This window comes from Luteibacter aegosomatissinici, from assembly GCF_023078495.1.
Lineage (GTDB): Bacteria > Pseudomonadota > Gammaproteobacteria > Xanthomonadales > Rhodanobacteraceae > Luteibacter > Luteibacter aegosomatissinici.
This window is the reverse complement of sequence record NZ_CP095742.1, coordinates 4,471,228-4,526,919: the sequence shown is the minus strand read 5'-3', so window position 1 is coordinate 4,526,919 and position 55,692 is coordinate 4,471,228. Positions and strand designations below refer to the sequence as shown.

At 65.4% G+C, this 55,692-nt stretch carries 56 protein-coding genes, 1 pseudogene and 1 riboswitch (2 of these 58 cut by a window edge); of the genes and pseudogenes, 27 read left to right on the top strand and 30 right to left on the bottom strand.

The genetic code is table 11. From position 1 onward, the window contains the following. Positions 1-1,268, bottom strand: partial view of an efflux RND transporter permease subunit gene (locus L2Y97_RS20405; protein ID WP_247430319.1) — the 5' portion only. It extends 1,843 nt beyond the left edge of the window; only the first 1,268 of its 3,111 coding nucleotides appear in the window; the start codon lies at positions 1,266-1,268; its stop codon lies off the left edge, out of view. Beyond that, on the bottom strand, positions 1,265-2,479 hold the full coding sequence (locus tag L2Y97_RS20400) for an MdtA/MuxA family multidrug efflux RND transporter periplasmic adaptor subunit (protein WP_247430317.1): 1,215 nt from the start codon (positions 2,477-2,479) through the stop codon (positions 1,265-1,267). The genes L2Y97_RS20405 and L2Y97_RS20400 overlap by 4 nt, the downstream gene beginning before the upstream one ends. A gap of 180 nt (positions 2,480-2,659) precedes the next feature. Here L2Y97_RS20400 and L2Y97_RS20395 point away from each other — a divergent pair, with 180 nt between their 5' ends. Together L2Y97_RS20395 and L2Y97_RS20390 are read left to right on the top strand one after the other, a co-directional pair. Continuing rightward, positions 2,660-3,391: a response regulator transcription factor gene (locus L2Y97_RS20395; RefSeq protein WP_247430314.1), complete on the top strand. Its 732-nt coding sequence runs from the start codon at positions 2,660-2,662 to the stop codon at positions 3,389-3,391. Beyond that, on the top strand, positions 3,391-4,701 hold the full coding sequence (locus L2Y97_RS20390) for an ATP-binding protein (protein ID WP_247430312.1): 1,311 nt from the start codon (positions 3,391-3,393) through the stop codon (positions 4,699-4,701). The genes L2Y97_RS20395 and L2Y97_RS20390 overlap by 1 nt, the downstream gene beginning before the upstream one ends. On the opposite strand, the gene L2Y97_RS20385 is transcribed toward L2Y97_RS20390, so the two are convergent. Continuing rightward, positions 4,685-6,433, bottom strand: coding sequence for a GGDEF domain-containing protein (locus L2Y97_RS20385; protein WP_247430309.1), 1,749 nt, complete (start codon positions 6,431-6,433; stop codon positions 4,685-4,687). The two genes, L2Y97_RS20390 and L2Y97_RS20385, sit on opposite strands and share 17 nt — an antisense overlap. A 253-nt stretch (positions 6,434-6,686) precedes the next feature. On the opposite strand from L2Y97_RS20385, the pseudogene L2Y97_RS20380 reads away from it, so the two are divergent. The 12 genes and pseudogenes from L2Y97_RS20380 to L2Y97_RS20325 all read left to right on the top strand — a co-directional run. Continuing rightward, a pseudogene (locus tag L2Y97_RS20380) lies at positions 6,687-7,781 on the top strand (acyltransferase family protein); the annotation flags it as partial. After that, a riboswitch (cobalamin riboswitch) is annotated at positions 7,778-8,010 on the top strand. It overlaps the preceding pseudogene by 4 nt. 121 nt (positions 8,011-8,131) lie before the next feature. Beyond that, the gene (btuB, locus tag L2Y97_RS20375; protein WP_247430306.1) at positions 8,132-10,012 is read left to right on the top strand and encodes a TonB-dependent vitamin B12 receptor; all 1,881 of its coding nucleotides are present in this window, start codon (positions 8,132-8,134) and stop codon (positions 10,010-10,012) included. A gap of 23 nt (positions 10,013-10,035) precedes the next feature. After that, positions 10,036-10,617 (top strand): hypothetical protein, encoded by a 582-nt coding sequence (locus tag L2Y97_RS20370; RefSeq protein ID WP_247430303.1) that lies wholly within the window; start codon positions 10,036-10,038, stop codon positions 10,615-10,617. A 23-nt stretch (positions 10,618-10,640) separates the two neighbouring features. Then, positions 10,641-11,243, top strand: coding sequence for a cob(I)yrinic acid a,c-diamide adenosyltransferase (gene cobO, locus L2Y97_RS20365; RefSeq protein ID WP_247436932.1), 603 nt, complete (start codon positions 10,641-10,643; stop codon positions 11,241-11,243). Between the two features lie 23 nt (positions 11,244-11,266). After that, complete coding sequence (locus L2Y97_RS20360) at positions 11,267-12,541, top strand: cobyrinic acid a,c-diamide synthase CobB (RefSeq protein ID WP_247430300.1); 1,275 nt, start codon at positions 11,267-11,269, stop codon at positions 12,539-12,541. Positions 12,542-12,549: 8 nt separating this feature from the next. Then, complete coding sequence (cbiB, locus tag L2Y97_RS20355; protein ID WP_247436930.1) at positions 12,550-13,446, top strand: adenosylcobinamide-phosphate synthase CbiB; 897 nt, start codon at positions 12,550-12,552, stop codon at positions 13,444-13,446. Further along, the gene (locus L2Y97_RS20350) at positions 13,439-14,485 is read left to right on the top strand and encodes a threonine-phosphate decarboxylase (protein ID WP_247430297.1); all 1,047 of its coding nucleotides are present in this window, start codon (positions 13,439-13,441) and stop codon (positions 14,483-14,485) included. Before cbiB ends, L2Y97_RS20350 begins: the two co-directional genes overlap by 8 nt. After that, positions 14,482-15,939, top strand: coding sequence for a cobyric acid synthase (locus L2Y97_RS20345; RefSeq protein ID WP_247430295.1), 1,458 nt, complete (start codon positions 14,482-14,484; stop codon positions 15,937-15,939). Before L2Y97_RS20350 ends, L2Y97_RS20345 begins: the two co-directional genes overlap by 4 nt. Then, positions 15,936-16,457 (top strand): bifunctional adenosylcobinamide kinase/adenosylcobinamide-phosphate guanylyltransferase, encoded by a 522-nt coding sequence (gene cobU / locus L2Y97_RS20340; protein ID WP_247430292.1) that lies wholly within the window; start codon positions 15,936-15,938, stop codon positions 16,455-16,457. Before L2Y97_RS20345 ends, cobU begins: the two co-directional genes overlap by 4 nt. Beyond that, the gene (cobT, locus tag L2Y97_RS20335) at positions 16,454-17,497 is read left to right on the top strand and encodes a nicotinate-nucleotide--dimethylbenzimidazole phosphoribosyltransferase (protein ID WP_247430290.1); all 1,044 of its coding nucleotides are present in this window, start codon (positions 16,454-16,456) and stop codon (positions 17,495-17,497) included. Before cobU ends, cobT begins: the two co-directional genes overlap by 4 nt. Next, positions 17,494-18,033, top strand: coding sequence for a histidine phosphatase family protein (locus L2Y97_RS20330; protein WP_247430288.1), 540 nt, complete (start codon positions 17,494-17,496; stop codon positions 18,031-18,033). Before cobT ends, L2Y97_RS20330 begins: the two co-directional genes overlap by 4 nt. Then, positions 18,033-18,779 carry an adenosylcobinamide-GDP ribazoletransferase gene (locus L2Y97_RS20325; protein ID WP_247430286.1) on the top strand — a complete coding sequence of 249 codons (747 nt, stop codon included), beginning with the start codon at positions 18,033-18,035 and terminating at the stop codon, positions 18,777-18,779. Before L2Y97_RS20330 ends, L2Y97_RS20325 begins: the two co-directional genes overlap by 1 nt. Before the next feature lie 20 nt (positions 18,780-18,799). On the opposite strand, the gene L2Y97_RS20320 is transcribed toward L2Y97_RS20325, so the two are convergent. The 6 genes from L2Y97_RS20320 to L2Y97_RS20295 form a co-directional block, all read right to left on the bottom strand. Further along, positions 18,800-19,120 carry a CcdB family protein gene (locus L2Y97_RS20320; protein ID WP_247430285.1) on the bottom strand — a complete coding sequence of 107 codons (321 nt, stop codon included), beginning with the start codon at positions 19,118-19,120 and terminating at the stop codon, positions 18,800-18,802. Further along, positions 19,120-19,374 (bottom strand): type II toxin-antitoxin system CcdA family antitoxin, encoded by a 255-nt coding sequence (locus L2Y97_RS20315; protein WP_247430283.1) that lies wholly within the window; start codon positions 19,372-19,374, stop codon positions 19,120-19,122. Before L2Y97_RS20315 ends, L2Y97_RS20320 begins: the two co-directional genes overlap by 1 nt. Positions 19,375-19,521: 147 nt before the next feature. Then, complete coding sequence (grxD, locus tag L2Y97_RS20310; protein ID WP_247430281.1) at positions 19,522-20,445, bottom strand: Grx4 family monothiol glutaredoxin; 924 nt, start codon at positions 20,443-20,445, stop codon at positions 19,522-19,524. 74 nt (positions 20,446-20,519) lie between these two features. After that, entirely contained in the window at positions 20,520-21,389 is an 870-nt protein-coding gene (locus L2Y97_RS20305; protein WP_247430278.1) for a UDP-2,3-diacylglucosamine diphosphatase, read from the bottom strand. A 73-nt stretch (positions 21,390-21,462) separates the two neighbouring features. Beyond that, on the bottom strand, positions 21,463-22,077 hold the full coding sequence (locus L2Y97_RS20300; RefSeq protein ID WP_247430275.1) for an SGNH/GDSL hydrolase family protein: 615 nt from the start codon (positions 22,075-22,077) through the stop codon (positions 21,463-21,465). Further along, positions 22,077-23,321: an aminotransferase class I/II-fold pyridoxal phosphate-dependent enzyme gene (locus L2Y97_RS20295; protein ID WP_247430272.1), complete on the bottom strand. Its 1,245-nt coding sequence runs from the start codon at positions 23,319-23,321 to the stop codon at positions 22,077-22,079. Before L2Y97_RS20295 ends, L2Y97_RS20300 begins: the two co-directional genes overlap by 1 nt. A gap of 119 nt (positions 23,322-23,440) precedes the next feature. Here L2Y97_RS20295 and rsgA point away from each other — a divergent pair, with 119 nt between their 5' ends. Beyond that, the gene (gene rsgA, locus L2Y97_RS20290) at positions 23,441-24,496 is read left to right on the top strand and encodes a ribosome small subunit-dependent GTPase A (RefSeq protein ID WP_247430270.1); all 1,056 of its coding nucleotides are present in this window, start codon (positions 23,441-23,443) and stop codon (positions 24,494-24,496) included. A gap of 9 nt (positions 24,497-24,505) precedes the next feature. Here the strand turns inward: rsgA and L2Y97_RS20285 are convergent, their stop codons facing one another. The 4 genes from L2Y97_RS20285 to L2Y97_RS20270 are packed head-to-tail and all read right to left on the bottom strand — an operon-like array spanning position 24,506 to position 29,071. Next, positions 24,506-25,543, bottom strand: a complete 1,038-nt coding sequence (locus L2Y97_RS20285) for a Csu type fimbrial protein (RefSeq protein WP_247430267.1) — start codon at positions 25,541-25,543, stop codon at positions 24,506-24,508. Further along, entirely contained in the window at positions 25,525-27,801 is a 2,277-nt protein-coding gene (locus L2Y97_RS20280; RefSeq protein WP_247430264.1) for a fimbria/pilus outer membrane usher protein, read from the bottom strand. The genes L2Y97_RS20285 and L2Y97_RS20280 overlap by 19 nt, the downstream gene beginning before the upstream one ends. Before the next feature lie 25 nt (positions 27,802-27,826). Then, positions 27,827-28,558, bottom strand: coding sequence for a fimbrial biogenesis chaperone (locus tag L2Y97_RS20275; RefSeq protein WP_247430261.1), 732 nt, complete (start codon positions 28,556-28,558; stop codon positions 27,827-27,829). Positions 28,559-28,564: 6 nt separating this feature from the next. Further along, entirely contained in the window at positions 28,565-29,071 is a 507-nt protein-coding gene (locus L2Y97_RS20270) for a Csu type fimbrial protein (protein WP_247430259.1), read from the bottom strand. Positions 29,072-29,471: 400 nt separating this feature from the next. Here L2Y97_RS20270 and L2Y97_RS20265 point away from each other — a divergent pair, with 400 nt between their 5' ends. The 6 genes from L2Y97_RS20265 to L2Y97_RS20240 are packed head-to-tail and all read left to right on the top strand — an operon-like array spanning position 29,472 to position 34,485. Continuing rightward, positions 29,472-30,410 carry an alpha/beta fold hydrolase gene (locus L2Y97_RS20265; RefSeq protein WP_247430256.1) on the top strand — a complete coding sequence of 313 codons (939 nt, stop codon included), beginning with the start codon at positions 29,472-29,474 and terminating at the stop codon, positions 30,408-30,410. Between the two features lie 7 nt (positions 30,411-30,417). Next, a complete protein-coding gene (locus L2Y97_RS20260; protein WP_247430254.1) occupies positions 30,418-30,822 on the top strand; it encodes a hypothetical protein in 405 nt (134 codons plus the stop codon). Next, positions 30,815-31,009 (top strand): helix-turn-helix transcriptional regulator, encoded by a 195-nt coding sequence (locus tag L2Y97_RS20255; protein ID WP_247430251.1) that lies wholly within the window; start codon positions 30,815-30,817, stop codon positions 31,007-31,009. The genes L2Y97_RS20260 and L2Y97_RS20255 overlap by 8 nt, the downstream gene beginning before the upstream one ends. Positions 31,010-31,013: 4 nt before the next feature. After that, positions 31,014-32,582: an alpha/beta hydrolase gene (locus L2Y97_RS20250; RefSeq protein ID WP_247430248.1), complete on the top strand. Its 1,569-nt coding sequence runs from the start codon at positions 31,014-31,016 to the stop codon at positions 32,580-32,582. Beyond that, positions 32,579-33,313, top strand: coding sequence for an ABC transporter ATP-binding protein (locus L2Y97_RS20245; protein WP_247430245.1), 735 nt, complete (start codon positions 32,579-32,581; stop codon positions 33,311-33,313). The genes L2Y97_RS20250 and L2Y97_RS20245 overlap by 4 nt, the downstream gene beginning before the upstream one ends. Beyond that, positions 33,310-34,485 (top strand): ABC transporter permease, encoded by a 1,176-nt coding sequence (locus L2Y97_RS20240; protein ID WP_247430242.1) that lies wholly within the window; start codon positions 33,310-33,312, stop codon positions 34,483-34,485. The genes L2Y97_RS20245 and L2Y97_RS20240 overlap by 4 nt, the downstream gene beginning before the upstream one ends. A 104-nt stretch (positions 34,486-34,589) precedes the next feature. Here the strand turns inward: L2Y97_RS20240 and L2Y97_RS20235 are convergent, their stop codons facing one another. Further along, positions 34,590-36,704, bottom strand: coding sequence for a TonB-dependent receptor family protein (locus tag L2Y97_RS20235; RefSeq protein WP_247430239.1), 2,115 nt, complete (start codon positions 36,702-36,704; stop codon positions 34,590-34,592). 126 nt (positions 36,705-36,830) lie between these two features. Here L2Y97_RS20235 and L2Y97_RS20230 point away from each other — a divergent pair, with 126 nt between their 5' ends. Together L2Y97_RS20230 and L2Y97_RS20225 are read left to right on the top strand one after the other, a co-directional pair. Further along, complete coding sequence (locus tag L2Y97_RS20230; protein ID WP_247430236.1) at positions 36,831-37,667, top strand: class I SAM-dependent methyltransferase; 837 nt, start codon at positions 36,831-36,833, stop codon at positions 37,665-37,667. 1 nt (position 37,668) lies between these two features. Then, the gene (locus tag L2Y97_RS20225) at positions 37,669-38,211 is read left to right on the top strand and encodes a pseudouridine synthase (RefSeq protein ID WP_247430234.1); all 543 of its coding nucleotides are present in this window, start codon (positions 37,669-37,671) and stop codon (positions 38,209-38,211) included. Here L2Y97_RS20225 and L2Y97_RS20220 read toward each other — a convergent pair. From L2Y97_RS20220 to L2Y97_RS20180, 9 genes are all read right to left on the bottom strand, one after another. After that, positions 38,192-39,307 (bottom strand): ATP-binding protein, encoded by a 1,116-nt coding sequence (locus tag L2Y97_RS20220; RefSeq protein ID WP_247430231.1) that lies wholly within the window; start codon positions 39,305-39,307, stop codon positions 38,192-38,194. The genes L2Y97_RS20225 and L2Y97_RS20220 overlap by 20 nt on opposite strands. Positions 39,308-39,379: 72 nt before the next feature. Further along, the gene (gene dgoD, locus L2Y97_RS20215) at positions 39,380-40,531 is read right to left on the bottom strand and encodes a galactonate dehydratase (RefSeq protein ID WP_247430228.1); all 1,152 of its coding nucleotides are present in this window, start codon (positions 40,529-40,531) and stop codon (positions 39,380-39,382) included. Positions 40,532-40,533: 2 nt separating this feature from the next. After that, positions 40,534-41,181, bottom strand: coding sequence for a 2-dehydro-3-deoxy-6-phosphogalactonate aldolase (locus L2Y97_RS20210; protein WP_425492795.1), 648 nt, complete (start codon positions 41,179-41,181; stop codon positions 40,534-40,536). Continuing rightward, the gene (locus tag L2Y97_RS20205) at positions 41,150-41,959 is read right to left on the bottom strand and encodes an SDR family oxidoreductase (protein ID WP_247430223.1); all 810 of its coding nucleotides are present in this window, start codon (positions 41,957-41,959) and stop codon (positions 41,150-41,152) included. The genes L2Y97_RS20210 and L2Y97_RS20205 overlap by 32 nt, the downstream gene beginning before the upstream one ends. Continuing rightward, entirely contained in the window at positions 41,956-42,849 is an 894-nt protein-coding gene (locus tag L2Y97_RS20200) for an SMP-30/gluconolactonase/LRE family protein (protein WP_247430221.1), read from the bottom strand. The genes L2Y97_RS20205 and L2Y97_RS20200 overlap by 4 nt, the downstream gene beginning before the upstream one ends. Beyond that, a complete protein-coding gene (araH, locus tag L2Y97_RS20195; RefSeq protein WP_283248294.1) occupies positions 42,849-43,850 on the bottom strand; it encodes an L-arabinose ABC transporter permease AraH in 1,002 nt (333 codons plus the stop codon). The genes L2Y97_RS20200 and araH overlap by 1 nt, the downstream gene beginning before the upstream one ends. A gap of 4 nt (positions 43,851-43,854) precedes the next feature. Beyond that, positions 43,855-45,390: an L-arabinose ABC transporter ATP-binding protein AraG gene (araG, locus tag L2Y97_RS20190; protein ID WP_247430219.1), complete on the bottom strand. Its 1,536-nt coding sequence runs from the start codon at positions 45,388-45,390 to the stop codon at positions 43,855-43,857. Then, positions 45,390-46,385 (bottom strand): arabinose ABC transporter substrate-binding protein, encoded by a 996-nt coding sequence (locus L2Y97_RS20185; RefSeq protein ID WP_247430216.1) that lies wholly within the window; start codon positions 46,383-46,385, stop codon positions 45,390-45,392. Before L2Y97_RS20185 ends, araG begins: the two co-directional genes overlap by 1 nt. A gap of 24 nt (positions 46,386-46,409) precedes the next feature. Further along, positions 46,410-47,408, bottom strand: a complete 999-nt coding sequence (locus L2Y97_RS20180) for a 2-dehydro-3-deoxygalactonokinase (RefSeq protein WP_247430214.1) — start codon at positions 47,406-47,408, stop codon at positions 46,410-46,412. Between the two features lie 104 nt (positions 47,409-47,512). Here L2Y97_RS20180 and L2Y97_RS20175 point away from each other — a divergent pair, with 104 nt between their 5' ends. Next, complete coding sequence (locus L2Y97_RS20175) at positions 47,513-48,379, top strand: LysR substrate-binding domain-containing protein (protein WP_247430212.1); 867 nt, start codon at positions 47,513-47,515, stop codon at positions 48,377-48,379. On the opposite strand, the gene L2Y97_RS20170 is transcribed toward L2Y97_RS20175, so the two are convergent. From L2Y97_RS20170 to rpsU, 7 genes are all read right to left on the bottom strand, one after another. Continuing rightward, positions 48,319-48,918 (bottom strand): type II toxin-antitoxin system VapC family toxin, encoded by a 600-nt coding sequence (locus tag L2Y97_RS20170; protein WP_247430210.1) that lies wholly within the window; start codon positions 48,916-48,918, stop codon positions 48,319-48,321. The two genes, L2Y97_RS20175 and L2Y97_RS20170, sit on opposite strands and share 61 nt — an antisense overlap. Continuing rightward, positions 48,915-49,400 carry a hypothetical protein gene (locus L2Y97_RS20165; RefSeq protein WP_247430208.1) on the bottom strand — a complete coding sequence of 162 codons (486 nt, stop codon included), beginning with the start codon at positions 49,398-49,400 and terminating at the stop codon, positions 48,915-48,917. The genes L2Y97_RS20170 and L2Y97_RS20165 overlap by 4 nt, the downstream gene beginning before the upstream one ends. A gap of 75 nt (positions 49,401-49,475) precedes the next feature. Then, positions 49,476-50,150, bottom strand: a complete 675-nt coding sequence (locus L2Y97_RS20160; RefSeq protein WP_247430207.1) for a DedA family protein — start codon at positions 50,148-50,150, stop codon at positions 49,476-49,478. Between the two features lie 91 nt (positions 50,151-50,241). Then, positions 50,242-51,987, bottom strand: a complete 1,746-nt coding sequence (gene dnaG, locus L2Y97_RS20155; RefSeq protein WP_247430205.1) for a DNA primase — start codon at positions 51,985-51,987, stop codon at positions 50,242-50,244. Between the two features lie 52 nt (positions 51,988-52,039). After that, positions 52,040-52,213, bottom strand: coding sequence for a DUF1328 domain-containing protein (locus L2Y97_RS20150; RefSeq protein ID WP_247430202.1), 174 nt, complete (start codon positions 52,211-52,213; stop codon positions 52,040-52,042). 114 nt (positions 52,214-52,327) lie between these two features. After that, complete coding sequence (locus tag L2Y97_RS20145; protein ID WP_247430199.1) at positions 52,328-52,771, bottom strand: GatB/YqeY domain-containing protein; 444 nt, start codon at positions 52,769-52,771, stop codon at positions 52,328-52,330. Between the two features lie 138 nt (positions 52,772-52,909). Further along, positions 52,910-53,125, bottom strand: coding sequence for a 30S ribosomal protein S21 (rpsU, locus tag L2Y97_RS20140; protein ID WP_029213735.1), 216 nt, complete (start codon positions 53,123-53,125; stop codon positions 52,910-52,912). Between the two features lie 83 nt (positions 53,126-53,208). Between rpsU and tsaD the strand changes: the two genes are divergently transcribed. From tsaD to L2Y97_RS20125, 3 genes are all read left to right on the top strand, one after another. Continuing rightward, positions 53,209-54,234: a tRNA (adenosine(37)-N6)-threonylcarbamoyltransferase complex transferase subunit TsaD gene (gene tsaD / locus L2Y97_RS20135; RefSeq protein ID WP_247436928.1), complete on the top strand. Its 1,026-nt coding sequence runs from the start codon at positions 53,209-53,211 to the stop codon at positions 54,232-54,234. Positions 54,235-54,319: 85 nt separating this feature from the next. Next, positions 54,320-54,679: a dihydroneopterin aldolase gene (gene folB, locus L2Y97_RS20130; protein WP_247430198.1), complete on the top strand. Its 360-nt coding sequence runs from the start codon at positions 54,320-54,322 to the stop codon at positions 54,677-54,679. Positions 54,680-54,702: 23 nt separating this feature from the next. Then, positions 54,703-55,692, top strand: partial view of a mechanosensitive ion channel family protein gene (locus tag L2Y97_RS20125; protein ID WP_247430196.1) — the 5' portion only. The gene runs 252 nt beyond the window's last position; only the first 990 of its 1,242 coding nucleotides appear in the window; the start codon lies at positions 54,703-54,705; the stop codon falls past the right edge of the window.

Genomic DNA, 55,692 nt, shown 5'->3' with positions numbered 1-55,692 from the left:
GCCTCCATGGGCCGCATGCCCTGTTCGATGTAGCGGCTGATGTTCTCGATCACCACGATCGCGTCGTCGACGACGAAGCCGGTGGCGATGGTGAGCGCCATCAGCGACAGGTTATCCAGGCTGAAGCCCCACAGGTACATCGCGGCGAACGTGCCGACCAGCGACAACGGCACGGAAAGGCTGGGGATGATCGTGGCGCGTACGTTACGCAGGAACAGGAAGATCACCATGACGACCAGGCCGACGGCCAGCGCCAGTTCGAACTCCACATCCTCGACCGAGGCGCGGATCGTGTTGGTGCGATCGGTGAGCACGGCGACATGGACCGACGAAGGCAGGCTGGCTTCCCACTGCGGCAGCGAGGCCTTGATCGCATCGACGACCTTGATCACGTTGGCGCCGGATTGGCGCTGCACGTTGAGGATGATGGCTGGCGTGGTGTTCATCCACGCCCCGAGTTCCTCGTTCTCGGCGCCCTGTACCACGGTCGCCACGTCACGAAGATGCACCGGGCGGCCGTTCTTGTACGCGATCACGGTATCCAGGTAATCGTTCGGATCCTGGATCTGGTCGTTCGCATCGATGGTGTAGGCACGCGATGGGCCATCCACCGAACCCTTCGGCGTGTTGACGTTGATGTTATCCAGCGTGGTGCGCAGGTCGTCGATGTTCAGCCCGTATGCCGACATGGCGCGGATGTTCGCCTGCACGCGGATGGCGGGCTTGTTGCCGCCGCTTAGGGTGACGAGGCCCACGCCGGCCATCTGCGAGATCTTCTGGGCGATGCGCTGGTCGGTCAGCGTCTGCACCTGGGTCAGCGGCATGGTGGGCGAGGTGATCGCCAGGGTCATGATCGGCGCATCCGCCGGGTTCACCTTGGCATACACCGGCGGGGCGGGCAGGTCGGAGGGCAGCAGGTTGCTGGCCGCGTTGATCGCCGCCTGCACCTCCTGCTCGGCCAGGTCCAGCGACACGTCCATGTCGAATTGCAGCGTGACCACCGAGGCACCCGACGACGAGTTCGATGACATCTGCTTCAGGCCCGCCATCGTACCCAGCTGGGTTTCCAGCGGCGCGGTAACGGCCGAGGTCATCACATCCGGGCTGGCGCCCGGGTAAAACGTCTGCACCTGGATGGTGGCGTATTCCACCGACGGCAGGGCCGATAGCGGCAGGAAGCGGTAGGCGACGATGCCAACGACCAGCAAGGCTGCCATCAGCAGCGTCGTCGCCACCGGGCGGAGGATGAACAGGCGGGACGGATTCATGGGGCGGCCGTGGCGTTGGCCTTCTCATGGGCCTTGCCCCTGCCGGTGGCCTGCCCGCTGCCTGGCACCGTGACCTTGGCCCCATCGCTCAGGTGGTCGGCGCCGTCGACGACGACCGTGTCGCCCGCGGCGAGGCCCGCCGTCACGGCGACGTTCCCATTGGCCGAGGGGCCCAGCGTGACCTTGCGCAGCGCGACCGTGTGGTCGTCCTTCAACAGGTAGACGAAGGTGCCGGGCGAGCCGGTCTGTACCGCCGTGCTCGGGATCGTCACCACGTTCTGCAGCGTGCGGACGAGCAAGGTCGCGTTGACGAACTGGTTGGGGAACAGCGCCCCCTTGGGGTTGGCGAACATGGCGCGCAGCTTGACGGTGCCCGTCGATGTATCGACCTGGTTATCGATGGTGTCGAGCGTGCCGCTGGAAAGCTGGGTGGAAAACGTGCGGTCCCACGCGGTCACGGTACGGGCCTTCCCGTCATCGCTTGGCGCCAGCACCTGCGACAGGTCATCTTCCGGGAGCGTGAACACGACCGAGATGGGGTCGGTCTGCGTCACCACCGCCACACCGTCCGTATCGGATGAGGTCACATAGTTGCCCACATCCACCTGGCGCAGGCCTACCCGGCCATTGATCGGCGAGACAATGCGCGCATAGGTGAGATTGAGCTTTTCGCTGTCCACCTGCGCCTGGTCGGTACGTACCGTGCCTTCGTACTGGTGCACGGTCGCCAGCGCGGTATCGACGGTCTGCTTCGACGTCGAGTCCTGCGCCGCGAGCTGCTGGTAGCGCTTGTAGTCGAGTCGGGCGTTCTCGAGCAGGGCCTGGTCGCGCTGCAGCTGGCCCTGGTACTGCGCCAGCGCCACTTCATACGGCCGCGGATCGACCTGGGCCAGTACGTCGCCCTTCTTCACGACCTGGCCTTCCTTGAACGGGATATCCGTGAGATAGCCGTTGATCTGCGACTTCACGGTGGCCGTCGCGAGCGAGGTGACCGTGCCAAGCGAATTCAGCGTGACCGGGATATCCCCCACCGTGGCCTTGGCGACGCCCACGGAGGTGCTGGCCTGGCGCATGCCCCTGGGCTCCGCGGCACTACCGAGTACGCGCCACACGATGATCGCGGCGACGATCGCGACGACCAGTAACAGCCAGGGCCAAAGGCGGCGAGGGCGGCGGGCGGGGGCAGGCGGTAGTGCAGCAGGCGTGGGCATGGCGTGGCATCAGATCGGGGACGATGCCGGCAAGGTGCGCCCCATGCGCTTGTGCGTCAATGTAACTTGTTGATATTGATGCTAAAAGACACACTGTGTCAGTTTCGACATGAAGCCGGTTAACAGTAGTCTCGCGGGTGCTGTTATCGCAGAATGACGCGAACCTTCGCTGGAAATGACGTGCAAGCAGCCCACCTCCTCCTTGTGGAAGACGATGCCGAGATTCGCGGCACGCTGGCGGAATTCCTGCGCGGCAAGGGTTACGTGGTGGATGAGGCCGAGACCGGTGAGCAGGCGATGCGGCAACTCGAGGCGCCTGGCTTCGACCTCGTGCTGCTCGATGTGATGTTGCCCGGCATGGATGGGCTCGAGGTGTGCCGGCGGATCCGCGCGAAGGGCGGCCCGCGCATCATCATGCTCACTGCGCTGGGCGAGGCCACCGACAAGGTCGTGGGGCTGGAGATGGGCGCGGACGATTACGTCACGAAGCCATTCGACCTGCGCGAACTGCTTGCCCGCGTACGCGCCATGTTGCGGCGTCCGGCTGGCGACGCCGTGCCGGCGGGTGGCGTGCCTGCGGCCGACAACGGCGACACGGTGCTGCGATTCGCGGGCTTCTCGTTCTTTCCCTACCGCCGATTCGTCCGTTCGGCGGCCGGCGTGCGCATACTGTTGACCGGCACCGAGACCGACCTGCTGCTCGCACTGTGCAAGCACCCGCGCCAGGTGTTGTCACGCGATGAGCTGATCGCGCTGACCCGCGGCGAAGCGTTTCCGATTTCGGCGCGTTCGGTGGACCTGCTGGTGAGCCGCCTGCGCCGCAAGCTGGCCACGCACGATCCGCTGGATAATCCCATCCGCACGGTGCGTGCGGATGGCTATGTGCTGCACGCCGACGTGGTCCAGGCGTGATGCGCCGCTTCTTCTCCTCCACCATTGGCCAGATCCTCGCGATCGTGGCGAGCGCATCGGCTCTCACGTTTTGCCTGTTCCTGTTACTGCTGATGCTGCTTTACCCGCATGTGCCGCCGGCACCGCCATGGCCCTGGCAGGCGGCGTACCGTGTCGAGGCACTGGTAGATACCTTGCGCGATGTCCCCGCGCGCGACTATCCCGCGATCCTCGCCGCGCCGCATGCCCCGCTCACCGAGGCGCGCCTGCTCGTGGCTCCACCGGTGTGCGATGAGCTGAGCAACGCGACGCGCGAACTGGAAGACGTGCTCAACGAAGGCCTTTCGCCAGGCATGGGTCCGGCGACCGTCCGCGTATGCAGCGGGGCACCGGAACAGACGGCCACGCAGGTGCTCGTGCGCATGGGCGAGCAGACCCTGGCCATGCGTACGCCCAGCGCGACGCCGCGGCAGCCGCACCTGACCTTTCCCTTCGTGGGCGCCGTACTTTTCATGTGTGTCGGTGTCGCGGCGATGTCGACCTGGGCCGTGTGGCGAGTCATCCGTCCGCTGCGCCGGCTTTCGGACAGCGCCGATGCCTTCGGCCGCGACATGGCCGTGGAGCCGTTGGCGGAGGAGGGGCCGCTGGAAATCCAGCGGGCGGCGACCGCCTTCAACCGCATGCAGGAGCGCGTGACCCGCGCGTTGAACGATCGCACTCGCATGCTCGCGGCGGTGAGCCATGACCTGCGGACTCCGTTGACCCGCATGCAGCTGGTACTGCAGACCGCCGAGCCGGGGCCGCTGCATGGCCGCCTGCTCCGCGATGTAGGGCATATGCGGGTGATGGTGGACTCGGCCCTGGCCTACCTGCGCGATGCCTCCGATGCCGAGCCGCGCGAACCGGTGGATGTAGCGGCCCTGCTGCAGGCGCTGTGCGATGACTATGCCGATGGCGGTGAAGACGTGGCGTACGAAGGCGTGGATGAGGCCGTGGCCACCTGCCGGCCCAATGCGATCCAGCGCGCCATGGCCAACCTGATCGACAATGCCGTGCAGTACGGCACGGCAGTGCGAGCGACGGCCGAAACCGATGGCGCGTTCATTCGCATCGCCATCAGCAACGATGGTGCGGTCATCCCGGAAGATCGGCTGGACGACATTACCGAGCCCTTCGTGCGGCTCGATACCGCACGCAACGATCGCCCTGGCAGTGTGGGCCTCGGTTTATCCATCGTCCGCGATATCGTGGCCGACCATCACGGCACCCTGGATATCGCCAACCGCCCCGATGGCGACGGTGTCACCGTGACCGTCAGGTTGCCACGGTGACCTGGTCGCGGCCTGCGGCCTTCGCCGCATACATGGCTTCGTCCGCCTTCATCAGCAACCGGTCAAGGTCGTAGCCGAAGGTCGTGGTGCTCGCGACGCCGAAGCTCGCCGTGGCGCGAACAATGGTGCGATGTTCACCCGAAGGTTCGCCGATGGCGACGCGCATGCGCTCGGCGCGCTCGCGGGCTTGTTCCTTCGTGGCGTTGCGCAGCAATACGGCGAACTCCTCGCCACCGAGACGACCGAAGACATCGTCGTCACCCAGGCAATCCCGGCACTCGGCCGCCACGCGAAGCAGCACCCAATCGCCTTCGGCATGGCCATGGGTATCGTTGATCTGCTTGAAATGATCCAGGTCGAAAAGCACGAGTGCGATGGGCTCCGCAATGCGTGAGCCCTCCACGAGCGCTGCCGTGCACTGGTCCACGAAGTGCTGCCGGTTGCTGATGCCCGTGAGGCTGTCGTGGCGCGCCAGGCGCATGAACCGCCGCTGTGAGCGCCGGGTGCGGATCAGCCACAGGACGATACCGCCCGTGGTCATGAGTGAAAGCAGGAAATAGAGCCGGCTGGTTTCGGCATCGTGCTTATCCGCCTCCCGTTGCAGGTGGAGGATCTGGTTTTGCTTGTCCAGCGTGTCCGCTTCGGTGCGGCTGGCCGCGACCTCCTGCTTCACCATCTGGTACGCCAGCGCGCGTGCGCCGACATCATCGAGGTGCGCCTTGTCGGCTTCGGCATGCCGTTCGAGCCATAGCGTGGCCGAGCGCCAGTCGCCACGCTTCTTCGCGACCAGGTAAGCCGTCTCCGTCGCCGATACGTATGGATCGGAAAATTCACCGGGGACGGATGAATGTATAGCCGCGAGGGCGTAGCGGTCGGCGAGTGACGTGTTGCCGGCCTGCCATTGCGCGCGCGCAAGCAGCGCCTCGTACTGCGATACCTGCATGGGCTGGGCATCGTGCAGGACCGATGCATAGTAGTGATCGAGCAGGGAAATCGCGGTGAGCGGATGGCCGCGACGGATGGCGCTGTCGGCGATGTCGGCACGCAACTCGTTGGCGGCGATCAGCTCACCTGCGTGCTCGCACTCGGCCACCCACTGGGTGAACCGGCTGTCATCGCCGTCGATCCGGCCACCGCGGTACAGCGCATGCACATCGATGGCGTTGCTCTTGCAGATGCTCGATGGCGTATCGGCGATGGCGATGGCGCGCGCCGCGTAGTCACGTGCCAGGTCGTACTGGCCCGCCATGATCAGCAACTGCGCTGCTTCGGCCAGCGCCTGGTAGCGCGCATGGTCATCCTCGACGCCCGGGAGGGCGGCCACCATGGCATCCAGGCGGACGAAGGCGTCCTGGTAATGCCTGCCCACGCCGAGGATGTTCACCAGCGTGGCGGTGGCACGCAGGCGCAGGACCTTGTCGGGCGCCTGGTCGGCAATGCGTGCCAGCGCGGGGGTGGCCTTCGCATGATCGCCCGCGTAGGCCAGTTGCCAGGCTTCCAGGTAGGCCAGGTGCATCTGCTCGGCGGGGGACATCTGCCCGCGCGACGGCGCAAGGCGCGACAGCGTGGCGACGAACGCCGGGTGATCGGAGGTCTTCGTGGCGTCGGCCACCGTGAGCGTGGCCGCGGCGTTTTCACCAGGATGAAGCTGAGCGCGCCCGTCACCGGCATACAGCGCCAGTGTGGCAAGAGCGGCCGCCGGCAGCCACCGGCGGAAACGTCGCAGCGACACGTCCGTGCGTGGCGGCGCGCTTACCGGCGCGCGCCGTCTGGCACGGAAGACATGATTCCGATTGGCATGGCATCCCCAGATATGCGCCGGCAAGCCCCCCGGTCTGCCTGGCGCGTGACGATCATAGCGTGCTGCCACCGGCCCGGCGTGATGATCCACCGGCCTGGCGCACCGCCCCCAAAACGCCATGAGCCGGCCCGAAGGCCGCCGCATGCGCTCCCCACTCTCGCAGCACACCCCACGGACTGAACCCATGACCCGCCTGCCCGGACTGGACACCCTGCGCGCCATCGCCATCGTGTGGGTGATGCTGTTCCACAGCTACCTTATCGGCGGGCTCGGTGAAAACTTTGGCGTGCTCGAACACGCTGGCTGGATGGGCGTGGACCTGTTCTTCGTGCTCAGCGGGTACCTGATCGGCGCCCAGGTGTTCATCGCGTTGCGTGACACGGGGCGGCTGGACATGAAGGCGTTCTACCAACGGCGCGCCTTCCGCATCCTGCCTGCCTACATCGTGGTGCTGGCCCTCTACCTGGCATGGCCGCTTTGGCGCGAAACCCCGCTGATGCAGCCGGCATGGCAGTTCGCCACGTTTACGTTCAATCTGTTGTTCGATGCGCCGCAGCGGTATGCCTTCTCCCACGTATGGTCGCTGTGCGTCGAGGAGCACTTCTACCTCGTGTTCCCAGCGCTGGCGATTCTGCTGGCCGGGCGACTGACGGCGGCGCGCTTCGTCCTCCTGTGCGCTGGCGTGCTGCTGGGCGGCATCGCGCTGCGCGCGTGGCTGTGGCAGGTTCACCTGGCGCCCCTTGCCGATATGGATGTCCCCACTGGGCCGGCGTACCTGCGCTACCTCTACTACCCCACGTACTCACGGCTGGATGGCCTGCTGGCGGGCGTGGCCGTGGCGGCATGCGCCGTCTTCCGCCCGGCCTGGCTGGCGTGGGCCCGATGCCATGCCGCCGCGCTGCTGGGTGCGTCAGCATTGCTGCTCGCTGGCTGCATCGTGTTCTTCGACGGCGGCCGCCTCGGTTTCTGGCAGAACGCGATCGGCTACCCGCTCGTGGCTCTTGCGATGGCCGGCTTCGTCGGCATGGCGGCGGGTGGCACCTGGCTTGCCCGGCGGCACGTGCCCGGCGCGGGGTGGCTCGCCCGCGCCTCGTACAGCCTCTACCTCAGCCACAAGGGCGCCTTCATGCTTACCGTGGCCCTGCTGGACGGGCGGCTGGACGGCCATCCGGTGTGGCGCTTCGTTGCTTTTGCCGTGGTGGTGCTCGCCGTGGGAGCAGCCCTGCACTACCTCGTCGAGCGTCCCTTCCTGCGCTGGCGTGAGCGCCGTTCCGCTACACTACGGGCACCCAGGGTGATCCAAGGCGCCAGCGCCGCGGATTGAAACGGGAATCCGGTGACCCGCAGGTCGTGTGCCTGCGCCATTCCGGAGCTGCCCCCGCAACGGTAGGCGAGTTGAAGGGGCTGGCCAATGCCACTGTGCCGCGTGCGGCATGGGAAGGCGCCAGCCCTCGCAGGTAACCCCTGCACTCGCGAGCCCGGAGACCGGCCCACGTGGTATCACCGGACAGGCGGAGGGCCCTGGTCGCGGGTGGCCCGACTCCGTTCGCCGTCGCTTGCTCCTTGCCCACGCTCGTCCCTCGCAGCCAAATGCCGCGCGGGTAGGCGCGGCCAGCAGGGAGTTCCAACGTGTCGTTCCGTCCGCACCACCTCGCGCTCGCCATCGGCCTCGCGACGCTCACGCCCGTCGCCGCCCATGCCGATGACGCCGCCTCCACCGATCTCGACAAGGTGGTGGTTACCGCCAGCCGCACCGAGCAGACCCTCAACCAGGTACTCTCGGCCTCCACCGTGATCGACCGCGCCGATATCGAACGGCTGCAGCCGCGGTCGCTGGCCGACCTGCTGCGCGCCACCCCGGGTGTTTCCATTGCCAACAACGGCGGCCCGGGCAAGGCCACCTCCGTGTTCATGCGCGGCACCGAATCCGACCACGTGCTGGTCCTCGTCGATGGCGTGAAGATCGGCTCGGCCACCTCCGGTACCGCCGCCTTCCAGGATATTCCGGTCGACCAGATCGAGCGCATCGAGATCGTCCGTGGTCCGTACTCGAGCCTTTACGGTTCCGATGCGCTGGGCGGTGTGATCCAGATCTTTACCCGCCACCCGCAGGGCGCTTTCGTGCCCAACCTTTCGGTCGGCGTTGGCAGCTGGTCCACGCTGCGCGGCTCGGCCGGTTTTGCGGGCCGCGGCACCAACGGCTGGTACTCGGTGGAGGCCAGTCACGACCAGACCCATGGCATTAACGCGTGCCGCGGCAAGCCCAGCCCGGGCGGTGGTGGTTGCTACACCTATGAGCCCGATGACGATGGTTACCGCAACAACGCACTGTCGCTGAAGGGCGGCTGGCGCTTTGACGAACAGTGGGATGCCGATGCCAGTGCGACGCGTAGCGAAGGCCACAACTACTACGACGGCACCAGCAGCAACTCGGCGGAATCGGCGACGCAGACGGTGGGCGGACGCCTGCGTTATCGCCCGGCACAGGACGCGCTGGTCACGCTGAACGTCGGGCGTAGCCTGGATCTGTCCACCGATTACGAGAACGGCGTCTACGCCGATACGTTCAACACGCATCGCGACCTGGCGTCGCTGCAGGCTGACCTCGGCAAGGTGGGTGGCGCATACGGCCTCACCACGCTCGGTTTTGACTGGCAGCGCGACCGCGTGGTCGGCAGCACGGATTACTTCGTGGATGCGCGCCGTAACCACGCGCTGTTCGCCCAGTGGCAGCAGGAGTTCGGCGACAGTTCGATCCAGGGCAGCCTGCGCCGCGACGAGAACAGCCAGTTCGGCGGCAAGACCACCGGCAGCCTGCAATACGGCTATGCCCTGACGAAGGAGCTACGCGTCACGGGTAGCTACGGTACGGCGTTCAAGGCACCGACCTTCAACGACCTGTACTACCCCGATTACGGCAACCCGGACCTGAAGCCGGAAACCTCGCGTAACTGGGAGCTGGGCCTGCGCGGTACGCCGGGCTGGGGCAACTGGTCGATCAATGCGTTCCAGAATCGTATCGATCACCTGATCGTGTTCGATTCGAGCCTGACTGGCCCGCTGTTCCCATTTGGCGGCGCGAACAATATCGACCGCTCGCGGATCCGTGGCGTGGAACTGGCGGCCGATACGACGCTGGGTGACTGGCGCCTGGGCGGCAACGCCACCTGGCTCTCGCCCGAAGATGACAGCGACGACGCGACGCACGGCAACCTGCTGCCACGCCGCGCGCGTCGCACGGCCAATGTCGATGTAGACCGCAGCTTCGGCGCCCTCAGTGTCGGCGCCAGCGTCTACGCATCGGCTTACCGCTATGACGACACGGCCAACCTGCACCGCCTGGGCGGCTACGCGTTGACCGACCTGCGCATGGCTTACGCGATCGATACCGCATGGAACGTGGAGCTGTCGGCGAAGAACATCTTCGATCGCCATTACGAAACCGCGCGCTACTTCAACCAGCCTGGCCGCAACTGGATGCTCACGTTCCGCTACCAGCCGCGCTCCTGATCCACCCACCGGAGGAAACCACGATGAAACCGCTTTCCCGTCCCGCGTTCGCCGCCCTCGCCGCGCTCTTCGCGCTGGTGATGATCGGCACCCGCTTCCATCATTTCGGCGACATGCTGCATTTGCCCGATGCGTCGATGGCGTTGTTCTTCCTGGGTGGCATCTACCTGCGCAAGCACCTGGCCTTCATCGGCTTCGTGGTGCTGGCCGTGCTGGTGGACTGGTACTCGGTGAGTTACGCGGGCGTCAGCGATTTCTGCATCACCGTGGCGTACGCCTTCCTGCCGCTCGCGTACGCCGTACTCTGGTACGGCGGCCGCCTGCTGGCTCCGCGCTTCGATGGCTCGCTGCGTTCACATGGCCTCGTGTTCCTCGGCATCGTGGTGTGCGCCACGCTGAGCTATGCCGTGTCGAATGGCGCGTTCTATTGGCTGGGTGGTCGTTACCAGCATCCGCACATGGCCGAATACCTTGCCCGGTTCATGCAGTGGGCCCCGCTGTTCGTTCGTGCCGCGACGCTGTACGTGCTGGCGGCGCAGGTGCTGCACGCGGTGATCGCGCATTTCCTGCCAAAGGAGGGTGGCCGCGGCGCGGCCCATGCATGACCGATAAGCCCGAATGGCGCGACATGGATGACGCATCGCGCTACCGGGACCGTGCCCAGCGGAAGAAGGAACTGGTGGACCGGCGCATCGCCCGGGCCACCATCGATCGCGGCGTGCTCGTGGTGAACACCGGAAACGGCAAGGGCAAGAGCTCATCCGGCTTTGGCATGCTGGCACGCTCGCTGGGCCACGGCTTTCGCTGTGGTGTCGTACAGTTCATCAAAGGTAGCTTCTCCACCGGCGAGGAGGCCTTCTTTCGCAGGTTCGAAGGTGATGAACTGGATTACCACGTGATGGGCGAGGGCTATACCTGGGAAACCCAGGACCGCGAGCGCGATATCGCCGCCGCCATGGCGGCGTGGAGCGTGGCCGAGCGCATGCTGGGCGATGACACCTACGACTACGTGTTGCTGGATGAGCTGAACATCGCGTTGGTGAAAGGCTACATCCCGCTCGAACGCGTGCTCGCCGCCTTGCTCGCCCGGCCCGAACGCCAGCACGTGGCAATCACCGGCCGGGGCGCGCCGGATGACCTGGTGGCCATCGCTGATACCGTGACCGAGATGCGCGTGGTGAAGCACGCGTTCCAGGCGGGCATCAAGGCACAGAAGGGCATCGAACTGTGATCCGTCATTGTCCCGCGTTGCTGGTGAGTGCACCTGCCTCGGGGCAGGGCAAGACGAGTGTTACCGCCGCGCTCGCGCGTGCACACACACGCCTGGGCCGCCGCGTGTGCGTGTTCAAGACCGGGCCCGATTTCCTCGATCCGATGATCCTGGCCCGCGCGAGCGGTGGGCCGGTCTACCAGCTGGATACCTGGATGGGCGGCGAGGATGATGTCCGCGCGCGCCTGTACGATGCGGCCGGTGAGGCCGACCTGATCCTGGTTGAGGGCGTCATGGGGTTGTTCGACGGCTCGCCGTCGAGTGCGGATCTCGCCGCACGCTTCGGCCTGCCGGTGCTGGCGGTGATCGATGGCTCGGCGATGGCCCAGACTTTCGGCGCGCTCGCGCACGGCCTGGCCACCTATCGCGACGACGTGACGGTGCAAGGCGTACTGGCGAACCGCGTAGGCAGCGACTACCACGCCAAGCTCCTGCGCGAGAGCCTGCCCGCCGCCATCGCCTGGCACGGCACACTCCCACGCGATCGCCTCCATGACCGGCCGCTGTCCCTGCCGGAACGCCACCTCGGCCTCGTCGCCGCCGATGAACTGGCCGACCTCGACGAACGCCTCGATGCCCTGGCCGACGCGCTGGCGGGGCGCTCATCACTCGAGCTCCCGCCACCCGTACCCTTCGAACCCGCCGCGGGCCTGGCCACCACCGTGTCGCTTTCCGGCGTCCGCATCGCCGTGGCGCGCGACGCTGCCTTTGCCTTCCTCTATCCAGCCAATCTCCAGGTCTTGCGTGATGCGGGCGCGGAGCTTGCATTCTTCTCACCGCTGGCCGGGGATGCACTGCCGGCATGCGATGCCGTGTGGCTACCTGGCGGCTATCCGGAGCTGCACCTGGATACGCTGGCGGCGCGCACCGACCTGCGTGATGCGCTGCATGCGCATGTCGATGCAGGGCGCCCGTTGCTGGCCGAGTGTGGCGGATTGCTCTATGCGCTGGACCAGCTTACCGACCGCCACGGCCATGCGGCGCAGCTCGCTGGCTTGCTCCGCGGCCACGCCACCATGCAGCCACGCATGGCGGCGCTGGGCATGCAGGCCGTGGCGCTGCCCGAAGGCGATCTGCGTGGGCATTCATTCCACTACGCACAGGCATCGGTCGACGCCGCACCGCTTGCGCATGCCAGCAACCCGAACGGTGGGCCCACCGCCGAAGCGGTCTATCGACGTGGCCGGATGACGGCCAGCTTCGTGCACTTTTATTTTCCGTCCCACCCGGACGCCGCGGCACGTCTGTTCCTGCCGTGACGACCGCGATGGCGTTGTTGCTGGCCGTGGGCCTGGATGCGTTGTTGGGCGAGCCGGTGCGTTGGCACCCGCTGGTGGCCTTTGGCCGTTACGCGGGCATGCTCGAACGCCGCTTCCATGCGGATTCGCGGTGGGCGGGTGTCGCCGCATGGTGCCTTGCCGTCCTCGTGCCCTGCGCGGGATTGCTCGCGGTTCGCGCGGCGTCGACGCCGGCACTCGCGTTCGGCATCGATGTGCTGGTGCTCTACGCGGCCATAGGCCGCCGTAGCCTCGGCGAGCATGCGCGGCCCATCGCCGATGCGCTGGATCGCGGCGACCTGGTGGCAGCGCGTACCGCGGTTGGCTGGATGGTGAGCCGCGACACTGTGGCGCTGGATGCCGCACAGGTCGCAGGGGCTGCCACGGAATCCGTCCTCGAGAACGGGCATGACGCGGTATTTGGCGCCTTGTTCTGGTTTGCCCTGCTGGGTGGCCCGGGAGCGCTGCTGTTCCGGCTGGCCAATACGCTGGATGCCATGTGGGGTTATCGCACACCACGTTTCCTTCGCTTTGGCTGGGCCGCGGCGCGGATCGACGATGTACTGGGCTTCATTCCCGCGCGGTTTACCGCGCTCACGTACGCCGCGATGGGTCATTTCGACAGTGCCTGGTGTTGCTGGCGCGGCCAGGCACCGCTTTGGAAAAGCCCTAATGCAGGCCCCGTGATGGCTGCTGGCGCCGGGGCGCTACAGGTGGTGCTGGGCGGCCCCGCGCCATATCACGGGCAATGGCAGCCGCGGCCCGTATTGGGCGAGGGCGAGCCACCCGCTGCTTCGAGCATTCGCGCCGCGCTTCGCCTGGTCGATCGCGGCGTGGTGGCGTGGCTGTGCGTTGCGTTGCTTGTGGGAGCCGCTGCGCATGCTTGAGCACGGTGGACGCATCGCCCGCGCCGTGGCGCACTACGGCATCCCACGCGAGCAGTGGCTCGACCTGTCGACAGGCGTGAGCCCGCACGCATGGCCGGTACCGCCCATCCCGGCTGATGCATGGCATCGCTTGCCGGAAGATGAAGATGATCTGCTGGACGCGGCGCGGGCTTATTACGGTTGTGAACACCTGCTTGCCGTCGCGGGCACACAGGCGGCGATACAGGCGTTGCCGAAGCTAAGGCCGCGCTGCCGCGTGGGCGTGCTGGCGCCCGGCTACGCCGAGCATGCGCATGCGTGGCGCAGGGAAGGCCACGACGTAGCCCTTCTACCGATGGCCGATCTTCTCGCACGGGCGGAAGACTTCGACGTACGCGTGTTCATATCCCCCAACAACCCCACCGGCGAGCGTATTCCTGCAGGAGATCACCCTGTAGGAGCTCACCCTGTGAGCGAAAGCTTTTCGCGAAGTGCAACAGGCCCTGTTGCTCCCGGCGAACGGCGTCGCTCACAGGGTGAGCTCCTACACGAGCGGCGCTGGGATATCGTCGACGAGGCATTTGCGGACATGCAGCCCTACGCGTTCTTGCAACCGCGCGAAGGTCTGATCCTGCTCCGTTCGATCGGAAAGTTCTTCGGCATGGCCGGCGCCCGTGCGGGATTCGTGGCCGCGTGGCCTGCGTTGCTCGATGCACTCCGCGAGCAGCTCGGCCCGTGGACGCTAACCGGGCCCACGCGTTTCGCCGTAACACAGGCATTGCGTGATACCGCCTGGCACCGGTCCGCGCGAGACCGGCTGCACAGCGAAAGCGCGGCGCTTGCCGCTACCCTCGCACGAAGCGGATTGCCACCCAGCGGAGGAACGGATCTGTTCCAGTACTGCCTTCACCCCGATGCCACACGCCTGCACGAGGCACTCGCGCGCCGAGGCATCCTTACACGCCTCTTCACCGACCCGCCCGCCCTGCGCCTCGGCCTGCCGCCGAACGACGCATCCCTTGCGCGACTTGGAAGCGCGCTGCGGGACATCCTGCCATGACCGCACGCGTCCTCATGGTCCAGGGCTGCACCTCCGATGCAGGCAAGAGCACATTGGTGGCGGCGCTATGCCGCTGGCTGCACCGGCGTGGCGTGCGCGTGGCACCGTTCAAGCCGCAGAACATGGCGCTCAATGCCGCGGTGACGGTAGACGGCGGTGAAATCGGCCGGGCCCAGGCGGTGCAGGCGCAGGCAGCGGGTGTCGAGCCGCACACCGACTTCAACCCGGTGCTGCTCAAGCCCAATAGCGATACGGGCGCGCAGGTCATCGTGCATGGCCACCCGGTGGGCAACATGGATGCGGTGGGCTATCACGACTACAAACGCGTGGCTATGGATGCGGTACTTGCCTCCCACGCCCGGCTAACCGCGGCTTACGACGCCGTCGTCGTGGAAGGCGCCGGTAGCCCCGCCGAGATCAACCTGCGTGATCGCGATATCGCCAACATGGGTTATGCCGAAGCCGTCGATTGCCCGGTGATCCTCGTCGCGGACATCGACCGCGGTGGCGTATTCGCCCATCTCGTCGGCACGCTGGCCGTGCTGTCGCCCAGTGAGCGCGATCGCATCGTCGGTTTCGTGATCAACCGGTTCCGCGGCGACATCGCGTTGCTGCAACCTGGCCTGGATTGGCTCGAACGCGAGACGGGCAAGCCGGTGTTGGGAGTGCTGCCGTACCTGCATGGCCTGGTGCTGGAAGCGGAAGATGCATTACCGCGATCGCGCGAAACACGCGCTGATGCCCGTCTCCGCATCGCCGTGCCCGCGCTGCCGCGCATCAGCAATCACAATGACTTTGACGCGCTGCGCGCGCATCCCGACGTGGAATGCGTATTTGTCGGCCCGGGTGATGCCTTTCCCTCATGCGACCTGATCGTGCTGCCCGGCTCGAAATCGACCCGCGCCGACCTGGCGTGGCTCCGCGAGCGCGGATGGGATAAGGCCATCCTCCGCCATGTGCGTTATGGCGGACAGGTCATCGGCATTTGCGGCGGCTTCCAGATGCTGGGGCACGCCGTGCACGATCCCGAGGGAATCGAAGGACTGGCAGGTTCTACGGCGGGCCTTGGTTTGCTCGACATGGAAACCACCATGGGGCCATACAAGGTATTGCAACACGTGGAGGGTACGCTTGCCGCCGGTGGTGCACGTGTAAGGGGTTACGAAATTCATTGCGGACAGTCGTCGGGTGCGGCGCTGGCGTCACCGATGACGTTAATCGGCAAACCCGATGGCGCCATGTCCGCCGATGGCCTCGTCATGGGAACCTACCTGCACGGTGTGTTCGATCATCCTGATGCGCTGGCTGCCTTGTTGCGCCATGCGGGCCTGGACGATGCGGCGCCCCTGGACATCCATGCGCTGCGTGATGCATCGATCGACCGGATCGCCGATGCGATCGATGAGCACGTGGATACCCGCCGCCTCGCGGAATGGTTTGGACTGGACGGATGAAGACGCTGATTCTTGGGGGCGCGCGTTCGGGCAAGAGCGCGCTGGCCGAGCGGCTTGCGGGCGAGAGCGCGAAAGACGTGATGTACATCGCCACGGCGCAGGCGCTCGACGGTGAGATGGCCGAGCGCATAGCCCATCACCGGGCGCGCCGGCCTGCGGCATGGGGTTGTGTCGAAGAACCACTGGCTCTGGGTGATGCGCTCCGTGCCCACGCAGGGCCCGACCGCCTTGTCCTTGTGGATTGCCTGACCTTGTGGCTCAGCAACGCGCTTGGCATCGACGATGGCGTCCACTTCGCGCGGGAACACGCGGCGTTGCTCGCGGCGGTCAACGCGCTTCCGCACGACATCGTTTTCGTCAGCAACGAAGTCGGCCTCGGTATCACGCCCCTGGGCGAACTCACGCGCCGCTTCGTCGATGAAGCCGGCCGCCTGCACCAATCCCTCGCGGCTGCCTGCGAACGCGTTGTGTTCGTGGCGGCCGGGCTCCCCCTCGTGATGAAAGGATCGTTGCCATGAAACGCTGGATGACCGTGCCGTGCCGGGTTCCCGACCACGCGGCCGCCGCCGCCGCGGCGGAACGGCAGGATACGTTGACCAAGCCCCCGGGTTCGCTGGGCCGTCTCGAAGCGCTGGCGATCCAGCTGGCATCGCTGCAATCGCGCAAGCGCCCGCGCGTGGACCGCGTGCATATCGCCGTGTTCGCCGGTGACCACGGCGTGGCATCGGAAGGCATCTCGGCGTTTCCGCAGGCGGTGACCGGCGAGATGGTGCGCAACTTCGCAAGCGGTGGTGCCGCTATTGCCGTGCTGGCGCGCGAGCTTGGCGCGACGCTGGAGGTGGTTAACCTGGGAACCGTCAACGACCCGGGTGAGATCGAAGGCGTGCGCCGTGAAATCATCGCTCCCTCCACGGCGAACCTGCGCCACGTGCCGGCCATGACCGATGACGAGCTCGATGCTGCGCTGGATTCCGGTGTGCGCAGTGTCGCCCGTGCGGCCGCGGCGGGCACGGAGCTCTACATTGGCGGAGACATGGGGATTGGCAACACGACGGCGGCCAGCGCCCTGGCCTGCGCGTTGCTGGGTGAAAAGCCGGAAACACTGGCGGGTCCGGGAACAGGGCTCGACAAACAGGGCGTGGCCCGGAAGGCGGCCGTGATCGCAGATGCCTTGCGCGTGCATGGCGCGCTCGCATCCCCGCGTGAGCAGCTGCGCCACTTCGGCGGCTTCGAGATCGCTGCCCTCGCCGGTGCGTTTGTCGCCGCAGCGCAGTGCGGCGTTCCCGTGTTGGTGGATGGCTTCATCGCAAGCACCGCCGCACTCGCTGCGGTGGCGCTACGCCCGGATGCCCGCCCGTGGATGATCTTCGCGCATCGCTCGCATGAGCGTGGCCACGGCCGTGTGCTCGATGCGCTGCAGGCGTCGCCGTTGCTCGACCTGCATATGCGCCTTGGCGAAGCCAGTGGCGCCGCCGTAGCGGTTCCCCTGTTGCGCATGGCGTGCACGCTGCATGGTTCCATGGCGACGTTCGCCGAGGCCGGCGTCTCCGAAGCATGACCATCGAGCTGTTGCGCCATGGCGACACCGGCCAGCGTAGCTACCGTGGCCAGCTGGATGATCCGTTGACGGCGCTCGGCTGGGCGCAGCTGCGCGCTTCGGTGGAAGACCGGGCCTGGGATCGCATCGTGTCGTCATCGATGGCGCGTTGCGCGCGTTTCGCCGAAGAACTCGCCGCTACCCGCGGCCTTCCGCTACACGTGGATGCGCGGCTGGCCGAATACCACTTCGGCGACTGGCAGGGCGTGCCGATCGAAACCCTCGCGGAGGCGCACGGTGATGCGCTGGGCCGCTTCTGGGCGGACCCGGTGACCTATCCGCCGCCCGGTGCCGAAACGTTCGATGCGTTCCACGCGCGGCTCGTCGCGGCCATGGATGATCTGGCCCGTGAATCAGCGGGCCAGCGCGTATTGGTGGTGACCCACGGTGGTGCCATCCGTTTGCTGCGCTGCGTAGCGGAACGTCGGGTGTTTGGCGACATGGCGAACATCGACGTGCCGCATGCGTCGCTTCATCCCGTCATTTGGGGCAGGTAATGCGTGCTGTCATCATCGCCTTCGGATTCCTCACCCGCCTACCCCTGCCGAAGGTGGCGTGGGATGTGCGCGCGCAGGCCGCATCACTGAAGTGGTACCCGCTGGTCGGGTTCGTGCTGGGCCTGATTGTCGTCGCCGCGGCGTGGTGCTTCCAGCACGTGCCGTCGCTGCCGGCCGCGGCACTGCTGCTGGTGCTCTGGGTCATCGTCACCGGCGCGCTGCACCTCGATGGCCTGGCGGACAGTGCCGACGCCTGGATAGGCGGCATGGGCGACCGCGAACGCACGCTGGCGATCATGAAGGACCCGCGCTGCGGCCCCGCCGGTGTCATGTCGCTGATCCTGGTCAGCCTTATCAAGTTCGCGGCACTCACGGCTCTTGTAGGAGCGGGCTCGCCCGCGATCGACACGGCCAACACCCTCCCATGGGCTCTCCTCCTGCCACCCCTGTTAGCCCGCGGCGCGCTGGTCGCCTTGTTCCTGACCACCCCTTACGTCCGCGACAATGGCCTTGGCGCCCCATTGCGTGGTGCCCCCGCCCTCGGTTGCCAGGTCGCCGTTATCCTGACCATCTTCAGCACGTTCGCCTTCGGCTACGCGGGCGCGAAAGCGTTCATCGCCGCGCTGCTTGTCGGCATCTTCTGGCGCCGCGCCTGCATGAAACGCATCAACGGCTTCACGGGCGATACCGCCGGCGCGATGGTCGAACTCATCGAAGCTGCCACGCTGATCGCCCTGCTCGTGTAGGAGCGCGCACCCACAAGCACTTAGCCGTAGGCTTGGCTGGTCAACTCGTCCAACGCATCGACGATAGCCTGGCCTTCATGCTTGAGCGTGGCCAGTGGTGCGCCGAGGAGTGTCTTGGGGATGGAGACGATTTCCAGCGGCTGCAGTACCACCGGAGCGCCGTCAATGATGAACGTCGGATTGAAACGCTTGCTGAAAACGCGACCGAAGTCCTTCGCGTGAATGAGTGGCGCCACAACACGCCGATCCGAGTGATCGAAAGCTGCTGACTGAATAACGACCACGAAGGGGATGAATTGCCTGAGCTTGCCGGGATTGGCATGGATGTCGAACTGCGCCATCAGAGCGTCGAGAACTCGTCTGCAAAGGATCCATGTTCGCGTACGAACGTATTCCAGCCACCTGCCGCCTGTTCGAGCTCGCGCTTGTTCTGCTCAAGCACGCCCTTCCGCTGGGCGACAAAGTCGGCAAGCAGCGACTCGACCTGGGCGGACAGATTCGACGTCAGCTCACGAGCCTGTGCAACCAGATCGACGTTCAGCGAGAGGTTGAATGGGCGCTTGGGCGCCGAAGCGTCGTAAATGGCGATGGCCATGGCCGAGTCCAGGGAGAGTAGGCGATGAATCAACTATATGCGCATGGATGCGCATGGACAAGGGCTCCGTTCTTGCGGGCGGCAATGGGAAAGGGCAAAAAAAAGCGCCCTCGTGGGGCGCTCTTTCTTCTAACCGGAGGGCTGGGCTCAGTAGAGCGGCACGGTGGGGTCGACCTCGCGGGCCCACGCGTCCATGCCGCCATCCACGCTGTAGATCTGGGTGAAGCCGTGGGCGGCCATGCGCTCGGCGGCACCGCGGCTGGAGATGCCGTGGTGGCAGATGAACGCGATGGCGGTGTCCTTCGGCAGCGCAGCCAGGGCTTCGTAGCCCTCGTCCTCGAGGATGCGGGCACCCGCCAGCGGGGCGGCCATGGCGCGGCCGTGGGCCGGGCGCACGTCGACCAGGATGAGGTCGCCCGCGGCCAGGCGGTCCTTCAGTTCGTGCACGGACATGCCATGGACCTCGGTCGCACCCGGGAACTTCAGGCTGAGGCCTTCGCCCTGCACGGTGCTGACCCAATCGATGATGATGCCCTTCGCACGCTGGGCGCTGCCCGGGTCGAAGTGCACCTCGATGCCGTTGGCCACGGTGATGATGTCGTGGTCGCCGCCCGGGGCGAGCTGGAAGCCGGCGCTATGGTCCGGGCCGATCTCCAGGTGCAGGGCCATGCCCTGGGCATTGGCCATGCCACCGCGGATGGCCTCGGCGGCCTTGTCGGTGATCGTGATTTCCGGCGGGGTGCGGTCCGGCGCGCTGGCGCCAAACAGGGTGTACAGCTCACCGCTGGTGTACATCTGGCGAATGATGTCCGAGCCGCCGACCAGCTCACCCTTCACGTAGAGCTGCGGGATGGTGGGCCACTGGCCGTATTCCTTGATGCCCTCGCGGATTTCCGGGTCCTCCAGCACGTTCACGGTGTGGTATTGCTCGACCACGTCGTTCAGCGTGTTGGTGGCGGCGGCGGAGAAGCCGCACATCGGCTGCTGGCGCGTGCCCTTCATGAACAGCACGACCTCGTGCTGGGCGAGAAGGGCTTCGATGCGCTCGCGGGTGGGGGTATCAAGAGCCATGGAGGGGATCACCACAAAGGGAAAGGGGGCCATTTTACCGGCATCCCTCGCACATGGGCGCTATCAAAACGAAATCAACCCGCCAGAGACGGTTCCATGGTCAAGGTAGACAGGTCGGTCCGGCAATCGGCCAGCGGGGCGAAGGCAAGCACCACCTCGGGCGAGGGCAGGACGGTCTCACGGCTGGCGCGACCGAGGGGCGTGTAGCGCTCGGTCCAGTGCACCAGCTCCATGGCGCCGGTGAAATCCTCCACCAGCGCGGTGCAGTGTTCGACCCAGTCGCCATCGTTCAGGTACAGGATGCCGTTGATCGGCCGCATGTGGCCAAAGTGGATGTGCCCGCAGATGTGGCCATCGAGGCCGCGTTCGGCGGCATCCGTCGCCACCCGCTGCTCATAGCCACGGATATAGGCCATGGCCAGGCCCACATGCGATTTGATGATGATCGACAGGGGCACGTACGGCAGCTCCATGCGCCGGCGGACCGCGTGCATGCGCCGGTTGGCCCAGCAGATCACCCGGTGCATGGCATCGCCCAGCACGGTAAGCCAGCGCTTGCCGATGTGTTCGGGATCGAACTCATCGCCGTGGCTCACGCGGTAGCGGCGGCCATCGGCACCCTCGTGCAACGCATCCAGTTCCACGCGGATGCCGGCGATGGTCGAGCCGGCCAGGCCGCGCATCTGGTAGTCGTGGTTGCCGGGTATGTAGATTACCTCGACACCGCGTGCGGCGATCGCGATCAGTTCCGCGATGACGGCGCTGTGGTCAGGGTGCCACCAGTGCCGTTTCGCCAGGGCCTCCAGGTCGATGATGTCACCGACGAGGTAGAGCCGCTCGCAATCGACACTGTGAAGGAAGTCCAGGAGATAGGCGGCCTTGCAGTCCGGGGTGCCAAGGTGGACATCCGAGATGAAGGCGCTGCGACACGTGAGCTTGGCCATGGCGGCAGTTTCCGGGGTTGTCCCGGGACGCCAGTGTCGGGGCACGCTGTAACGAACGGATGGCGCGGGTGTTTCAGGAACGTTGCGGGGGCAGCTCGCGCAGGGCGGTACGCGCTTCCGGCAGGATCGCATCGGCCCACAGGCCGTATTGCCGTGCCGACGGATGCAGTCCGTCGTCGACGACTTCACCGGCGTGATCGCGAGAAATGCCCGTCACATCCACCCAGCGTGCGAACGCACGGTGCGCCTCGTCGCGCGCGATCGCATTGAACGCATCGATCTCGTGGGCGATTGCGGCACGGTCGCGCCCTTCAGCGAAGGGCGTAACACCCCAGTCGGGAATCGAGACGACGATGACACGGCGGGCATCCCCAGCCAGCACGACCGCCCGCTCGAGCAACGCCAGGAACTGCTCGCGATACTCCGCCAGCGAGCGTCCGCGGTACTGGTTGTTCACCCCGATCAGTAGCGTGACCAGTCCATAGCCGGGCGCAAGGTGGGCCGCGTCCATTGCCGCCGAAAGCTCGTCGGTCGTCCAGCCTGTGGTCGCAACGATTCGCGGCGCCAGCAATTCGACGTGTTCGTCGTGCAGGCGCGCCACCAGTTGCACGGGCCAGCGGCCCTGCTCGGGCACGCCCTCGCCGATCGTGTACGAATCGCCGAGGGCGAGGAACGCCGGGGCCACCATCAGGCGACCGCGCTGGTGAGCGGCTTGTCCTCGGCGGCCATGCGGGCCAGGACGCGGTCCATGCGCGTGAACACCTCGGCCAGCTGTGCCGGTTCAGGCAGCAGCGTAAGGCGCAGGTGGCGGCTGGCGTGCAGGTTGAAGCTGGTACCTGGCACAACGAGCACTTCTTCCTCTTCGAGCAGGCGCAGCGCGAACGCGGTGTCGTCGAAGTGGGCGATGGCGTCGGTGCGGATCCACGGGAACGCGTAGATCGCGCCGCCGGGTGCCACTACGTCGAGGTACGGGCTGCATGCGACGTTCTCGAGAACGATGCGGCGTGCTTCGTGCAGGCGTCCACCCGGTGCAGTGAGCTCACCAATCGTGGGCTTGTCGAGCAGGGCAGGGCGTACGGCCCATTGTGCCGTGACGTTCGCGCACAGGCGCAGCGCGGCGAGCAACTGCAAGGCATCCCGATACTCCGCCACGCGTGCCTTGTTGCCTGAAAGGCTCATCCAGCCCACGCGATAACCGCAGGCGCGGTGCACCTTCGACAGGCCACCGAAACTCACGCAGGGATGATCGCCAGCCACTGCGGCGAGCGGCTGGAACGGCGTGCCGTCGTAGAGAATCTCGTCGTAGATCTCGTCACACAACAGCAGCAGGCTGTGACGGCGGGCGACCTCCACGATGCGTTCCAGCAGTGCCTTGGGGTACACGGCACCGGTGGGGTTGTTCGGGTTGATCAGCACGAGGGCGCGGGTGCGCGGGCCGACGAGCGCATCGATCTCATCCGGATCGGGCAGGTGGCCGTTCTCCGCCAGGCAGCGGTAATAGCGCGGGCTGCCATCGTTGAGGATGGTGGCGGCGCTCCACAGCGGGTAATCCGGGCTGGGCAGCAATACTTCATCACCGGGCTGGAGCAGCGCGCGCAGCGAGATATCGATCAGCTCGCTCACGCCATTGCCGATGAACACGTGCTCGACATCGACGCCCTGGGCGCCACGGGCCACCTGCTGGGCCACGATGGCTTCGCGGGCTTCTTCCAGGCCCTGCTCGTGCCCGTAGGCCTCGCTCTCGCCCAGGTGCCCGGCGATGGCCTGGCGCAGGTGCGCCGGCGTGGTAAAGCCGTAGCGGCCGGGGTTGCCGATGTTGAGCTTGATGATCGGCCGGCCGGCCGCTTCCATGTCACGGGCGCGCCGGGTGAGCGCGCCGCGGATTTCGTAGCGCACCTCCGCCAGGTGCGCGCTTGGCTTGATCGAAGACACTTTCTGGTACTTCCGTTGCGCCCCGCCAGGCCCGTCCGGGCGGTCGTCACCTGATCCTAACAGCGTCTGGATGGCCTCGCGAGGCGGAATTCGGGCCGGGAGCGGGCATAATCGCGGGCATGACCGATCCTGCGGACCTGGCGCGCCTGCGCCATATTGGCTGGCGCGACGATGCCCTGCCTGATGATCCACGCCGCCTTGCGCGCGTCGTGGCGCAGCACCGTGCCGGCTACGAAGTGCACGACGGCCACGAACCGTTCAACGCGCAGCCGGCCGGCCAGTTCCTGAAACGCGGCCTCGACCCGGCCCTGCGCCCGGCCGTCGGCGATTTCGTGCTGCTGTCGCGCGCGAGCCATCCGGTGATCGAAGCGATCCTGCCACGCCGTTCCACCCTGACGCGCGCCGCCGCCGGCGAGCGTTACGAACGCCAGGTGATCGCGGCCAATATCGATTTCGTGATCGTGCTTACCGGCCTGGATGGTGATTTCAATCCATCGCGCATCGAGCGCTATCTCACCCTGGTGGAAGGCTCGGGTGCCCGGCCTGTGGTGTTGTTGAGCAAGGCGGATACCGGCGTCGACGTGGAGGCAGCGGTGAACGAGTTGCGCGCACGCCTGCCGGCCGATGCCGCGGTGCACGCCATCAACGGCAAGGATCCGGCGACGGTGCAGCTGCTGGCGCCTTACCTCGGGCCAGGCATGAGCGTCGTACTGGTCGGTTCATCGGGTGCAGGCAAATCCACGTTGACCAATACGCTGCTTGGCGAAGAGAAGATGGCTACCGGCGCCGTGCGCAGCCACGATAGCCGCGGCCGGCACACGACTACGCATCGCGCCCTGCTCAGCCTGCCTTCGGGCGGCTGCCTGATCGATACCCCGGGCATGCGCGAGCTGAAACTGACCGGCGAAGAGAATCTGGACCTGTTCGCCGATATCGAGACACTGGTCGCCCAGTGCCGGTTCACCAACTGCACACATGGCAAGGAGCCAGGTTGCGCCATCCAGGCGGCGCTGGCATCCGGTGAACTGTCGCCCCAGCGCTGGCGCAACTTCCTCAAGCTGCACGAGGAGCGCGAGGAGCAGGCGGCGACGATGGAAGCACGCCTGCGCCGTAAATCCAGCCCGAAGCCCGGCGGCAAACCGCGTCGTGGCGGCTGGTCGCACGACGACGATTGACCCGCGCCGTCAGTACGTGACGGTGACCTTGATGATGTCGCTATACGCGCCGGCGACCGCCGCGGGCTGGGTTGGCACGCGGCCGTAGACGGTCAGGGTCTGCTCGGCCCCGCTGCCGCTCGCCGTGGCCGTATCGGTATTGACGGTGTTGCCCCAGCGCTGCGTGCGCGCCGAGTCGCGGTAGAGCTCGTAGGTGACGAATGTGCCCGTTCCTGATGCCATTCGTCGTATGGATGTCGTGCCCGCGTTCTGGCCGTTATCCAGGCCCACCTGATAAGCGGCCCGGTTGGTGCATGTCGCACGGATCAGGGATGTCTGGTCGGTATTGGTGCGCAACAAGCCGGATACCGAGCCAAAGTTCAGATCGGTGGCCGTGCCCACCGTGCACTTCGCGGCCACGGAGGCCGTGGCGTTCGTCGATGGCCCGGCGACGGTAGCAGCGGCCGCCGTGCCGCCGGCCGTGCAGCTGGCGGGGTAGGTGCCCAGCGAAAGCAGCGCCTCGTTGTAGCTGTACGTGAGTGCCGTCCCCGAGGTGCCGCCGGCGATCGTGCCCGTGTAAGAGCCCGGCGACAGCGTGGATTGCCCCGCGGTCACGCGGCCGTATGCCGTGATCGTGCCGGTGATCGCGCTGCCGTTGTTGAGCAGCGGTACCTGCGCGGTGATGAAGAAGGGTGTGTAGGTGACGTTGTTCACCACGCCCCAGATCGCCGTGCGCGTCGGGTCTTTGTACACGTTGTACTGCATGCGGTCGGTCAGCGCATCGACCATGGTACGTGGCGCCAGGTTGCCCAGCGCATCCTGGCCCAGGCTGACGCACATGTTGATGTAACTGCCATAGAGAATCCCCAGGAATCCGGAGTACGTGCAGCTGTAACCAATGGTGGCGGTGGTGTCGACCGTACCTGCGGTGGGGTCCACGGCACCAAAGGCGAAATTAGTGACACTGGTGATGCTGCACGTCGTCGTGGCGCTGGCACGCGGCGCGGCGAACAGTCCCGCGCAGGCAAGCAGGAGAATGGCGAGCCACTTCATGGCGATGGCCTGCATGGCAAGGGACCGAGTTGCGGCAGATCGCGCGCATGGTCGGGGTAGATGAGTTCGGTGGTGCAACGCGTGCCGTCGGGCCGGGTGACGATGAGCATCGTGCTGCCCTTGAGGTTATCGAGGTAGGCCTGGCCGTCGTAGCCGACGATCGCCGGCTCGCCGCGCCCGGTATCCACCATGGAACCCAGTGCGAGTGGCGTACCATCGGGTTCAACCAGCGTGGCCAGCGCCGCGCGTACCCGCGTCACCGGGAAGCGAACGATCACGCCGGAGCGATCGGCGGGCGCGACCACACTATCCACCCGTTGCACACGCTCGTCCGCCGGCAGGTCGATCGGATCGATCGCGAGCCGGTTGTCCTGCCATGCGTTGAGCCGCGAGACCAGAAGCAGCCCGTTGCTGTCGGTGACGCCCGTCCGGCGGTTCTCCAGCAATACCGGGATATCGGGTGCTCCCTCCGTCGAGACCAGCGCAAACGCATCATCGATCCGGCGCGCGGTGAACGCATGCCCGCCCATCAGCACCAGGGCGCCGTTGGCGTCGGCGTATGTGTACGACGAAGGGCCGATGGTGCTGGCGCCCATGGTCAACTGGCCGTGGTTGCCCAGCCAGCCGACCTCGCCCAAGCCACCGGCGGCCTCGCCACTGCGACCCTGCACGTGCCAGCCAAAGCCGCCGTCGCCCTCGATGGGGTGGTTCGCATCCAGCGTGCCAAAGGTCTGGTCGCGGTCGCGTTGCGCGGAGGCGGTATAGGTCGTGCGCTCATCCAGTGCCCAGGTAAGGCCGAGGAAGAAGCTTCGATCCGCGTGGACGTCGAGGTTCTGGTTCATGCTCGCATTGATGGAGATGCCACGCGACAGGTTGCGCAGCACGAACAGGCCGGCGTACCGCGACGCCGCCTCGCCCGGGTTACGCAAGCGGACGTAGTTAGCACCGAAGCTCGATTCACGCACGTTAAAGCCGATCAGCGCGCGATCGCTTTCACGCGGCGGCGGCGCACCGTAGCTGGACGCCACGTCGCGGTAGCGCGCATTGCTGCGCAGCGTATCGAGAGAGAAGTTCATGTAGCGCCCGCTCCAGGAAAAGCCTGCGCCGTATTGCGCACCACCGTTACGCGATGCGGCATAGGAGGCATTCACGACGCCCGCGCCGAACGGGTTCCACACGGCGCCCAGGCCCGCGGTGCTGCGGCCGGCGCCGGCTTCGGCGTGCGATTCCAGCGTGAGCTGGTCAGTCATGCCACGACGCCATGTGCCACTGCCCACGGGATCATCGCCGTAGTCGAACGAGTTGATGCCGTAGGCCTCGCGTACCGTGCCCAGTTCCACGGACCAGTCGTTGAGCCCGGCGCGTAGTAGCTGCCGCGCGGCGTAGAACGGGAACGTGACCGTGCTCGTGCGGCCCAGTGCATCGGTGAGGACCACCTGGGCCTGGCCGGATTGATCCACGGCGGGGACCGCGGTGAGCTGGAAGGGGCCCGCCGGCACCTTGCCGGTGTACTGGCGGATGCCATCGACGTACAGCTCGACGGAGGACGGCGCGGTGGCCTCGCCAAAGAACTGCGGCAGCGGTGTCGTGACGCGATAAGGCTGCAGGGCGAAGTCCGTGCCTATCGCAACACCGCCAATGCGCGTGGCCCGGCTCCACGAGGTGTAGCCAGTGAACGTATCGCCCACCGTGACCACCGTGGAACTATCCGGGAACGACAGTCGCCATTGCGTATCCAGGCGCACGCTGGTGCCATGCCAGCTACCGTCGGCATCCTGGTAGCGGCGGGTGAGCGAGGTGTTGCTCAGCACGCCCATGTTCTCGCTGAACGCACGCAGCTCCGCGAGGCCGCTGACATTGCCCTGGCCATCGCCGTGCGCCGCGTAGATATCGTAATTGAGCAACAGGCCCGTACCGCTGCTGGCCTTCGTCGCCGAGCGCTCCGGCTGGTTCAGTATGCGCCTGGGCAGGTCCAGCCTGCCGTTGGGCACGTCGATCGTGACGCGCTGCTGGCCCACGTCGTAGCTGTAACGCAGGCCCTGGATATCGAGGAGGCACTGCATGTCAGCGCCGGGGGGCAGCACGAAGCCCAGGCCGCGCAGATCGGCGGCTTTCGCGCACAGGGTCTGCCCGCGGCGGGTGAAATGCATCAGGCGTTCAGTCGCCGTGCCATTGAGCACCACTTCAAGGTAAAGGTCCTCACCATCCACGCCCATCCGCGGATCCATGGTGGGCGGCGGAATGGCATCGGAGGGGTGATCCAGCGCGTGCACGGTGGCGACCTTGAGCGCGAGGACGCTAGCGGCTACCCGCGTCCACGACCAACGTCGACTCGCTCGCCTCACCATTGATCCTCGCGCGTAATGCGCCAGCCTGGCGCGCTTCCGGTGGCAGGGGCCAGCTCATGGTGCTGCCGGGCAATGCGTAGCCCACCAGGCCGGGGAGAAGTGAGGTGTTCTTGCCGGCACCGTCGTGCCGGCTTACGTCGGCGATCTGGGCGTGGCCGGTCCCGGTGTTTTGCACACGCAGGCGAGCGCCATCGGGGGAGGTATCCACGGTGGCCTGCAGCGTGGCGTTGACCGTGGGATCGCCCGCGGGTGCGATGAAGACGGGGATGGAATAACGCAGCACGAACTTCAGGCCGGTCTTGTCCGCACCGCCCACGGGCAATTCGTCGACCACGACGCGATAGGCGGATTCCTTGCCATCGGAGGGAGGTGCCACCTGGCGGATGACACGCACGAGCTGGCGGTCGCCGGGCGCGACCGTCACCATCGGCGGGCTCACGACCAGGTCTTTCGATGCCTCGAGCACGTCCTTCCCATCCACCTGGGTCCAGCGGAACACGCGCACCTGGGCATGCAAGGTCTCGCTACCGGTGTTGGTGAGCCACATGGCCTGCGCCTGCTCGGCCGCGGCCAGGTGCAGGCCGATGGGCGAAACCTGCAGGCCACTGGCGAACGTGGGCGCCGCCACGCCCACCGCGAGCGCGGCCAGGAGCAGGGTGAGGCGGAACGCGCGCAGGTACACCGTGGCCTAGTACGTGATCGTCGCGGTGATCACATCGGCATAGCTGCCGGCCGGGAAGTTCGTCGACGGCACGCGGCCATACACGGGCAGGGTCTGCACGCTGCCACTACCCGTGCCGGCGAGGACATTGCCGCTGCCACCGGTCGTGCTGCCCCATACATCGGCCGCCGTGCGCGTGGCGGCGCGGTAGAGCTGGTAGGGCACCTGCGAGGTGCCGTTGCTCATCTTCCGCGAGTTCACATCGGTGCCGTTCTGCCCGTTATCCAGCGCGATCGTGTACGGCGCGCTCGGGGTGCAGTTCACGTTGAGCGCGCCCTGGTTATCCACGTTGGTGGCGGTCGAGGGCTGCGAGCCGAAGTTCACGTCGGTCGGCGCCGTGGTGCTGATATCGCACGCCGCCGTGATGGTGATGCGTACATTGAACGTCGTGGTGGCCGTGGCCGCGTGGGCGCTCCCGGTGACAAAAGCGAACGTGGCGGCGGCAGCGAAAGCGAGATTGCGGATCGTGTTCATGTGGGCTCTCCAGGCGTCCACCGCGAAGGTGTGTCGGCGCGACGCACTTCCGTCACGTGCAAGGTTCGGGACTACGCGTGCCGTGGGAAGTGAAATTCACCGTCTGCTGCCGGATCGGCCTACAGATGCCGAATGCGCTTAGCAAAGTGACAAGGGTGCTTGACTTTCGGTTAGGCGAAACCGGCAAAATATCCTGTCGCGACAGATATCTACCGTGGTGTTGTTCGACGCGGACTGACGTGCCGCGTCGCCTTGCGCCCGGCCGCGTCGGGATCCCGTCAGGGGGTGACGCATGTCACAAAATACGGATGTAAAGCATCCTTGACATGGTGGCTGAGGGGCGGCAGGATGATGTCAAGCGTGCTTGACACGCTCCACGCCAACGAAGAGGGGTTCGAACATGTCGTACCGCATCGTTTTCCGCGCCGCCGCCCTGCTCATGGCCGCCGCAGCAGCCTCCACCCTGCATGCCGCCACGCCGGGTGCCACGGCCGCCGCCAGTGCCACCCGTGCCACCACCGTCGGCACCCTCAGCGTCGAACGCCACGGCAGCGCCGGGCGCCCGGTCATCCTTATTCCCGGCCTGGCGGGCGGCCCCTGGGTGTGGAAGGACACCATCACCGACCTCGAGAAGAACCACGTCGTCTACGCCGTGACGCTGGCCGGCTTCGACGGCACCCCCGCCCCCTCCGCCGACGGCAACTGGATGGATCGGGCCGATGCCTCGCTGGCCGAGTTCATCCAGAAGAACCATCTGGATAAGCCCATCCTGGTCGGCCACAGCCTGGGTGGCACGCTCGCCCTGCGTTTCGCGGGCCGCCATCCGGACCTGACGGGCGGCGTGGTCGCGGTCGATGGCCTGCCCATCTTCCCTGGCATGGAGCGGGTCACACCCGAGCAACGTGGTGCCATCGCTGCCCAGCTGAAGGCGAAGACCGAGGGCGCGACGCCGGACGAATTCAAGGCGCAGCAACTGGCCTACATGCAGTCCATCGGCACGCTGGACCCCGCGACCGCCGAACGCGTGGCGCCGTTGAATGCGCGCAGCGACCAGAAGGCCGTGGCACGTTACATGGCCGAAGATGCTGGCGCAGATTACCGCGGCGAGCTGAAGGCGGCGAAGGCGCCGATCCTCGAGATCACGGCGTACTCGGAAAAGGACGCGCAGATGGGGCCGATGAAGATCACGCAGGAACAGAAGGTGGCGTACTACGCGTCGTTGCTCGCCGATGCGCCGAACGCCAAGGTGATCGCCCTCGCACCGTCGCGCCACTATGTCATGCTCGACCAGCCTGCCGCCTTTGGCAAGGCGCTCAACGATTTCATCGAGGCCCACTGATATGGCGATGCGTGCCGTCCACAAACGCTACCTGCGTGAGTTCTTTCCGGCCATGGCAGGTTACGTGGTGCTCATCTTCGCCTCGGTCTCGTGGTTGAAGACGCTGGACGGTACGCTCGCCCGCACCATCGTGACCTTGCTTCCCGTCATCCCCATCGCATTCGTGATCCGCGCCATGATCCGCGTGATCCGTGACCAGGATGAACTGGAGCGGCGCATCGACCTGGAGGCTATCGCGATTGCCGGTGCGCTGGGTGGCTTCGGCTTTTTTTCCTACGGCCTGCTGTTGAACGCCAAGGTGCTGGTCGCACCGGATGCGGCGGCCATCGCTATCTGGGTCTTCCCGATCCTGATGGGCCTGTTCGGCATCACCAAGTGCGGCATCCGCCTTTACTACCGCACCCATGAATAATCGTGTTCGCGAGCTACGCACCGAGCTTGGCTGGTCGCAGGCCGACCTGGGTGAGCGCCTGGATGTCTCGCGGCAGACCGTGAACGCTATCGAGACGGGCAAGTACGACCCAAGCCTGCCGCTGGCATTCAAGATCGCCCGGCTGTTCTCGCTTCCCATCGAATCCATCTTCACGCCGGAGGCATGAAGGCATGAAACGCGCACCCCGCACCGCTGTCGTTGTCGCGATCCTCGTGGCCGCCTTTGCCGGACGGCAGGTGATCCATCACGGCAAGGCCGATGCCACGCCCGAGGCGCGACCGGCGCCTGCCGCCGAGCTTGCACCCGCAGCCCCGCGCGAATGGAAACTCGGCTCCCTCGTGTTCCATCCGTGCGAATTGCCGCAACCGCATTCCGGCCTGTCCACTGCCGCGTGGTGCGCGCCCTTCCAGGTTCCCGAGGACCGCGAGCACCCCGATGGCCGCAAGCTCGACATGCGCCTGGCGGTCGTGCGCAGCAGCGCGCAGGTACCCGCGGATGATCCTGTCGTGTTCCTCGCGGGCGGCCCTGGCCAGGCGGCGACTGAAACCTATGCGAGCATCGCGCCCGCCATGGGGCTCGTCCTGGCGCATCGCAACGTGGTGTTGCTCGACCAGCGCGGCACGGGTGGCTCGCACCCGTTGAGCTGCCGCGAAGGTGACGACCACGATCTACCCGGTGGCTCGGAGGAGAGTCGGGGTGTGGACGTGGCCGCCGTGCGCAAGGAGACGCAGCACTGCCTGGACAGTCTCTCCGCGCAGGCGGATGTGCGCTTCTACACCACGACGGATGCCGTGGCCGACCTGGAAGACCTTCGCAAGGCGCTGGGTTCACCGAAGCTCAATGTGCTGGGTGTGTCGTACGGCACGCGGGTGGCGCAGCAATACGCCATGCGCCACCCGGATGCCGTGCGCACGCTTACCCTCGACGGCGTGGCCCCCAATGCCCTCGTGCTGGGGGAAGATTTCGCCGTGAACCTCGATGCGGCGCTCAAGGCCCAGTTCGCCCGCTGCGCGAACGACGAGGCCTGCCGGGCACGCTTTGCCGATCCGTATCAGACGCTGTACCAGTTGCGTGATGCCCTGCGCGCCAACCCGCACAAGGTGAGCTTCCGCGATCCGCAGACCTATGCCAGCACGCAGCGCACGCTGAGCGAGTATGTGCTCGCGACGGTCGTTCGCATGTTCGCTTACTCGCCGGAGACAGCCGCACTGCTTCCGCTATCGATCGATGCGGCGGCGCGCGGCGATGTCGGTCCCTTGCTGGGGCAGGCCAAGCTGCTGACCGGTGATCTCGGCGACACGATGGATGGCGGCATGCAGTACTCGGTCATCTGTTCCGAGGACGCCGATCTGCTCACTTCCCGGCCGCAGGACAAGGACACCATCCTCGGTGACAACATGATCGAGGCGTTCCGCGCCGCCTGCTCGGTGTGGCCGCATGGCAAGCGCCCGGCAGATTTCCACCAGCCGCTACAGGGGCCGGTGCCCACGCTGCTCATGTCGGGCGAGTTCGATCCGGTCACGCCACCGCGCTATGGCGATGAGGTGCTGAAGGGCCTTCCGAACGGCCGTCACTTTGTGCTGAGGGGGCAGGGCCACAACGTCATTGCGCGCGGCTGCATGCCACGGCTGCTGGATCAGTTCATCGACAAGGCGGACGCCCGCAGCCTGGATGGAAAGTGCCTTGAGCGTCTTTCACCGGCGCCTGTATTCGTCGGTTTCAACGGAGCCACGCCATGATCGAAGTAAAGGATTTGCGCAAGGCATTTGGCGAGGTGCATGCCGTGAGCGGCGTGAGCTTCACGGCGCGCGATGGTGAAATCACTGGCTTGCTCGGCCCGAATGGCGCGGGCAAGACCACGACATTGCGGATGCTCTACACGTTGATGAAGCCGGATGCCGGGCAGGTCCTGGTCGATGGTGTCGACGCCGCGACCGATCCGGTGGCAGTGCGCCGCAGCCTGGGCGTACTGCCCGATGCGCGCGGGCTGTACAAGCGCCTTACCGCCGCGGAGAACATCACGTATTTCGGCCGTCTGCAGGGCATGCAGGAAGCCGACATCACGCGCCGTCGCGAGGCACTGATCGATGCGCTGGAGATGCGCGACATCGCCGCCCGGCGGACGGAAGGCTTTTCACAGGGCCAACGGGTGAAAACCGCCATCGCCCGCGCGCTGGTGCATGATCCCCGCAATGTGTTGCTCGACGAGCCCACCAACGGCCTGGACGTGATGGCGACCCGCGCCATGCGCCGCTTCATGCACCAGCTGAAGGACGAAGGCCGCTGCGTGCTCTTCTCCAGCCACATCATGCAGGAGGTGGCCGCGCTATGCGATCGCATCGTGGTTATCGCCCATGGCCGGGTAGTGGCCGATGAGACGCCCGCCGCCCTGCTGGAACAGACCGGGCAGACCAGCCTTGAGGAAGCGTTCGTGAAGATCATCGGTACCGACGAGGGACTGGCCGCATGAACGCCTTCACCGCCGTCTACTGGAAGGAAGTGCGTGAGAACCTGCGTGACCGGCGCACCTTGATCAACGCGCTGATCACGGGGCCGCTGCTTGGGCCGGTGCTGTTCATCATGTTGATGAACGTCATGGTGAACCGTGAGCTAGCGCGGGCCGACCAGCCGATCCACGTGCCCGTGATCGGTGCCGAGCTGGCGCCGAACTTCATGAAGGCATTGAAGGGTGCTGGTATCGACGCCGATCCCGCCGTGGCCGATCCGGAGCGTGCCGTGCACGATATGCGCGCCGATGTCGTGATCCGCATCGCGCCGGACTTCGTGAAGGCCTGGGAGAAGGGCCAGTCGGTGCAGGTCGAGCTGGTGTACGACTCATCGCGTCGTGATGCGAACACGGCAGTCGCGCGTGTGCGCAGCGTGGTGGAAAGCTATGCCCGCCGCGAGGGCGCCATGCGGCTCATCGCCCGCGGCCTGTCGCCCTCCACCGCGTGGCCGGTGACAGTGGCCGAGCGCGACCAGGCGACCTCGCAATCGCGTTCCGCGTTGATGTTCTCGTTCCTGCCGTACTTCTTCGTGCTTACCGTGTTCATGGGCGGTATGTACCTGGCCATTGACCTCACGGCAGGCGAGCGCGAGCGCCAGTCACTGGAACCGTTGTTCGTGAATCCGGTGGCGCGCTGGAAAATCCTGGCCGGCAAACTGGCGGCGATCTGCACGTTCTCGATTATCAGCCTGTTGCTGAGCGTTTCCGCGTTCGCCACCGCACCGTGGTTCATTCCCACCGAAAAGCTGGGCATCGCGCTCGACCTCGGGCTGCATTTCGGTGCGCAGGTGGTGCTGCTCATGCTGCCGTTGATCGTATTGCTGGCGGCGCTGCAATCGCTCGTCTCGGCGTTCGCCAAGAGCTACCGCGAAGCGCAGACCTACCTGTCGATTCTCATGATCATCCCGATCCTGCCCAGCGCACTGTTGTCGGTGATTCCGATCAAGCCGGAAGCATGGATGTACGCGGTGCCGCTGCTGGGCCAGAACCTGGGCATCGTGCAGCTGCTGCGTGGCGACGGGATCACGGGGCAGGAGCTGGCCTTGTGCCTCGCCGGTGGCTTCGCGGCGGCGGCACTGGCGGTGTGGGCGACGGCCGCGATGTACCGCTCCGAGCGGCTCGCCATCTCCGCGTAGGAGCCCACCCTGTGGGCGACATCTTTCGCGACGACGTAGCGGGCGCTGTGGCTCCCTCGCGAACGGCGTCGCCCACAGGGTGGGCTCCTACCGTGTGATCGGCGTTATCGCCACCGCACATCCACGCCGACCAGGAACGTCCGCCCTGGCGCCGGCTCGAAATACCGCCCGTTGCCATCATTGACGATAACCGACCCGATCACATGCCGGTCGGCGAGGTTATCCACGCGGGCAAAAGTGTTCACCCGCCACGGGCCGTTATCGAAGATGTACCCGCCTGACAGGCCGAACAGTACGTAGCCAGGTGCCACGGCGGTGCCCAGATCGTTGGCCGTGGTCGAGCCCATCGCGTTCATGTCGATCCCCGCCTGCACGCCCGTTTCCCTGCCGTACTTCAGCGCCGCGTAGCCCATGGAGCGCGGCACGCCCGGGATACGGGTGCCGGCCGCCACGGGGGTGTCGGGTGCGGCACACCCGGCCGATACGCAGGTAAGGAACGGCGTGCGAAAGCTGGCTTGCAGATGGGTGTACGACGCCAGCAGGTGCAGGTCCTGCGCAAGCTCGCCGTCGAAGGAGGCCTCGATGCCCTGCCGACGTGAGCGGGCGATGTTCTGGTATGTGGTGCGGCCGCCCACATTCGTGGCGACGGCAAGTTCGTTGTCGCTGTCCGCCCGGAACACGGCCACGCCCGCGCTGATCGCATCGGTCGGGCGCAGTTTCAGGCCCACTTCCATGTTCTCGGATTTCGACGGCTTCAGGTCGAAGGCCAGGCCGGCACCGCCATCGGCGCGGTAGCCAATCTCGGAGAACGTCGGCGTCTCGAAGCCACGACCCCAGTTCGCGTAGAGGTGCGCCCAATTGGCCGCTCGCCACAGCACGCCGAATACGGGCGTCGTCGCGCTATACCGCTCGCTACCGCTATCGTCGGGGTTGCCCGGCACGATGTATCGGTCGGTGGAACTGAAGTGCACGTCGCTATGGCGAACGCCACCCATCAGCGTCCACGCATCGGCCACGCGCCAGGTCGCCTGGGCGTACTGGTCGAAATCGAAGACGCGGTCGATCTCGTCGCGACGCAAGGCGCCACGCACACCGAGCATGCTGCCGACGAAATTGTTATAGCCCTCACGGTGTTGGTGCTGGTTATCGTAGGCGACGCCCGTGGCAAATTCGAAGGGGCGGCCCAGGAGTTCGTGGCGCCACGTCCAGCGCGCGTCGCCGCCGCCATAGGCGTTCCCGAGGTCCACGACACCGCCGGAGTTGCCAGGTTGCGAGAGCTGGGTCGCCACGGGAATGGAAAGATACTGCGTGACCGTGCGCTGGCCGTAGTAAGTCATCACGCGCAGGCTGTTCGCGTCGTCGATGCGCTGGTCGTAAATAAGGCCGGCCTGCTGCTGGTCGGCGGATTTGCGTGTATTGAACGTATCCGCCACGCTGGCGACCTGGCGCGGATCCGCGTGAAACTGCGCCTTGGTCAGGCCGAGCGGGTCCTGCGCGCCGGGGATGTCAACCGCGTTCAGAACGAGAGTGAGCTTCCGGTCCTCATCGATCTTCCAGCCCAGCTTGGCGTTGCCGGACTCGCGCCGTGCGGCGCTGTGGTCACGGTAGCCACTGGTGCGGAAGTGGCTGAGATCGATGTTGTAGTCGACCGGGCCTTCTACGCCGCGCGCGTTCGCCGAGGCGCGGAACACGCCGTTGCTGCCGCCCGCTACGCCGAAGCGAAGCTCTGGGGGCTCCGTGCCGTCGGCGGTAAACAGCTGGATCACACCCCCGGACGCGTTGCCGTAGAGCGCTGAAAAGGGCCCACGCAGCACTTCCACGCGCTCGGCCGAATCGAGGTTGAAATGGGTGACCTGGCCCTGGCCATCGGGCATCGTCGCCGGGATGCCGTCGGTATACAGGCGGATGCCGCGAATGCCGAAGGTGGAGCGTGCGCCGAAGCCGCGGATCGAGATCTGCGTGTCCTGCGCGTAGTTCTGTCGATCGCGTGCGGTGACGCCAGGAATCGATTGCAGGCGTTCGGAAAGATTCACATCGAGCGTGCCATCGGGCGGCGTTCGAACCGAATCGATGGCCGCCGGGATGTCATACGGCGACTGCGCGGTGCGCGTGGCGGTTACAACCACGGGGGCCAGTGGCTGGGCATCCTGCGCATGGGCCGAAACGGTCAGCGCAAGAAGGATGGCACCCACGAGGCGACGGGGCGGGGGGAGGGGCATGGGGATCTTCCCTGTGGGGAAACCGGATGATGCTCGTTCATTCGTGAGGGGTACCGCAAGGCACGCGTCGTCGCAGGCAGGCCCGTGCTAGCCTTCCGGCCCTGTCCCCCAACGGTGGTAGTCGCCATGAAGAAGCTCATCCTCGCAGGCCTCGTCGGTTTCTCCCTCCCGGCTGCCGCCATGGCGCTCGAAGCCGACCAGCCGGCCCAGGCAACACCGCCGGCCAGTGCCAGCCAGGCCTCTGCCGCCCAGCTCGACCAGGCGATCGCAGGCAAGTGGCGCGATCCGAAGAACACCGCTCGCGACGTGTACCGCCATCCCAAGGAAACGCTGACCTTCTTCGGCATCCGCCCGGACATGACCGTGATCGAGATCTGGCCGTCGGGTGGCTGGTTCACCGAGATCCTGGCGCCTTACCTCAACGCGCATGGCCACTACATCGCCGCCGTGCCGCCGGGTTCGAAGAGCCGCACGGCGCTCGAGAACAAGTTCAAGTTCGGTCCGCAGCAGTACTCCAACGCCAAGTTCGTTGAGTTCGACAACAAGCAGCCCACCCTCGGCCCGGATGGCTCGGCCGACATGGTGCTTACCTTCCGCAACGTGCATAACTGGGCGGCTGATGGCAGCGCCGAGGCCATGTTCAAGTCGTTCTTCAAGGTACTGAAGCCGGGTGGCGTGCTGGGCGTGGAAGATCACCGCGCGGACAAGGGCAAGACCCTGGATCAGGTGGTCAACAGCGGCTACCTGCCCACCGATTACGTGATCAAGCTCGCCACCGATGCCGGCTTCAAGCTGGATGGCCAGAGCGAAGTGAATGCGAACCCGAAGGACAATCACGACCACCCCAAGGGGGTGTGGACCCTGCCGCCGACGTACGACATGGGCGCAACCGACAAGGCCAAGTGGCAGGCCATCGGTGAATCCGATCGCATGACGCTGCGTTTCGTGAAGCCTGCGCAGTAACGTGCTGGTCGCCCTGAACAAACCTTTCGGGGTGCTGTGCCAGTTCACCGACGAAGCCGGCCGGCGTACGCTGGCCGACTTCGTGACGCAGAAAGGTGTCTACGCCGCCGGGCGGCTGGACCACGACAGCGAGGGGCTGCTGTTGCTGACCGATGACGGAAAGCTGCAGCACCGCCTGGCCGATCCGAAGCACAAGCAGCCGAAGACGTACGTGGTGATGGTGGAAGGCACGCCCACGGAGGAAGCGCTCGATAGGCTCCGCCGCGGTGTCGTATTGAATGACGGGCCGACACTGCCGGCGGGTGCGGAGCTCATCGATGCGCCCGAATGGCTGTGGCCACGTGACCCGCCCGTGCGCTTTCGCAAGACGGTCCCTGACGCATGGTTGCGGATCACGCTGCGTGAAGGGCGGAACCGACAGGTGCGCCGCATGACGGCCGCTGTGGGCTTGCCGACGCTTCGCCTGATTCGGGAGGCAATTGGTGACTATCGACTTGACGGGCTCGAGGTTGGCCAGACTCGAATTATTGATTCGCGTCGATAGCCCGCAACTGAAGTAGTGTCGCGCGATCTTCGATTTCATACTCTCCGTGACGTCCCGTTGGCCCGACAAGTTCCATGCGCATTAGCTTCTTTAGCGCAGCTTGCACTCGTGCGGGGGTCAACTTCTCGCTTGTGTTGATACGAGCGGAGAGCCATTCGAGCGCTTCGGAGCTATACACCGAGGGGTGGGCGGGCTGCGCAAGCAGATTCATGACGCCGAGTTCGAGGGGCTTGAGTTCGTCCAGGACGGATCCAAGCCCGGTGTCGTTTTGTGCATGCACCCAGCGGCCCATGGCTGCATCGATATCACCATTGCCTGCAATGAGCAGGTGCAATATCACTTCATTCAAGAACTCCGGCGTCCGGCCAAGTGTCTCGAAGGCGGCATCCAGCGCTTGCTTGCTCACGACCGCTTGCGTGCGCAGACGAAGGAACGAAAGCCGATCTTCGATAAATGCATCGCCAAGATCCGGTAATTGAACCGCCATGGCAGAGGCAAAAAGAGGAGCTTTTTGCTGGCGGAACATGCTGTTCAGGCCGTCACGCGACGAGCCGGTATAGAACACAAGAAGCTTTCCCTGAAGCTTTTGGATGACCGTTCGCAGTGCCGCCACGAAGTCCTCGCGCTTCGCGCCGGCAAGTGCCTGAACCTCATCGAGAATGAGTAAGGTCACTCCTTTGTCGGCCAAGGCGGTCAGCGCGACATCGAGCCTGTTCTCGAGCACGGGATCCGCGGCGAAGCCGACGGGTTCAAGCGTCGACTCGATCGTAGCGGCGCCCGCGCTTGCCTTCGCCTTGAATTCTTTGAAGCGAAGCTTCCGTCGCCAACCGCTTTGGCGTGATTCCAGAAAACCCTCAAGTGCTTCCACTAATGCGAGTTCGGGCTCGCCACGTCGTCGCCACAAGTCGATGTACAGGGTCTGCCATCCGCGATCATTCGCCGCGGGGATGAGTTCGTGGCGAACGAATGATGTCTTGCCCTGACGGCGAGGGGCGAATAGCGTGACACCTTGCTTCAGCCCGCTGGTGAGGATTTGAAGCACTTCTTCGACCAAGGGCCCGCGCGGGAAGTAGGGGAGGTCGAAGGACTGGGTCACGAAAGATTATCCACAATTATCCAGATATGAATAATTGTGGATAATATATATAAATGCAAGCGATTCAGTTGTTTACCACTCCGCGACCGACCCATCCGGGTGCCGCCACAACGGGTTGCGCCAGTCCTGCACGTCGCGGCTGCGCTCGATCACCAGCTCTTCGTTCACATCGATACCCAGGCCCGGGCCGGTAAACGGCAGGGCGTAGCCGCCATCATCGAGCTTCAGCGCCTCCTTGTTGCGCACGTAATCGAGCACCTCGCCACCCTTGTTGTAGTGGATACCCATGCTCTGTTCCTGCAGCGTGGCGTTCCAGCTAACGAAATCCACATGCAGGCACGCGGCCAGGGCGATGGGGCCGAGCGGGCAGTGCGGTGCGAGCGCCACATCGTAGGCCTCGGCCATGGCCGCGATCTTGAAGCACTCCGTGATGCCACCGGCATGCGACAGATCCGGCTGGATGATGGAGATGCCACCACGCTCCAGCACGCCTTTGAACTCGTAGCGCGAATACATGCGCTCGCCGGCGGCGATGGGGATGGACGTCTGCGCAGCGATTCGCGGGTAATACTCGGCCTGTTCGGCCAGCACGGGTTCTTCGATGAAGAGCGGGCGGAACGGCTCCAGTTCCTTCACCAGTACCTTGGCCATCGGTGCGGACACGCGGCCGTGGAAATCCAGGCCGAACTCGATGGTGTTGCCGAAGGCTTCGCGAATCTCCGCCACCTTGGCCACCGCGGCATCCACCTGCTTGCTGGAGGCGATGATCGACATCTCCTCGCAGCCGTTCATCTTGAACGTATCGAAGCCGTGGGCGAGGCGCTCCTTCATCTGCGCGATGATGTCCGCCGGGCGATCGCCACCGACCCAGCAGTAGGTCTTCATGCGATCACGCACACGGCCGCCGAGGAGTTCGTAGACCGGCGCGTTAAGCACCTTGCCCTTGATATCCCAAAGCGCCTGGTCGATGCCGGCCATGGCGCTCATGAACACGGCGCCGCCGCGGTAGAAGCCGCCGCGGTACATGGCCTGCCAGAGATCGTTGATGTGCGCCGGATCCTTGCCGATGATGAACTCGGAAAGTTCATGCACCGCCGCCTCGACCGTGCGTGCGCGCCCTTCCACGACCGGTTCGCCCCAGCCGATGACGCCCTCGTCGGTTTCCATTTTCAGGAACATCCATCGGGGTGGAACGCGGTACGTGGTGATCTTGGTTACTTTCATGCTTAGACCGAACGGTAGGCTTTTACAAAGGCTTCGGCGCGCTCGCGCGTCCGCGACACCGGCTGGCCTGGCTTGTACAGGTCGCTGCCGAGCCCGGCGCCGATGCAGCCCGCATCAAGGAACTGAGCCAGATTGTCAGGGGTTACGCCGCCCACCGCCAGTAGCGGAACGTCGGGCGGCAGCACCGCCCGGATCGCCTTGACGTAGGCCGGCCCATACACGTTGGCAGGGAACAGCTTCAGCGACTGTGCGCCCGCCCGCAGGGCTTCAAAGGCCTCGCTGGGTGTGGTGAAGCCGATCGAGGTGTACATATCACGCTCGCGGCCGCGGCGGATCACCTCCGGGTAGGTGTTCGGCGTCACCAGCAGGTGGCCACCCAGGTCCGCGACCCGGTCCACGTCCTCCGGCGTGAGCACCGTGCCGGCGCCGACCAGGGCCCGGTCTCCGGCCGTCTGGGCGGCCATAGGGATGCTGCGGTGCCAGTCGGGGGAGTTGAGGGGTACCTCGATGGCGTCGAAGCCGGATTCGATCAGCGCCTCGACGTGCGCGACGATATCGTCCGGCGTGATGCCGCGGAGGATGGCGATGAGCGGTAACGCGGTAGGCCAGACCATGGAATTACTCGTGGTAGAGCTGCGAACGGCCGCCATCGATGCGGATGTCGGCGGCGTTGATGTAGCGGGCTTCATCGGAGGCGAGGAATAGTGCCGTATAGGCGATCTCCTCCGGTGTACCAATGCGCTTGTTTGGCAGGATCTCGGTCTGCTTGCGGCGCTCGGCCTCTGGGTCCGCTGCAGCGGCGAAGCCAGCCTCGGCGATCGCCGTGAGGACCAGGCCCGGCGAAATCGAATTCACCCGGATGTTCTTCGCCGCATATTCGATGCCCAGTGCCTTGGTCAGGCCGATCAGGCCGTGCTTGGCGACCGGGTAGGGGAAGCAGTGCGGGATGATCTTGTGGCCGTGCACCGAGGCAATATTGATGATGCTGCCCCGGCCTAGCGAAAGCATGCCCGGCAGCACAGCCTTGGCGCAGTTCCACGCGCCTTTCAGGTCTACCTCGAAGCAACGTGTCCACTCCTCATCGCTCAGCGAGAGCGGATCGTTGAACACGTTGATGCCCGCGTTGTTCACCAGCACGTCGGCAGCACCAAAGCGCTCGTTGGCGGCATCGACCATGCGCTGGATCGCACCGGCGTCCGTCACGTCGGCCTGGAACAGCATGGCCTTGTCGGTATGGAGTTCGTCGAGGGTCTTGCGAGCCTGTGCGTTGTCTTCCAACACATTCAGCACGATCGAAGCGCCATGCGCCGCAAACAGCTTTGCGGTGGCGGCGCCGATGCCCTGCGTGGCACCGGTGACGATGGCGACCTTGCCGGCCAGGCGGGGAAGCGGGGTAGTGCGCGGATCGGGTGTCACGGGAGTGCTCATGCAGCTACCTCATCGCCATAACGTGCTTCGGGGAGGCCGTGGCCACGCGGTGGCGTGCCGATGAAGATGGCGCCGTTGCGGGGCTCCTGCTTCACCACGGCCTCATCCAGGTATTTGAACGCGGAGGTGATCACCATGCGGTCCAGGGCAGGGCCGGCGAAGGTGACGCAGCTCGGCTGGCGCGCGGGGAGCTCGATCGTGCTGTCGATGCGGCCATCCGGCGCGTAGCGCACGACGCGGGAGGCGCCCCATTCGGCATTCCAGAGGAAGCCGTCGGCATCGATCGTCGAGCCATCCGGTTCCATGCCCTTGCGCAGTTCGGTGAACACGCGGATGCGGTCGACCTCACCGCTGGCGGCATCGTAGTCGCAGGCCATGATCTGCGCCGTGGGGGAATCGGTGAAGTACATCGTCTCGCCGTCGGGGCTGAAGCAGATGCTGTTGGTGATGGCGGCCTTGGGCAGCGCCAGCCGGTGCAGTTTGCCCTCGCGCGTGTAACGCCAGAACGAGGCGACCTTTTCGGGCCCGCGCTCGTTCAGGGTGCCGAACACGAGGTTGCCCGCGCGATCGCAGCGCCCGTCGTTGGCCCGCGTACCCAGGATCTCGGGCTCGATATCCTCAAGCACGGTCAGCGTGCCGTCGCGCGTGTCGTAGCGCGCCACCTGCTTCTCCATCGCCAGCAGCAACACACCTTTCTGGTGGGTAAGGGCAAAGCAGCACACACGTGCTGGCAGCTTCTCGTCGGTCACCCGGCCCGTGGCCGGGTCGTAGGCGAATAATTGCGAGGTCGCGATATCGGTCCAGCGAACGACATTGGCCAGGTCATCCCAGATCACGCCCTCGGCATGGGCCTGGCGGTGTTCGGAAAGCGGTTTGAACGCATCGGTCATCAGCGCGATTGCCTGCGGTTCTTGAGCTGGTCCACGAGCACGGCGATAAGCAGGATCGCGCCACGCACGAGGTATTGGTAGAAAGCATCGATATTCATGAGGCTCATGGCATTTTGCACAGTGCCCATGATGAGAACGCCAACGAGCACCCCGCTGATCGTTGCACGGCCGCCCATGAGGGAGACCCCGCCCAGCACGCAGGCCGAGATCACGTTGAGCTCGAAGCCCTCGCCCGCATTGGGCTGGCCGCTGGTCATGCGGCTGGCCAGGATAATTCCGGCCAGTGCCGCGACGACACCCTGGATGAGGAAGATGGCGATGCGGACGCGATCCACGGCCACGCCGGCCAGGCGCGCCGCATCCGGGTTGCCGCCGATGGCCAGGGTGTTTCGGCCGTAAATCGTCTTGTTCAGCAGCACGCCGAACACCACGAAGCAGGCCAGCGTAATCCACACCGGTACCGGCAGCCCGAAGAGCTCCAGCGCACCCAGGGTGAAGAATGCTTCACTGGTCACGCCGACTGCCTGGCCCTGCGAGGTGATGAAAGCCAGGCCGCGCACGATCTCCATGGTGGCCAGGGTCGTGATCAGCGCGTTGATCTTGAGCTTGGCGATGACCACGCCGTTCACGGCGCCGATCAGCGCGCCGGCGACCAGGCTGGCGCCGATGCCGAGGACCACGCTGCCCGTGGCATTGGAAACGATGGCGCACATGACGCCGGCGAAGGCGACCGTGGAGCCCACCGAAAGATCGAAATCGCGCGAGGCCAGGCAGAACATCATGGTGCAGGCCACCATGCCGATCTGCGAGACGGAGAGGGCCAGGCCCACCACGTTGTCCCAGCTGAAGAAGTACTGCACCGTGAGGCTGAGCACCGCGAACAAGGCGATGAAGATCAGGATCAGGCTGTAATCGTCCACGATCTGCCAGAGCAGGGCGCGGCGGCGGTCAGCCTGCGTCTCGCGGGCAGCCCCGATGGCGGCGGCGTTGGTCTCGGTCATGGCTTCAAGCATTCCTCATGGGGGTGGCGCTGGCGCCTTCGGGTAGCGCGGCGGCGAGGACGTTCTCCTCGTTCGCTTCGCCACGGTTGAACTGGGCGGTGATGCGCCCACGGCACATGGCGATCACGCGGTCCGACACGCCGAGCACTTCAGGCAGTTCGCTCGAGATCATCACCACCGCCACGCCGCGTCCGGCCAGCTCGTAGAGCACGTTATAGATTTCATTCTTGGCACCCACGTCGATACCGCGAGTGGGTTCGTCAACGATCAACACGCGCAGGTCCTTCTCGGCCAGCCAGCGCGAAAGCACAGCCTTCTGCTGGTTGCCGCCCGAGAGAAGACGGATCTCCTGGCGGCGGTGCGGGGTACGGATACGCAGGCGCTCAATGAAGGTATCGGCGGTGCGCGCCTCGTTGCGATCGTTGACGAAAAGGCCGGCGGTAAGGTGGTTGCGCCGGGCGCTGATGTTGATGTTCTCGGAGACCGAGCGAACACCGATGATGCCCTCTTCCTTGCGGTCTTCGGGGCAGAACACCAGGCCGTTGCGGATGCTGTCGCGGATGTGCGAGGCCTTGACCGCACGGCCGTCGACGCTGACCTCGCCAGAGAGGCGGCGATCCGCACCGTACACCGCGCGCATGATTTCGGAGCGGCCGGCGCCGACCAGGCCGAAGAAGCCGACGATTTCGCCTGCCTTCACCTCGAAGCTCACCGGCTGCGGGACGGCACGGCTGCTCACGCCGCTCACGGCGAGGCGCACCGCGCCCTGCTCACGCGGCTTGTAGCCGAAGATGTCGCCGATGTCGCGGCCCACCATGCGCTGCACCAGTGCGTCGCGGGTCACGCCTTCGAGCGTGTCGTAATCGGCCACCTTGCGGCCATCGCGGAAGATCGTGGCGGCGTCGCACAGCTCGAAGATCTCGTCGAGGCGGTGCGAAATGTAGATCATTGCCTTGCCCTGCGCGCGCAGGTCGTTCACCAGGCGAAATAGCACTTCGGTTTCGCGGTGCGAGAGCGAGCTCGTGGGCTCGTCCAGCGCAAGGATCTTGGCGTCGCGCAGAATCGCCTTGACGATCTCGACCATCTGCCGCTGGCCGATCGACAGTGACTTCAGTTTCGCGCGCGGATCGAGATCGACGCCCAACGCATTGAGTTGTTCGCGTGTCCATGCCAGTGCCTTGCGCCGGTCCACCATGCCGAAGCGAGTGGGAAGGCGACCCAGCAGCAGGTTTTCCATCACCGAGAGCTCAGGAACGTACTGCAGCTCCTGGTGGATCACCGCGACGCCGGCGGCGATCGCGTCGGCGGCCTTGCGAAACTGCATGACCTCGCCGTCGATCGCGACCTCACCCTCGTCGGGGATGTACTCCCCGCCGAGGATCTTCATCATGGTGGACTTGCCTGCACCGTTCTCGCCGAGAAGGCCGTGCACGCTTCCCGCACGTACGCTGAAGCCCACGTCGCCGAGCGCGCGCACGCCGGGGAAGGTTTTCCCGATATGGCGGAATTCCAGGCGCGGCGCGTTCGTCGTCGTGCTCATCAGAGGCCCATTTCCTTGCGCACTTCGGCGGCGTTGGCCTTGGTGATCAGGCGGCCGGTGGTCAGGGTGAGGGGCGGCGGGGCCTTGTCGTTCTTGATCCACTCGTACATATCGATCGACGTTTCATAGCCATGGCGCTTCGGGCTGATCAGCACGCTGCCGAAGAAGCCCGTGGCTTCCGCCTTGGCGAACTCGTTGAGCGCCGACTTGCTGCCGCCGATACCGACGCCAATCATGTTGTCGGCGCGGAAGCCGCGGCCTTCGGCGGCGCGCACGGCGCCCAGCACGGCTTCATCATTCAGGCCGAACGCGATCCAGTGCTTGTACTTGGGGTTCTGCGTGATCGCGATGTTCGCGGCGTTGAACGCGTTCTCGGTATCGGTCTTGGCCTCGGGCGCATTCACGACGTTAGCCTTCGGAAAGCCGGCGGCCGTCAGTGCGGCGACGGCACCATCGGTACGATCCTTCGCCGTCGGCAACTGGTCGTACGAGATGCGCAGGGCGCCGGTTTCTTCCGGCTTCCAGCCACGCTTCTTCATTTCGTCGGCGATGGCCTGGCCGACCTGCTCACCAATCTTGCTGGCCGAGATGCCCATGTGCGGCACGGATTCGATCGGCTTGCCAGAACCATCGATCAGGCGATCGTCGACGGTCATGAGCTTCAGGTGGTTCATCTTCGCCTTGGCGACGATGGACGGGCCGAGCTTCACATCAGGCGTACAGATGACGAAGCCCTGGGCATGCTGCGCCTTCAGGTTGTCGATGGCCGTCAGCACCTGGCCGCCATCGGGCGCGCCGATCTTCACGAGCGTGAAGCCCTTCTCCTTGGCCGCTTGCTCGGCGTATTTCCATTCGTCCTGGAACCAGGGCTCTTCCGGCTGCTTCACGACGAAGCCGATCTTGACCGGTTCATCGGCGGCAAAGGCCGACGAGCCAGCCGCCATGGCCAGGGCCAGTGCGAGGGCTTTCACGCCCAGGGCAAACTTGATCTTCATGCGTTCCCTCCTAAATGTCGCAGGTTAGTCGAGCAGGCCGCGCCGGCGGGCGATGGCGATGGCGCCGTGTCCGGCCAGGTCGCTCTGCTCGTCGTCGCCAAGCACCGTGACGGTGCCGGAAAAGAAATCGTCGCCTTCCACAAGGCGGGCAATGGCCTCGCGCAGGATCGGCTTGCCACTGATCACAAAGCGCGTGCCCGGGCTCATCCGGATCGCGCTGGAATTCTTCAGGGTGAGCAGATCGGAACCGAGCACGGCGCCGAGCAGGAAGTTGGCACGCGCGTTCGCGTCATACACGGCGAACTGATCGAGGATGCGCACGCTGAAGCACGCGCGGCCCAGGCCAATGCGCTTGGCCGAGGCGGCGCCGGCGAGCAGCATCTCCGGATCGATGCGCTTGGCGAACCCATCCTTCAGCGAGCCGGCGAGGATGGTGTCGTGCGAAATCACATGGAGCAGTTCGCCGGCCAGCGTGGTCACGCAGCCTTCGATACGCTGTTTCGCATCGATACTGACGAACTTGGAGTGCGAGCCCGGCAACACGATGACAGTGGGCTCATGCAGGTTCAGCCGTTCGACCAGCGCGAAGGATTCGGTTTCCTCGCCGCGCATCATGTCCATGGCCTCGCAGTTATGCAGGCCAATGTGATCCACGGCATTGCGCACGCCAGGTACGAACCAGATGGGCTGGTGCCACACCGTCTCGACGAGGGATTCGCGCATGGCCCTGGCCAGGTCATCAATGCCCGCGGCGGCGGTTACGTGCGGAATTTCGCAGAGGCCGACATTCGACGTGATCATCCCGGAGGCGAGGACACGGCCAATATCGCTCTTCTCGAGCTTTGCGTCGGCCAGGGCCGCGGTGATCGTATCGCGCAGGCCTTCTTCCAGCTTTTTCGTATTACCCGTGATCGCGGTATCACGTACGCCCACCTGGGTCGCGGCCTGTCCAATGGCCTGGCCATCGCGCCACGCAGTGACGCGGGTGTTGGTGGTACCGGTGTCGATGGTGAGGGTGTTCATCGAAGATCCGTTCTCAAGGCCACCGGATTCTTGGCGTCACCTGTCGGGACAGGCAAACTAGAATTTCTTCGGGCTTTCCCCAAATTTTTCTTGATGACCTCGCGATGAAGCGTTCGCTCCCCCTCAACGCCGTGCGTGTGTTCGAGCTTGCGGCGCAGCATTTAAGCTTTACCAAGGCCGGCGAAGAACTTTCGCTAACGGCTGCTGCGGTCAGTGCCCAAGTCAAATTATTGGAGTCTTACCTCGGTATACCGCTGTTTGTGCGAAGCAACAATAAGCTCACGCTGACGGCGGCTGGGGAGAACTATTTCCCACGCATTCGGGACGTCTTTCGTGCATTGCAGCACGCGACGGACCAGGTAATGGGCCAGCGGAGTGCCTCGCTCAGGGTCGCTGTGCCCGCCACCTTTGGTACGAAATGGCTGGTGCCGAGGCTGTTTCGCTTCTTCACCAGGCACCCGGATATCGCCGTCGAGGTGGTGACCGATGGCGGTGACGCGGGCTGGGACCTGTCGATCGACGATCGGATTGGCGAGGGCATGGACCTTTTGGTGACCACCGGCTACACGCCGGTGTGCGCACCCCGCGTGGCCGAGGGCATCAGCGAACCGGCTGACTTGTTCCAGCACTTACTGCTGCATGAGCGCCCAGGCCGCCGTGCCGTGGCCATCGCCAGCTGGGACCAGTGGTTCGAAGAGGCGGGCGTGGAGCCCGGCGCCATCTCGCGCGAGATGGGTTTTGGCGACGGCACGATGATGCTGCAGGCCGCGATCGAAGGGCAGGGCGTGGCGTTGGCGCAGGACCTGCTCGTGGCGTATGACCTGGCGGCTGGGCGGCTGGCAGCGCCCGTGTCCCGCGATGTTCCCCTGCGCCACAGCTACTACCTTGCCGTCTCGCGGGAGGCGGCCTCTCAGGAAGAGACGGCTGTGTTCCGAGATTGGCTCGTGGCCGAGCTCGGCAGCCAGGGGTGAGACGCGTCGTACCAAAAGGAGTCGGGTTCTCGGACAGAACGCTTTCGTTGCATCATCGCCTCGGCTTTGTCGAGGGCAGCGATGGGGCACACAGGAATGCCAGATCTTAGGGCGGTAGCCGCGACCCCACGATCATTGGTGACGATAAGTTGGCACTCGTACGAACGCGAAATGGCTACGATTTGGCGGTCAAACTTTATCTTTTGCCAAGGTGCGTCGATGCCATCCTTCTTGTCGCCAAGAAAGGCGGCCGCTCGCTCGATCAGGTGTAGTTCCAGCGCGGCGCTGTAGTCGAAAACACCGACAGCGATCCATGACTGATCGACCAATGCGTTCATCGTGGATAAGGCGTTGGCGTCTGCTCCGACCAGGAACTCGGCGACGACTGGAGCTGGAATCACGAGCTGGCTGCGTGGGTTGGATGTGATACGCGCTATGAAGCGAGCAGCGGCAACGTGAATGCTCGCATCCACCACGCTGCCTTTCCACGCGATGAGAAAATTGGTGTCGACGAGGACGCGGTATGCTTGGTTGCTCATTTGCATCCCCTCAATTTTTTCCACGCTGCCATCGGATCATCGAGCGCATTCCAGCCGTCCGCTGCTATCGCTGTGAATTCGTCGAGGATCTGAGCGAGGGGAGTGGTTTTGAGAACGACGAACGATCGCGCGTAACAAGCCCCTTGCTTCGGAAGCCAGCCATACGGTTTCAGGCGCTGCCAATATCCATCGGCTACCACGCGCACGAGTCCATCCTGAATATGCGGTGCGATGTCACAGGCAAGCGTGGAGTCGCTTACGAGAAGTTTGAGCTCCCGGTCACGATAGTCGCGTAGGTAGAGGTGTGTGATTTCATCGCATACGACGAGTCTTGTGACCACGCCGTCGACGTCCGCAGATGTGCGAATGTCGGGCAATACTTCGTCGACATAGAGTCCTTCGGAAAGATTGGCGACCATTTGCTTATCGGTATCCGGGTTCGATTGAACGTGGCCCCGATCGTCGCCGATTACCTTGTCCATGGGACGCAGGGACTTTCTCGGCGTTGCGTAGGTCTTTGACGATTTTCGTGTAGGCGCGACGGTGCGCGGAAAAATCTAGCTGCGCTCGTCGTTGCGTAGGCGCGGCGGGATCGATTTCTGCTTGTGCTGGGCCTCGCACTCGCGCTCCGCCGCTTTGTGGCGGCGCCACCACAGGACGCCCACCACGATCACGGCACCGGCGATGGCCAGCCAGAGCCCGGCCTGGCCGCGGTGGATCCACATGGCCAGCCATTCGTGGTTATGCGCGCCCAGGTAACCCAGGTACACCCAGATCGGCACGCTGATGGCGGCGGCCATGCCATCGAGCAGAAGGAAGCGGAGGAAGCCGACGCGGTGGGTGGCGCCGGCGGTTATGAACACCGCGGTGCGCATGCCGGGCAGGAACCGGGCCACGAACATGAGCCGGTTGCCGTAGCGTTCGAACTTTTCCTGGACCTTGGCGTAGCGCTCGGGGGTGAGCAGGCGGGCGACGAAGCGCCAGCGCATGATCCGCCCGCCGAAGTGGCGGCCCAGCAGGAACATGGTGGAATCGCCCACCAGTACGCCGGCCATGCCCACGCCCACCATGGTGTGCACATCGCCATAGCCAAGCCCGGTGATGATGCCGCCGGCGACCAGGGTGATGTCTTCGGGCAGGGGCAATCCTGCGCCGCAGAGCATCAGGGCGAGGAAGACGGCGATGTAGCCGTTCCGCCCGAAGACGTCGACGAGGCTATTGAGCAGTTCCATCAGGCTTTGGCACGTCCGGCCACGGCCGGGTCCTTCGGGGTACGAAAACCGGATGATCCCATGGATCGCATGACATCGCAGGTGCAGCGCATCATTCGGCCGCCTGCTCGCCGGAAATCACGCGCGCGGCCAGCAGTACGCGCAGTTCGGCTTTCTCCGTGTCGTCCAGCACCCCGTCCCGGGCGCGGGCGATCAGGTACTCGCGGCGTTGTGTCGTGGCCTGGCGCTGCATCTGGGCCAGGGCATCGAGGAATTCCACCCGCTGCATGTCGGCCTCGCCGACCACCTCGGCCTGCATCAGCTTCTGCAGGGAGGCGTATTCGGCGCGCTCCATGAAGTGCTCGACGAGTACCGCCGGCCGGATATCGGGGCGCGATCGGACCACATCGATCAGTTCGGCCAGCAGATCCACGCCGGGGCGGTCCAGGCGCAGGAAAGGGTAGGGTGGCTCAACCTCCAGGGCCAACCCGGGCTGGGCCAGCAGGAGCGTGATCGCGCTGCGGACCAGGCTGCGCTGGACGTTGGCGGGTCGGTTGGCCGACGTGGCGCGCTGTGGGGCCGCTTCGGGCTCAAACGTGGCCCCGGCGCCCGTCCGGCGCTTCAGCTCATCGGCCATCAGGTCGCGGAAGGCGCCATCGGGCAGCTTGGCGATCAGTGGGCGTGCCCGCTCCGCCAGTCGTGCGCGGCCATCCAGGCGGGTGGTATCCACATCGCGCCCGAGTTCTTCGAAGAAGTATTCGGAGAGCGGCATGGCTTCCTTCATGCGTTTCTCGAAGCCGTCCTTGCCTTCCTTGCGCACCAGGGTGTCCGGATCCTCGCCATCAGGCAGGAAAAGGAAGTGGGCCTGGCGACCATCGCGCATGCGCGGCAGGATCGATTCCACGGCGCGCCAGGCGGCCTGGCGGCCGGCCCGGTCGCCGTCGAAGCAGAAGAAGACGTCGGGGGCGGCGCGGAACAGCACTTCCGCGTGATCCGGGGTGGTCGCGGTACCCAGGGTGGCCACCGCGATCGGCAGGCCGGCCTGGTGCAGGGCGATCACGTCCATATAGCCCTCGACCACCATGATCCGGGTGACCGTCTGGTGGGCCTGCTTCACCTGCCACAGGGCGAACAGCTCGCGGCCCTTGTGGAACAGGGGGGTCTCGGGCGAGTTGAGGTACTTCGGGCCCTGGTCGGACGACAGCACGCGCCCGCCAAAGGCGATGACGCGGCCACGGCGGTCCAGGATCGGGAACATGACCCGCTCGCGAAACCGGTCGTAGCGGTTGCCGCGCTCGTTGCTGGCGACCATGCCGGCATCGTTCAGCAGCTTGCGGCGGGCATCGCTGGTCCCGAGGGCCTTCAGCACGCCATCGAAGCCGGCTGGCGCCCAGCCGATGCGGAAGCGCTTGAGAGTTTCCTCATCCAGGCCACGCTTTTCGACGTAGGCCCTGGCCTCGTCGCTCGTGCCCAGCTCCTTTTGGTAGAAGCTCGCCGCCTCGTCCAGCAGGGTGTAGAGGTCGGTGCGGTCTTCACGGGGCTTGTCGTCCCGGCCGCCCTCGTAAGGCACCTTCATGCCGACCGACTGGGCCAGCTCCTCGATGGCGTCGGGGAACTCCAGCCGGTCGTAATCCATCAGGAAGCGGACAGCGCTGCCGTGGGCCCCACAGCCAAAGCAGTGGTAGAACTGCTTGGTGGGGCTCACATAGAACGAGGGCGAGCGCTCGTTGTGGAACGGGCAGCAGGCCGTCCACTCCCGTCCCGCCTTCTTCAGGGGCACGCGCTTCTCGATCACGTCGACGATGTCGACGCGGGTCAGGAGGTCGTCAATGAAGTTGTCTGGGATACGGCCGCGCATCAGTCGCCTAGGATGCCACGCAACCGTTTCCGCGAGGAGCTTGACGGATGCGTCAGAACGCCATTTTGAACACGCCGATGACGGCGAGGATGGCGATCACGAACAGGATCAGGAAGATGGCGAAGCAGACCTTGGCAATGGTCGCGGCAATACCCGAGACCTTGCTGAAGCCCAGGGCGCCCGTGACCAGGGCGATGAGGCCAAAAATGATGGCGTACTTAAGCATGGGGATTCCCTCCAAAAGAGCCGGAGGACGCTCCCCCTGCCGCGGCGGGAAGGATGCGGTGGGCCGTGTGGGCCGTTTGTGAAACCGTGAATCTGCCGCCGCGGCCGGTGTTTATCAGGTCAGCTTGGCTTTGACCTTGCCTGCCACGGCGCCCATGTCGGCGCGGCCGGCGGCCTTTTCCTTGACCAGGGCTACGACCTTGCCCATGTCGCGGGCCGAGGTGGCGCCGGATTCGGCCACGGCGGCATCGACCAGGGCGTCCAGCTCGGCGTCGCTGAGCTTGGTCGGCAGGTAGGCGTCGATCACGGTCATCTCGTAGCGCTCGACCGAGGCCAGGTCGTCGCGGCCGGCCTTGTCGTACTGCTCGATCGAGTCGCGGCGCTGCTTCTGCATCTTTTCGAGGACGGCCAGGACCTGCGTGTCGTCGAGCTCGATCCGTTCATCCACCTCGCGCTGCTTGATCTGGGCCTGGACCAGGCGGATGACCGCCAGCCGGTCCTTCTCGCCGCCCTTCATGGCGGCCTTCATGTCTTCGGTGATCTTGGCCTTGAGGCTCATCGTGTTTTCTCCAGAACGACGAAAAGCCGGCTCCACCTTTCGGGGGAGCCGGCTCGGGATTTCCGCCTGATTGCGGCGGCTGCGGGCGAACGCGCCAGCCGCGGGTCCAGCACCGGCCCGAAAAGGCCGGCGAGGCAATCAGTACATGCGGGTCCGGCGCGTCGTGTCGCGGGACAGACGGCGCAGGTGGCGCTTCACAGCAGCAGCGCGCTTGCGCTTACGCTCCTGGGTCGGCTTTTCGTAAAATTCGCGCTTGCGCGTTTCGGCCAGCACGCCAGCCTTTTCGCACGTACGCTTGAAGCGGCGGAGGGCAAGCTCAAACGGCTCGTTCTCGCGGACTTTAACGCTCGGCATGGAAACTCCACTTGATTAAACTGCCCGGGCTACCCGGGTGAGCCGCGGATTATAACGTGATCGAAAAGCAAATTTCAAAGCCTGTGTTAGGCGTCGAGACCTCCTGTGATGAAACAGGGGTGGCCCTGCTGCGCTGGGACCCGGAAAATCCGGGCCGCGGCCTGCTTTCCCATGCCCTGTTCAGCCAGATCAAGCTGCACGCGGAATACGGCGGCGTGGTGCCCGAACTGGCCAGCCGCGACCACGTGCGCAAGCTGGTACCCCTTGTGCGCCAAGCCCTCAAGGATGCTGGCCTGACCCCGGCCGACCTGGGCGGCGTGGCCTATACGGCCGGCCCCGGCCTGGTCGGTGCCCTGCTGGTAGGTGCCTCGGCGGCCCGAGCCATGGCCTGGGCCCTGGGTGTGCCGGCCATCGGCGTGCACCACATGGAAGGCCACCTCCTGGCGCCGCTACTCGAGGATGACCCGCCGGAGCCGCCGTTCGTGGCCCTGCTGGTTTCCGGCGGCCATTCCATGCTGGTCGAGGTGAAGGCGATCGGTGAGTACCGGATCCTGGGCGATACCCTGGATGACGCCGCTGGCGAGGCCTTCGACAAGACGGCCAAGCTGATGGGCCTGCCATACCCTGGCGGCCCCGCCCTGGCGAAGCTGGCCGAGCAGGGCACGCCCGGCAAATTCCGCTTCTCACGGCCGATGGTCGACCGGCCCGGCCTGGATTTCAGCTTCTCGGGCCTCAAGACCCAGGTCTTGCTGGCTTGGCAGGCCTCCGATAAGTCGGAGCAGACCCGGGCTGACATTGCGCGTGGGTTCGAGGAAGCCATTGTCGATACCCTGGCGATCAAGTGCCGGCGCGCCCTCGAGGCTACCGGCGCGAAGCGCCTGGTGATCGCCGGCGGCGTGGGCGCCAACAAGCGGTTGCGCGAGCAGCTCGCCGAAGCGGGCGCGAAGGACGGGTTCCGCGTTTACTTCCCGCGCCTGCAGTTCTGCACCGATAACGGCGCGATGATCGCCCTGGCCGGTGCGATCCGCCTCGCTGCCGGGCAGCACCAGGACGACACCATTGAGGTGTTCCCCCGGTGGAGCCTGGAAACCCTCCCGCCTGCCGCGTAATGGAGGTCGCGCGCAAGCGCGCTCCTACAAGAGGAACGCGGTACCGGGTACCCTGTAAGGCCCTTTTTCTCGCACCACGGGCCTCATGGATATCGTCTTCATCGAAGACCTGCGCATCGAAGCGGTCATCGGCATCTACGACTGGGAGCGCCGGATCCGGCAGACGCTGTCGTTCGACCTGGAGATGGCGTTCGATAACCGTCGCCCGGCAGCGACCGACGACATCAATGACACCCTGAACTACAAGTCGATCTCCAAGCGGCTGCAGGCGTATGTCGAATCATCCAGTTTTGGCCTGGTCGAAACGCTGGCCGAGCGTTGCGCCGAAATCATCCGCGAGGAGTTCGGCGTCGCGTGGGTGCGCTTGAAACTTTCCAAGCCGGGCGCCGTACGTGGCGCCCGTGCAGTCGGCGTGCGCATCGAGCGCGGCACGCGGCCGGCCTGATTTTCCCTGGAGTAGTTATCGACATGGACGACATGTTCACCGTGATTGAGTTGAAGCGTGCGGGCGCGATCGCTGGCCTGTTCGTTGTCGCCTGGCTGGTTGGCCTTGTCGGCCGGGTGTTCCTGCACCGCGTGGTGCGCGTCGCGACGCGCCACACCGCGTGGCGCTGGGATGACGCGTTGTATGAATTCGGCGCGTTCCGTTGGCTGGCGCGCATGTTGCCCGCCATTGTCGTGTACTACGGCATCGTGTTGTTCCTCGAGGTAAAGGGGGATGACGGCCTCGCCGGTTTCATCCGCGATGTCGCCGTGTGCTGGATGATCGTATGCGTCATTGCTGCCATCGGTCGCGCATTAATCGCGTTTGAATCGCTGTACAGCGCGACGCCGGCTGGCAAGCGATCGATCAAGGGCGTGGTCCAGCTGTTGCAACTGGTGTTGTGGATCGTGGCCGTGGTCGTCGTCATCACCCGGCTTACCCACCAGAACGTCGCATTGCTTCTCTCGGGCATCGGCGCCATGTCGGCCGTTCTGCTGCTGGTGTTCAAGGACACCATCCTCGGTTTCGTCGCGGGCATCCAGCTCAGTACCAACGACATGCTCCGCGTTGGCGACTGGATCACCATGACCTCCGCCGGCGTGGATGGCGATGTCATCGATATCACCTTGCACACGGTGAAGGTGCGTAACTTCGATCGCACCATTGTCACCGTTCCAACGTGGCGGCTCATCTCCGAATCGTTCCAGAACTGGCGCGGCATGTCGGATTCCGGTGGCCGCCGAATCAAGCGCGAGCTGTTCGTCGATGCGGCCTGCGTACGGTTCCTGGAGGAAGGCGAGATCGAGCGTTTTGCGAAGATCCACCTGCTCGCCGCGTACCTGAAGCAGAAGCGCGAAGACATCCAGCGCTGGAACGACGCCCTGGGCGAGCCAGGCAAGCTGCCTGCGAACCGCCGTCGCCAGACCAATATCGGAGCGTATCGCGCCTACGCCGAGGCGTACATCAAGGCGCAC

Coding starts and splice junctions, on each gene's coding strand:
- L2Y97_RS20205 (WP_247430223.1), bottom strand. CDS start 41,959: ATGAGCACTCCCGTGACACCCGATCCGCGCACTACCCCGCTTCCCCGC.
- L2Y97_RS20400 (WP_247430317.1), bottom strand. CDS start 2,479: ATGCCCACGCCTGCTGCACTACCGCCTGCCCCCGCCCGCCGCCCTCGC.
- cobT (WP_247430290.1), top strand. CDS start 16,454: ATGAAACGCTGGATGACCGTGCCGTGCCGGGTTCCCGACCACGCGGCC.
- araH (WP_283248294.1), bottom strand. CDS start 43,850: ATGACCGAGACCAACGCCGCCGCCATCGGGGCTGCCCGCGAGACGCAG.
- L2Y97_RS20175 (WP_247430212.1), top strand. CDS start 47,513: ATGAAGCGTTCGCTCCCCCTCAACGCCGTGCGTGTGTTCGAGCTTGCG.
- L2Y97_RS20345 (WP_247430295.1), top strand. CDS start 14,482: ATGACCGCACGCGTCCTCATGGTCCAGGGCTGCACCTCCGATGCAGGC.
- L2Y97_RS20315 (WP_247430283.1), bottom strand. CDS start 19,374: ATGGCCATCGCCATTTACGACGCTTCGGCGCCCAAGCGCCCATTCAAC.
- L2Y97_RS20230 (WP_247430236.1), top strand. CDS start 36,831: ATGAAGAAGCTCATCCTCGCAGGCCTCGTCGGTTTCTCCCTCCCGGCT.
- L2Y97_RS20245 (WP_247430245.1), top strand. CDS start 32,579: ATGATCGAAGTAAAGGATTTGCGCAAGGCATTTGGCGAGGTGCATGCC.
- rsgA (WP_247430270.1), top strand. CDS start 23,441: ATGACCGATCCTGCGGACCTGGCGCGCCTGCGCCATATTGGCTGGCGC.
- L2Y97_RS20270 (WP_247430259.1), bottom strand. CDS start 29,071: ATGAACACGATCCGCAATCTCGCTTTCGCTGCCGCCGCCACGTTCGCT.
- L2Y97_RS20145 (WP_247430199.1), bottom strand. CDS start 52,771: ATGAGCCTCAAGGCCAAGATCACCGAAGACATGAAGGCCGCCATGAAG.
- araG (WP_247430219.1), bottom strand. CDS start 45,390: ATGAGCACGACGACGAACGCGCCGCGCCTGGAATTCCGCCATATCGGG.
- L2Y97_RS20305 (WP_247430278.1), bottom strand. CDS start 21,389: ATGGCCAAGCTCACGTGTCGCAGCGCCTTCATCTCGGATGTCCACCTT.
- L2Y97_RS20390 (WP_247430312.1), top strand. CDS start 3,391: ATGCGCCGCTTCTTCTCCTCCACCATTGGCCAGATCCTCGCGATCGTG.
- L2Y97_RS20265 (WP_247430256.1), top strand. CDS start 29,472: ATGTCGTACCGCATCGTTTTCCGCGCCGCCGCCCTGCTCATGGCCGCC.
- cobU (WP_247430292.1), top strand. CDS start 15,936: ATGAAGACGCTGATTCTTGGGGGCGCGCGTTCGGGCAAGAGCGCGCTG.
- L2Y97_RS20250 (WP_247430248.1), top strand. CDS start 31,014: ATGAAACGCGCACCCCGCACCGCTGTCGTTGTCGCGATCCTCGTGGCC.
- grxD (WP_247430281.1), bottom strand. CDS start 20,445: ATGGCTCTTGATACCCCCACCCGCGAGCGCATCGAAGCCCTTCTCGCC.
- L2Y97_RS20320 (WP_247430285.1), bottom strand. CDS start 19,120: ATGGCGCAGTTCGACATCCATGCCAATCCCGGCAAGCTCAGGCAATTC.
- dgoD (WP_247430228.1), bottom strand. CDS start 40,531: ATGAAAGTAACCAAGATCACCACGTACCGCGTTCCACCCCGATGGATG.
- L2Y97_RS20150 (WP_247430202.1), bottom strand. CDS start 52,213: ATGCTTAAGTACGCCATCATTTTTGGCCTCATCGCCCTGGTCACGGGC.
- cobO (WP_247436932.1), top strand. CDS start 10,641: ATGGATGACGCATCGCGCTACCGGGACCGTGCCCAGCGGAAGAAGGAA.
- L2Y97_RS20325 (WP_247430286.1), top strand. CDS start 18,033: ATGCGTGCTGTCATCATCGCCTTCGGATTCCTCACCCGCCTACCCCTG.
- L2Y97_RS20170 (WP_247430210.1), bottom strand. CDS start 48,918: ATGAGCAACCAAGCATACCGCGTCCTCGTCGACACCAATTTTCTCATC.
- L2Y97_RS20370 (WP_247430303.1), top strand. CDS start 10,036: ATGAAACCGCTTTCCCGTCCCGCGTTCGCCGCCCTCGCCGCGCTCTTC.
- L2Y97_RS20165 (WP_247430208.1), bottom strand. CDS start 49,400: ATGGACAAGGTAATCGGCGACGATCGGGGCCACGTTCAATCGAACCCG.
- L2Y97_RS20200 (WP_247430221.1), bottom strand. CDS start 42,849: ATGACCGATGCGTTCAAACCGCTTTCCGAACACCGCCAGGCCCATGCC.
- L2Y97_RS20210 (WP_425492795.1), bottom strand. CDS start 41,181: ATGGCGGCCGTTCGCAGCTCTACCACGAGTAATTCCATGGTCTGGCCT.
- cbiB (WP_247436930.1), top strand. CDS start 12,550: ATGGCGTTGTTGCTGGCCGTGGGCCTGGATGCGTTGTTGGGCGAGCCG.
- L2Y97_RS20300 (WP_247430275.1), bottom strand. CDS start 22,077: ATGGTGGCCCCGGCGTTCCTCGCCCTCGGCGATTCGTACACGATCGGC.
- L2Y97_RS20350 (WP_247430297.1), top strand. CDS start 13,439: ATGCTTGAGCACGGTGGACGCATCGCCCGCGCCGTGGCGCACTACGGC.
- folB (WP_247430198.1), top strand. CDS start 54,320: ATGGATATCGTCTTCATCGAAGACCTGCGCATCGAAGCGGTCATCGGC.
- L2Y97_RS20330 (WP_247430288.1), top strand. CDS start 17,494: ATGACCATCGAGCTGTTGCGCCATGGCGACACCGGCCAGCGTAGCTAC.
- L2Y97_RS20160 (WP_247430207.1), bottom strand. CDS start 50,150: ATGGAACTGCTCAATAGCCTCGTCGACGTCTTCGGGCGGAACGGCTAC.
- L2Y97_RS20180 (WP_247430214.1), bottom strand. CDS start 47,408: ATGAACACCCTCACCATCGACACCGGTACCACCAACACCCGCGTCACT.
- L2Y97_RS20285 (WP_247430267.1), bottom strand. CDS start 25,543: ATGCAGGCCATCGCCATGAAGTGGCTCGCCATTCTCCTGCTTGCCTGC.
- L2Y97_RS20260 (WP_247430254.1), top strand. CDS start 30,418: ATGCGTGCCGTCCACAAACGCTACCTGCGTGAGTTCTTTCCGGCCATG.
- L2Y97_RS20185 (WP_247430216.1), bottom strand. CDS start 46,385: ATGAAGATCAAGTTTGCCCTGGGCGTGAAAGCCCTCGCACTGGCCCTG.
- dnaG (WP_247430205.1), bottom strand. CDS start 51,987: ATGCGCGGCCGTATCCCAGACAACTTCATTGACGACCTCCTGACCCGC.
- L2Y97_RS20240 (WP_247430242.1), top strand. CDS start 33,310: ATGAACGCCTTCACCGCCGTCTACTGGAAGGAAGTGCGTGAGAACCTG.
- rpsU (WP_029213735.1), bottom strand. CDS start 53,125: ATGCCGAGCGTTAAAGTCCGCGAGAACGAGCCGTTTGAGCTTGCCCTC.
- L2Y97_RS20255 (WP_247430251.1), top strand. CDS start 30,815: ATGAATAATCGTGTTCGCGAGCTACGCACCGAGCTTGGCTGGTCGCAG.
- L2Y97_RS20235 (WP_247430239.1), bottom strand. CDS start 36,704: ATGCCCCTCCCCCCGCCCCGTCGCCTCGTGGGTGCCATCCTTCTTGCG.